This window comes from Chachezhania antarctica, from assembly GCF_003646465.1.
Lineage (GTDB): Bacteria > Pseudomonadota > Alphaproteobacteria > Rhodobacterales > Rhodobacteraceae > Chachezhania > Chachezhania antarctica.
In genome coordinates this window covers 113,714-170,488 of sequence record NZ_QZEX01000002.1, presented here as the reverse complement: position 1 = coordinate 170,488, position 56,775 = coordinate 113,714, and the positions used below count along the sequence as shown (strand labels likewise).

At 64.8% G+C, this 56,775-nt stretch carries 52 protein-coding genes and 1 tRNA gene (2 of these 53 only partly in view); 21 read left to right on the top strand and 32 right to left on the bottom strand.

The features are described 5' to 3' along the window. The 6 genes in view from nuoL to D4754_RS04580 are tightly spaced (at most 27 nt apart) and all read left to right on the top strand, a layout consistent with a single transcriptional unit that may run on beyond the window. Nucleotides 1-219, top strand: the 3' portion of a protein-coding gene (gene nuoL / locus D4754_RS04605; RefSeq protein WP_121061753.1) for an NADH-quinone oxidoreductase subunit L. 1,911 nt of this gene lie to the left of the window's left edge; the window shows 219 of its 2,130 coding nt (coding positions 1,912-2,130); its start codon lies off the left edge, out of view; the stop codon is at nucleotides 217-219. Continuing rightward, nucleotides 219-1,766, top strand: coding sequence for an NADH-quinone oxidoreductase subunit M (locus D4754_RS04600; protein WP_121061752.1), 1,548 nt, complete (start codon nucleotides 219-221; stop codon nucleotides 1,764-1,766). The genes nuoL and D4754_RS04600 overlap by 1 nt, the downstream gene beginning before the upstream one ends. Nucleotides 1,767-1,793: 27 nt before the next feature. Continuing rightward, nucleotides 1,794-3,227, top strand: a complete 1,434-nt coding sequence (gene nuoN, locus D4754_RS04595) for an NADH-quinone oxidoreductase subunit NuoN (protein WP_121062221.1) — start codon at nucleotides 1,794-1,796, stop codon at nucleotides 3,225-3,227. Beyond that, on the top strand, nucleotides 3,217-3,972 hold the full coding sequence (locus D4754_RS04590) for a biotin--[acetyl-CoA-carboxylase] ligase (RefSeq protein WP_121061751.1): 756 nt from the start codon (nucleotides 3,217-3,219) through the stop codon (nucleotides 3,970-3,972). The genes nuoN and D4754_RS04590 overlap by 11 nt, the downstream gene beginning before the upstream one ends. A gap of 12 nt (nucleotides 3,973-3,984) precedes the next feature. Beyond that, nucleotides 3,985-4,758 carry a type III pantothenate kinase gene (locus tag D4754_RS04585; protein ID WP_121061750.1) on the top strand — a complete coding sequence of 258 codons (774 nt, stop codon included), beginning with the start codon at nucleotides 3,985-3,987 and terminating at the stop codon, nucleotides 4,756-4,758. A gap of 4 nt (nucleotides 4,759-4,762) precedes the next feature. Further along, nucleotides 4,763-6,430 (top strand): ribonuclease J, encoded by a 1,668-nt coding sequence (locus tag D4754_RS04580; RefSeq protein ID WP_121061749.1) that lies wholly within the window; start codon nucleotides 4,763-4,765, stop codon nucleotides 6,428-6,430. Nucleotides 6,431-6,571: 141 nt separating this feature from the next. On the opposite strand, the gene D4754_RS04575 is transcribed toward D4754_RS04580, so the two are convergent. From D4754_RS04575 to D4754_RS04560, 4 genes are all read right to left on the bottom strand, one after another. Beyond that, on the bottom strand, nucleotides 6,572-8,110 hold the full coding sequence (locus D4754_RS04575; RefSeq protein ID WP_121061748.1) for a DEAD/DEAH box helicase: 1,539 nt from the start codon (nucleotides 8,108-8,110) through the stop codon (nucleotides 6,572-6,574). 260 nt (nucleotides 8,111-8,370) lie between these two features. Next, entirely contained in the window at nucleotides 8,371-9,114 is a 744-nt protein-coding gene (locus D4754_RS04570; RefSeq protein ID WP_121061747.1) for a hypothetical protein, read from the bottom strand. 17 nt (nucleotides 9,115-9,131) lie between these two features. After that, the gene (locus D4754_RS04565) at nucleotides 9,132-10,739 is read right to left on the bottom strand and encodes a peptide chain release factor 3 (RefSeq protein ID WP_121061746.1); all 1,608 of its coding nucleotides are present in this window, start codon (nucleotides 10,737-10,739) and stop codon (nucleotides 9,132-9,134) included. Between the two features lie 63 nt (nucleotides 10,740-10,802). After that, on the bottom strand, nucleotides 10,803-11,771 hold the full coding sequence (locus D4754_RS04560) for a Hint domain-containing protein (protein WP_163025775.1): 969 nt from the start codon (nucleotides 11,769-11,771) through the stop codon (nucleotides 10,803-10,805). Between the two features lie 329 nt (nucleotides 11,772-12,100). On the opposite strand from D4754_RS04560, the gene D4754_RS04555 reads away from it, so the two are divergent. From D4754_RS04555 to D4754_RS04545, 3 genes are all read left to right on the top strand, one after another. After that, complete coding sequence (locus tag D4754_RS04555) at nucleotides 12,101-12,880, top strand: SDR family oxidoreductase (protein ID WP_121061745.1); 780 nt, start codon at nucleotides 12,101-12,103, stop codon at nucleotides 12,878-12,880. 112 nt (nucleotides 12,881-12,992) lie between these two features. Beyond that, the gene (locus tag D4754_RS04550; RefSeq protein ID WP_121062219.1) at nucleotides 12,993-14,054 is read left to right on the top strand and encodes an ABC transporter ATP-binding protein; all 1,062 of its coding nucleotides are present in this window, start codon (nucleotides 12,993-12,995) and stop codon (nucleotides 14,052-14,054) included. Nucleotides 14,055-14,332: 278 nt separating this feature from the next. Next, on the top strand, nucleotides 14,333-15,358 hold the full coding sequence (locus tag D4754_RS04545; RefSeq protein ID WP_121061744.1) for a Hint domain-containing protein: 1,026 nt from the start codon (nucleotides 14,333-14,335) through the stop codon (nucleotides 15,356-15,358). Here D4754_RS04545 and D4754_RS04540 read toward each other — a convergent pair whose 3' ends face one another. Next, nucleotides 15,359-16,033 (bottom strand): helix-turn-helix transcriptional regulator, encoded by a 675-nt coding sequence (locus D4754_RS04540; RefSeq protein ID WP_121062218.1) that lies wholly within the window; start codon nucleotides 16,031-16,033, stop codon nucleotides 15,359-15,361. It abuts the gene before it with no gap. A gap of 234 nt (nucleotides 16,034-16,267) precedes the next feature. On the opposite strand from D4754_RS04540, the gene D4754_RS04535 reads away from it, so the two are divergent. From D4754_RS04535 to D4754_RS04520, 4 genes are all read left to right on the top strand, one after another. Further along, entirely contained in the window at nucleotides 16,268-16,498 is a 231-nt protein-coding gene (locus D4754_RS04535) for a twin-arginine translocase TatA/TatE family subunit (protein ID WP_121061743.1), read from the top strand. Between the two features lie 7 nt (nucleotides 16,499-16,505). Next, entirely contained in the window at nucleotides 16,506-17,042 is a 537-nt protein-coding gene (gene tatB / locus D4754_RS04530) for a Sec-independent protein translocase protein TatB (protein WP_121061742.1), read from the top strand. 9 nt (nucleotides 17,043-17,051) lie between these two features. Next, nucleotides 17,052-18,032, top strand: a complete 981-nt coding sequence (gene tatC / locus D4754_RS04525) for a twin-arginine translocase subunit TatC (protein ID WP_121061741.1) — start codon at nucleotides 17,052-17,054, stop codon at nucleotides 18,030-18,032. 85 nt (nucleotides 18,033-18,117) lie between these two features. Beyond that, entirely contained in the window at nucleotides 18,118-18,915 is a 798-nt protein-coding gene (locus D4754_RS04520) for an ATP-binding protein (RefSeq protein WP_240453786.1), read from the top strand. 317 nt (nucleotides 18,916-19,232) lie between these two features. Here the strand turns inward: D4754_RS04520 and D4754_RS04515 are convergent, their stop codons facing one another. The 13 genes from D4754_RS04515 to D4754_RS04455 all read right to left on the bottom strand — a co-directional run bounded on the left by D4754_RS04515 (nucleotide 19,233) and on the right by D4754_RS04455 (nucleotide 32,376). Next, nucleotides 19,233-20,387 carry a peptidoglycan DD-metalloendopeptidase family protein gene (locus tag D4754_RS04515; RefSeq protein WP_338031135.1) on the bottom strand — a complete coding sequence of 385 codons (1,155 nt, stop codon included), beginning with the start codon at nucleotides 20,385-20,387 and terminating at the stop codon, nucleotides 19,233-19,235. A 65-nt stretch (nucleotides 20,388-20,452) separates the two neighbouring features. Further along, complete coding sequence (locus D4754_RS04510; RefSeq protein WP_205589581.1) at nucleotides 20,453-21,112, bottom strand: protein-L-isoaspartate(D-aspartate) O-methyltransferase; 660 nt, start codon at nucleotides 21,110-21,112, stop codon at nucleotides 20,453-20,455. Nucleotides 21,113-21,137: 25 nt separating this feature from the next. Next, entirely contained in the window at nucleotides 21,138-21,920 is a 783-nt protein-coding gene (surE, locus tag D4754_RS04505; RefSeq protein WP_121061738.1) for a 5'/3'-nucleotidase SurE, read from the bottom strand. Between the two features lie 185 nt (nucleotides 21,921-22,105). Continuing rightward, entirely contained in the window at nucleotides 22,106-22,798 is a 693-nt protein-coding gene (locus D4754_RS04500) for an SDR family NAD(P)-dependent oxidoreductase (protein ID WP_121061737.1), read from the bottom strand. A gap of 73 nt (nucleotides 22,799-22,871) precedes the next feature. Continuing rightward, nucleotides 22,872-23,147, bottom strand: a complete 276-nt coding sequence (locus D4754_RS04495; protein ID WP_121061736.1) for an amidophosphoribosyltransferase — start codon at nucleotides 23,145-23,147, stop codon at nucleotides 22,872-22,874. 157 nt (nucleotides 23,148-23,304) lie between these two features. Then, on the bottom strand, nucleotides 23,305-24,759 hold the full coding sequence (purF, locus tag D4754_RS04490) for an amidophosphoribosyltransferase (protein ID WP_121061735.1): 1,455 nt from the start codon (nucleotides 24,757-24,759) through the stop codon (nucleotides 23,305-23,307). Between the two features lie 213 nt (nucleotides 24,760-24,972). Continuing rightward, a complete protein-coding gene (locus D4754_RS04485) occupies nucleotides 24,973-25,527 on the bottom strand; it encodes a CvpA family protein (protein WP_121061734.1) in 555 nt (184 codons plus the stop codon). 130 nt (nucleotides 25,528-25,657) lie between these two features. Beyond that, nucleotides 25,658-27,022 carry a DNA repair protein RadA gene (radA, locus tag D4754_RS04480; RefSeq protein WP_121061733.1) on the bottom strand — a complete coding sequence of 455 codons (1,365 nt, stop codon included), beginning with the start codon at nucleotides 27,020-27,022 and terminating at the stop codon, nucleotides 25,658-25,660. A 3-nt stretch (nucleotides 27,023-27,025) separates the two neighbouring features. After that, nucleotides 27,026-27,505, bottom strand: a complete 480-nt coding sequence (locus D4754_RS04475) for a paraquat-inducible protein A (RefSeq protein ID WP_121061732.1) — start codon at nucleotides 27,503-27,505, stop codon at nucleotides 27,026-27,028. 573 nt (nucleotides 27,506-28,078) lie between these two features. Then, on the bottom strand, nucleotides 28,079-28,825 hold the full coding sequence (locus D4754_RS04470; RefSeq protein WP_121061731.1) for an ABC transporter ATP-binding protein: 747 nt from the start codon (nucleotides 28,823-28,825) through the stop codon (nucleotides 28,079-28,081). Further along, on the bottom strand, nucleotides 28,822-29,604 hold the full coding sequence (locus D4754_RS04465) for an MlaE family ABC transporter permease (RefSeq protein ID WP_121061730.1): 783 nt from the start codon (nucleotides 29,602-29,604) through the stop codon (nucleotides 28,822-28,824). The genes D4754_RS04470 and D4754_RS04465 overlap by 4 nt, the downstream gene beginning before the upstream one ends. A gap of 20 nt (nucleotides 29,605-29,624) precedes the next feature. After that, a complete protein-coding gene (gene alr / locus D4754_RS04460; protein WP_121061729.1) occupies nucleotides 29,625-30,659 on the bottom strand; it encodes an alanine racemase in 1,035 nt (344 codons plus the stop codon). Between the two features lie 58 nt (nucleotides 30,660-30,717). Further along, complete coding sequence (locus D4754_RS04455) at nucleotides 30,718-32,376, bottom strand: alpha-glucosidase family protein (protein WP_121061728.1); 1,659 nt, start codon at nucleotides 32,374-32,376, stop codon at nucleotides 30,718-30,720. A 334-nt stretch (nucleotides 32,377-32,710) separates the two neighbouring features. Between D4754_RS04455 and D4754_RS04450 the strand changes: the two genes are divergently transcribed. The 5 genes from D4754_RS04450 to D4754_RS04430 all read left to right on the top strand — a co-directional run bounded on the left by D4754_RS04450 (nucleotide 32,711) and on the right by D4754_RS04430 (nucleotide 38,805). Continuing rightward, nucleotides 32,711-33,853, top strand: coding sequence for an NAD(P)H-dependent glycerol-3-phosphate dehydrogenase (locus tag D4754_RS04450; RefSeq protein WP_121061727.1), 1,143 nt, complete (start codon nucleotides 32,711-32,713; stop codon nucleotides 33,851-33,853). After that, nucleotides 33,850-34,647: an HAD-IIB family hydrolase gene (locus tag D4754_RS04445; protein WP_121061726.1), complete on the top strand. Its 798-nt coding sequence runs from the start codon at nucleotides 33,850-33,852 to the stop codon at nucleotides 34,645-34,647. Before D4754_RS04450 ends, D4754_RS04445 begins: the two co-directional genes overlap by 4 nt. Beyond that, nucleotides 34,637-36,127, top strand: coding sequence for a glucosylglycerol-phosphate synthase (gene ggpS, locus D4754_RS04440; RefSeq protein ID WP_121061725.1), 1,491 nt, complete (start codon nucleotides 34,637-34,639; stop codon nucleotides 36,125-36,127). The genes D4754_RS04445 and ggpS overlap by 11 nt, the downstream gene beginning before the upstream one ends. A gap of 114 nt (nucleotides 36,128-36,241) precedes the next feature. Continuing rightward, on the top strand, nucleotides 36,242-37,468 hold the full coding sequence (locus D4754_RS04435; protein ID WP_121061724.1) for an MFS transporter: 1,227 nt from the start codon (nucleotides 36,242-36,244) through the stop codon (nucleotides 37,466-37,468). Nucleotides 37,469-37,575: 107 nt separating this feature from the next. Next, entirely contained in the window at nucleotides 37,576-38,805 is a 1,230-nt protein-coding gene (locus D4754_RS04430) for an MFS transporter (RefSeq protein ID WP_121061723.1), read from the top strand. Nucleotides 38,806-38,849: 44 nt separating this feature from the next. On the opposite strand, the gene D4754_RS04425 is transcribed toward D4754_RS04430, so the two are convergent. From D4754_RS04425 to gap, 13 genes are all read right to left on the bottom strand, one after another. Beyond that, nucleotides 38,850-38,925 (bottom strand) — tRNA-Val (locus tag D4754_RS04425). Nucleotides 38,926-39,022: 97 nt separating this feature from the next. After that, entirely contained in the window at nucleotides 39,023-39,829 is an 807-nt protein-coding gene (locus tag D4754_RS04420; RefSeq protein WP_121061722.1) for a DUF1194 domain-containing protein, read from the bottom strand. A 111-nt stretch (nucleotides 39,830-39,940) separates the two neighbouring features. Further along, nucleotides 39,941-40,966, bottom strand: coding sequence for a DUF3137 domain-containing protein (locus D4754_RS04415; RefSeq protein ID WP_121061721.1), 1,026 nt, complete (start codon nucleotides 40,964-40,966; stop codon nucleotides 39,941-39,943). Between the two features lies 1 nt (nucleotide 40,967). Beyond that, nucleotides 40,968-41,564 carry a hypothetical protein gene (locus D4754_RS04410; RefSeq protein WP_121061720.1) on the bottom strand — a complete coding sequence of 199 codons (597 nt, stop codon included), beginning with the start codon at nucleotides 41,562-41,564 and terminating at the stop codon, nucleotides 40,968-40,970. Between the two features lie 190 nt (nucleotides 41,565-41,754). Next, a complete protein-coding gene (locus D4754_RS04405; protein ID WP_121061719.1) occupies nucleotides 41,755-43,275 on the bottom strand; it encodes a replicative DNA helicase in 1,521 nt (506 codons plus the stop codon). A gap of 220 nt (nucleotides 43,276-43,495) precedes the next feature. After that, complete coding sequence (locus D4754_RS04400) at nucleotides 43,496-44,170, bottom strand: orotate phosphoribosyltransferase (protein ID WP_121061718.1); 675 nt, start codon at nucleotides 44,168-44,170, stop codon at nucleotides 43,496-43,498. Between the two features lie 110 nt (nucleotides 44,171-44,280). Continuing rightward, nucleotides 44,281-45,630 carry a calcium-binding protein gene (locus D4754_RS04395; protein ID WP_121061717.1) on the bottom strand — a complete coding sequence of 450 codons (1,350 nt, stop codon included), beginning with the start codon at nucleotides 45,628-45,630 and terminating at the stop codon, nucleotides 44,281-44,283. Between the two features lie 117 nt (nucleotides 45,631-45,747). Further along, nucleotides 45,748-46,794 carry a dihydroorotase gene (gene pyrC, locus D4754_RS04390; protein WP_121061716.1) on the bottom strand — a complete coding sequence of 349 codons (1,047 nt, stop codon included), beginning with the start codon at nucleotides 46,792-46,794 and terminating at the stop codon, nucleotides 45,748-45,750. Between the two features lie 59 nt (nucleotides 46,795-46,853). Next, the gene (locus tag D4754_RS04385) at nucleotides 46,854-47,549 is read right to left on the bottom strand and encodes a trypsin-like serine peptidase (RefSeq protein ID WP_121061715.1); all 696 of its coding nucleotides are present in this window, start codon (nucleotides 47,547-47,549) and stop codon (nucleotides 46,854-46,856) included. Between the two features lie 213 nt (nucleotides 47,550-47,762). Then, entirely contained in the window at nucleotides 47,763-49,562 is a 1,800-nt protein-coding gene (locus D4754_RS04380) for a sulfatase-like hydrolase/transferase (protein WP_240453751.1), read from the bottom strand. A 202-nt stretch (nucleotides 49,563-49,764) separates the two neighbouring features. Continuing rightward, on the bottom strand, nucleotides 49,765-50,811 hold the full coding sequence (locus tag D4754_RS04375; RefSeq protein ID WP_121061713.1) for a glycosyltransferase family 2 protein: 1,047 nt from the start codon (nucleotides 50,809-50,811) through the stop codon (nucleotides 49,765-49,767). A gap of 158 nt (nucleotides 50,812-50,969) precedes the next feature. Next, nucleotides 50,970-51,113, bottom strand: coding sequence for a hypothetical protein (locus D4754_RS23840; RefSeq protein WP_163025774.1), 144 nt, complete (start codon nucleotides 51,111-51,113; stop codon nucleotides 50,970-50,972). Between the two features lie 71 nt (nucleotides 51,114-51,184). After that, the gene (gene gap / locus D4754_RS04370) at nucleotides 51,185-52,189 is read right to left on the bottom strand and encodes a type I glyceraldehyde-3-phosphate dehydrogenase (protein WP_121061712.1); all 1,005 of its coding nucleotides are present in this window, start codon (nucleotides 52,187-52,189) and stop codon (nucleotides 51,185-51,187) included. A 252-nt stretch (nucleotides 52,190-52,441) separates the two neighbouring features. Here gap and D4754_RS04365 point away from each other — a divergent pair, with 252 nt between their 5' ends. Then, nucleotides 52,442-53,416 carry a DUF808 domain-containing protein gene (locus D4754_RS04365; RefSeq protein WP_121061711.1) on the top strand — a complete coding sequence of 325 codons (975 nt, stop codon included), beginning with the start codon at nucleotides 52,442-52,444 and terminating at the stop codon, nucleotides 53,414-53,416. A gap of 56 nt (nucleotides 53,417-53,472) precedes the next feature. Here the strand turns inward: D4754_RS04365 and tkt are convergent, their stop codons facing one another. Beyond that, nucleotides 53,473-55,491: a transketolase gene (tkt, locus tag D4754_RS04360; protein WP_121061710.1), complete on the bottom strand. Its 2,019-nt coding sequence runs from the start codon at nucleotides 55,489-55,491 to the stop codon at nucleotides 53,473-53,475. Between the two features lie 332 nt (nucleotides 55,492-55,823). Here tkt and D4754_RS04355 point away from each other — a divergent pair, with 332 nt between their 5' ends. Further along, entirely contained in the window at nucleotides 55,824-56,405 is a 582-nt protein-coding gene (locus tag D4754_RS04355; RefSeq protein ID WP_205589580.1) for a coiled-coil domain-containing protein, read from the top strand. Then, on the top strand, nucleotides 56,405-56,775 hold the 5' portion of the coding sequence (locus D4754_RS04350; protein ID WP_121061709.1) for a cell division protein ZapA. The gene runs 34 nt beyond the window's last position; 371 of the gene's 405 nt are visible here — the first part of the coding sequence; it begins with the start codon at nucleotides 56,405-56,407; its stop codon lies off the right edge, out of view. Before D4754_RS04355 ends, D4754_RS04350 begins: the two co-directional genes overlap by 1 nt.

Below are 56,775 nucleotides of genomic sequence, written 5' to 3'. Positions count from 1 at the left end.
GTCAGGCCGGTCATCCTGCTTGGAAAAGTCTTCTGGAAACGCGGTGACGGCTCCGTCATCAACGGCTTCCTCAACTGGCTGGCGATGGGTGTCGTTCCGTTCTTCACCCGCCTCGCAGGCCGCGCCCAGTCGGGCTACATCTTCACCTATGCCTTCTGGATGGTGCTCGGGCTTGTGTTCCTGATCACCTGGTTGTCGCTCAGCGGAGGGGCGCACTGATGCTGACGGACTCGATCCTTTCCATCGTCACCTTCACGCCGATGGTCGCCGCCGTCATCCTTGCGCTCGTTCAGCGCGGGACGGACGAATCCGCGCAGCAGCTTGCCAAGTACTACGCGCTGTTCACCACCACCGTGACGTTCCTTGTTTCGCTTGGGATCCTGTTCCAGTTCGATGCGTCGAACACGGGCTTCCAGATGGTGGAAGAGGGCGAATGGCTTCTGGGCCTGAAGTACAAGATGGGCGTCGACGGGATTTCCGTCCTGTTCGTTCTGCTGACGACCTTCATCATGCCGCTGACGATCCTGTGCAGCTGGGAAGTGAAGACCCGCGTCAAGGAATACATGATCGCGTTCCTGCTGCTTGAATCGCTGATGCTGGGCGTGTTCATGTCGCTCGACCTCGTGCTGTTCTACATCTTCTTCGAAGCCGGCCTGATCCCGATGTTCCTGATCATCGGCATCTGGGGCGGGGTGGATCGCGTCTACGCGGCGTTCAAGTTCTTCCTTTATACCTTCTTCGGTTCGGTTCTGATGCTGGTGGCCATGGTCACAATGTATTCGATGTCCGGCACCACCGACATTGCCGAGCTTCTGACCTACCAGTTCAGTACCGATGCGTTCAGCGTGCTGGGCGTGCATGTCATCGGGGGCTTGCAGACACTGCTGTTCCTGGCCTTCTTCGCCAGCTTCGCGGTGAAGATGCCGATGTGGCCGGTGCACACCTGGCTGCCCGACGCGCACGTCCAGGCGCCGACGGCCGGGTCGGTCGTTCTGGCCGCGATCCTTCTGAAGATGGGCGGCTACGGCTTCCTGCGCTTCTCGTTGCCGATGTTCCCGGTCGGGGCCGACGTGATGGCGCCGGTCGTCTTGTGGCTGAGCGCGATTGCCATCGTCTACACCTCGCTTGTGGCGCTGGTGCAGGAGGACATGAAGAAGCTGATCGCCTATTCATCGGTGGCCCACATGGGCTTTGTCACGATGGGCATCTTTGCCGCCAACGTGCAGGGGCTGGATGGTGCGATCTTCCAGATGATCAGCCACGGCTTCATCTCGGCGGCGCTCTTCCTGTGTGTCGGCGTGATCTACGACCGGATGCACACGCGGGAGATCTCGGCCTATGGCGGACTGGTGAACCGGATGCCGGCCTATGCGACGGTGTTCATGCTGTTCACCATGGCCAATGTGGGCCTGCCGGGCACCTCCGGGTTCGTGGGCGAATTCCTGACCATGATGGGGGCCTTCCAGGTCAACACCTGGGTTGTCTTCGTGGCGGCGTCGGGCGTGATCTTCTCGGCTGCTTATGCGCTCTGGCTTTATCGCCGGGTCGTCATGGGTGACCTGATCAAGGAAAGCCTGAAAGCGATCACCGACATGAGCCCGCGCGAACGGTTCATCTTCGCGCCGCTCGTCGTCATGACCATTCTGCTGGGCGTCTACCCGTCGCTCGTCACCGATATCATCGGCCCGTCCACGGCGGCGCTGGTCAACCACTATGACACCGCGCTGGAAGCGGCCAAGGCCGCGACCCAGGTCGCATCCCACTAAGGAGTGAAAGGCGCGATGGAGACCAATATGCAAGCCGATCTGGCGGTGATCCTGCCCGAGATCGTTCTGGCGCTGTTCGCAATGGCGGCCCTTCTGGGCGCGGTCTACACCAAGAAGGACGCGCTGGCGCCTGTCCTGGTCTGGATCACCGCGGCCGTGATGGCCCTGCTGGCCATCTATATCGGCGTGGCGGAATCCGGCACCCATGTCGCATTCGGCGGCCTGTTCATCGATGACAGCTTCTCGCGGTTTGCCAAGGTGGTGATCCTGCTGTCGGCGGCCGTCGTCCTGATCATGAGCCAGGACTACATGACGAAGCACGGCTTGCTGCGCTTCGAATACCCGGTGCTGGTCTCGCTGGCCGCGGTGGGGATGATGGTCATGGTCTCGGCCGGGGACCTGATGTCGCTCTACATGGGGCTCGAGCTTCAGTCCCTGTCGCTTTATGTCGTGGCGTCCCTGCGGCGCGACAGCATCAAGTCGACGGAAGCGGGCCTGAAATATTTCGTGCTGGGCGCGCTGTCGTCCGGTCTGCTGCTGTTCGGTGCGTCGCTTGTCTATGGCTATGCCGGCACGACGCTGTTTTCCGGCATCATCCAGACAACCGCCGAGGGCGTTTCGCTGGGCATGCTCTTCGGCGTGATCCTCGTGATCACCGGGCTGGCGTTCAAGATCTCGGCCGTCCCGTTCCACATGTGGACGCCGGACGTCTACGAAGGCTCGCCCACGCCGGTGACTGCGTTCTTCGCCACCGCACCCAAGATGGCCGCGATGGCGCTGTTTGCCCGGGTTCTCTATGATGCGTTCGGCGGTGTCGTGGCCGACTGGCAGCAGGTTCTGGTGCTTCTGTCGGCGGCGTCGATGCTGCTGGGCGGGGTCGCGGCCATCGGCCAGACCAACCTGAAACGCCTGATGGCCTATTCGTCGATTGCCCATATGGGCTATGCGCTGATGGGGCTGGCGGCCGGCACCGAATACGGCGTGTCGGCGATGCTGATCTACCTTGCGATCTACGTCACGATGAACGTCGGCACCTTCGCCTTCATCCTGAGCCTCCAGCGCGATGGCCAGCCGGTGACCGACATCGCCTCGCTGGGCGGTCTGGGCGCGCGGGAGCCGGCGAAGGCGATGGCGATGCTGATCCTGCTGTTCAGCCTTGCGGGCGTGCCGCCGATGCTGGGCTTCTTCGCCAAGTTCGCGGTCTTCCGCGCGGCGATCGAGGCGGATCTGTACTACCTCGTCGTGATCGCGGCCATCGCGTCTGTGATCGGGCTCTTCTACTACCTGCGCCTCGTCTACATCATGTATTTCGGGGAAGAGGCGGACGAGCTCGACAGCCAACCGCAACCGATACTTTGGGGGCTCCTGATGATCTCGGCCGCGGCGATGGTGCTGGGCATCTTCAACATGTTCGGGGTAGATACAGCCGCGCTGGCCGCGGCGGCGACACTTGTCCAGTAAGGACTGGCCCGGCGGCTACGATCGCCGCATCCTCGACGAGGTCGACAGCACGTTGAGCGAGGCCGGGCGTATCGCGTCCGGCCTGACGCGTCCGACCTGGATCATGGCCCGTACCCAGACCGCTGCACGCGGCAGGCGCGGGCGCCCGTGGTCGATGCCCGCCGGGAATTTCGCTGGCACGCTTGTCTTGCACCCGGCCGAACCGGCATCAGACGTGGCGCTGCGCAGCTTCGTGGCAGCCCTGGCGCTGCACGACGCGGTGTCCGAGGTGGCGGGCACCGATGCGGGCCTGGGCCTGAAATGGCCCAATGACGTGCTGCTGAACGGCGGCAAGCTGGCCGGCATCCTCCTGGAAAGCAGCGGCATCGGCACCGGCGTCAGCCACCTGTTCATCGGGATCGGCGTCAACCTCGCCTCTGCTCCTGCGGCGTCCGAGGTCGAGGACCGCGCCCTGCGCCCGGTCGCGCTGGCCACCGAAACCGGTGTCGCGATCGCGCCGGAAGATTTCCTGACCGCCCTCGCCACGGCCTATGCGCGGCAGGAAGATCGCTTCCGACGCGAGGGATTCGCGCCGATCCGCACCGCATGGCTTGCACGTGCCGTCAAACTGGGCGAAGTGATCACCGCGCGCACCGGAACCACCGAAACCATCGGCCGGTTCGATACGGTGGACGAGGACGGCAACCTGGTTCTATCCACGCCCGGCGGCAAAACGGCGATCCCGGCGGCCGACATCTATTTCTGAAGGGGAGAGGCGATGCTGCTCTGCATCGACTGCGGCAACACCAACACCGTCTTTTCGATCCGCAACGGGACCGAGTTCGTCTCGACCTGGCGCATTTCGACGGACTGGAAGCGCACGGCCGACGAATACCATGTCTGGCTGAAGACGCTGATGATGCTGACCAAGTTCGACGCCGACATCACCGATGTCATCGTGTCGTCGACGGTGCCCCGTGTCGTCTTCAACCTGCGCGTCCTGGCTGACCGCTATTTCAACACGCGCCCCCTTGTCGTGGGCCGGGCCGATTGCCTGCTGCCCATCGACGTGCGCGTCGATACCGGCACGGCTGTGGGCCCTGACCGGCTGGTCAACACCGTCGCCGCGAATGACCGCTACGGCGGCGACACGATCGTCGTCGATTTCGGCACCGCGACCACCTTCGATGTCGTGGGCTCCGACGGGGCCTATGTCGGGGGTGTGATCGCGCCGGGGGTGAACCTGTCGCTGGAAGCGCTGCACATGGCGGCCGCCGCGCTGCCGCATGTCGATATCTCGAAGCCCCAGCGCGTGGTGGGCACCAACACGGTGGCCTGCATGCAATCGGGCGTGTTCTGGGGCTATGTCGGCCTCGTTAAAGAAATCTGCGCGCGCATCAAGGCCGAACGCGACCGGCCGATGCGCGTGATCGCAACAGGCGGGCTGGCGCCTCTCTTCCAGCAGGCCGAGGACCTGTTCGACGAATATGTCGACGACCTCACGATGCACGGATTGTCCGTGATCCATAACCATAACAAAGAAATGACGTGACCGAATGAGTGATGAACGACTGATCTACCTGCCCCTGGGCGGGGCCGGCGAGATCGGCATGAACGCCTATGTCTACGGTGTAGGCAAGCCCGGGAAAGAACGCCTGATCCTTGTCGATCTGGGTATCACCTTCCCCGACATGGACACCACGCCGGGGATCGAACAGATCCTGCCCGACATCGCCTGGCTGAAGAAGAACGCGAACCGCCTGGAGGCGATCTTCATCACCCACGCGCACGAGGACCATATCGGCGCGGTGGCGCCGCTGTATGCCGATCTGAACGTGCCGGTCTATGCCCGTGCCTTCACCGCCAATATCGCGCGGCGCAAGATGGACGAACACGGCCATCCCGACAGCGCGGTGACCGTCGTCGACGCCTGGCCACACCAGGTGCAGGCGGGTCCGTTCCGCGTGGGCTTTCTGCCGATCTCGCATTCCATCCCGGAAAGCGCCGGTCTGGTGATCGACACGCCGCAGGGCCGGCTGATCCATTCGGGCGACTTCAAGCTCGATCCGGGCCCGGTGGTGGGAGAGGCGTTCGACCCCGCGCTCTGGGCCGAAGTGTCCCAGCCCGGCGTGAAGGCGCTGATGTGCGATTCGACGAATGTCTTCTCGCTGCATCCCGGCCGGTCGGAAAGCGAACTGGGCCCCGCCATCGAGGCGCTGCTGAACGAGTCCACCGGCATGGTCGTGGCCACGACCTTCGCCTCGAACGTCGCGCGTCTGGTGACGCTGGCGCAATCGGCGCAGAAGGTCGGCCGCTCGGTCGTGCTGCTGGGCCGCGCGATGCGGCGCATGGTGGAGGCGTCTATCGAAACCGGCGTGATCGCCGATTTCCCCGGCGTCGTCAGCCCCGAGGACGCGGTCAACATCCCGCGCGAAAACCTTCTGGTGCTGGCCACCGGCAGCCAGGGCGAGCGGCGCGCCGCCTCGGCCCAGCTGGCCCGGGGCAAGTTCCTTGGCATCGAGATGAAGCCGGGCGACCTGTTCCTGTTCTCGTCCAAGACGATCCCCGGCAACGAACGCGAAGTCATCCGGATCATGAACCAGCTGTCCGAACGCGGCATCGACGTGGTCGATGACAGCTCGGGCAAGTACCACGTGTCGGGCCACGCCAACCGGCCGGACCTCGAACGGATGCACGACGTCGTGAAGCCGCAGATGATCATCCCGATGCACGGCGAACACCGCCACCTGCGGGAACATGCGAAGCTTGCCCAGGCGAATGGCTACGTCTCGGAAGTCGCGACCAACGGCACCATGCTGGATCTGTCGGGTGACAAGCCGCGCGTCGTCGATCACATCGAAACCGGGCGCACCTATGTCGATGGCAACATCAAGATCGGCGCGCTGGATGGCATCGTTCGCGACAGGATCCGCATGGCGCTGAACGGCCATGTCACGGTCAACGTCATCATCGACGAGGAATTTCGCCTGCTGGGCGATCCGTGGTGCGAACCGATGGGCCTGACCGATGAAGGCAAGTCCGGCAAGCCGTTGCCCGAACGGATCGAGGCCGAGCTGTCGGCCTTCTTTGGCCGCGCCGACCGGAAGTTGATGCGCGACGATGGCAAGATCGACGATGCGATCCGCCGCATCGCCCGCCAGACCGCGAACAACGAAATCGGCAAGAAGCCCGAAGTCACGGTCATCATCTCGCGACTGGAATGACAAAAAAGGGACGGCGCCCAAACCGGGCGCCGTCCCTTCAACTTCCTTGGTCTTCCAATACCTCGGGGGTGTCCGCTCCGCAGGAGCGGGCGGGGGCAGAGCCCCCGACACGCGGCCATCGCGATGGCCGCGCCCCTGAATTCACCCGGTGGCGCGGCGCTCTTCGAAGCTCAGCGCGATGAAGCTGGGCATGTGATCGCCCATGCCGACAACCTGCTTGCCATCCGACCGTGACCGGCCCGATCCGCCGCGCGACGACGACCGCGAACTGCTGCTCTTGGCATTGCTGTTCTTGGGCGCGGTGGTCTCGGTCGCGGCGTCGTTCCCGGTCGCGGGCTTCCGGGCCTCGGTCTTGCTGGCCTCGGTCTTGCTGGTGTCGGGCGCTGCGGCCTCGGTACTTTCGGCGTTGCTCCGGCTGCGCGAAGAGGTCCGCGTCGTCGTCCGCGACGACCGCGATGTCGTGCGCGAGCGGCTTTTCGGTGCGTCTTCTTCGGCCTCGTCCTTGGCCGGCTTCTCGGCCGGGGCCGCGGCTTTCAGCGGGTTCGGCGTGCGCGGGATTTCCTTCTGGAGCAGCGCTTCGACCGCCCCAAGGTTCTTCTCGTCGCGCGTGGCGCAGATCATCACGGCCTTGCCGTCACGGCCCGCACGGCCCGTCCGGCCGATCCGGTGAACGTAATCTTCCGCGTGGCTCGGCACGTCGAAGTTGAAGACGTGGCTCACGCTGGGCACGTCGAGCCCGCGGGCGGCGACGTCGGAGGCGATCAGGAACCGCAGCGTCCCGTCGCGGAAACCGTCCAGCGTCTTCGTCCGCTGGCTCTGGTCCAGGTCGCCATGGATGGGCGCGGCGTCATAGCCGTATTTCTTCAGCGATTTCGCGACCGTATCCACATCCGTCTTGCGGTTGCAGAAGATGATCGCGTTGGTGCATTTCTCGCCCTCGGCATCGATCAGGGCGCGCAGCACGTTGCGCTTTTCCGTCGATTCCCGGTCCTTGCGGCTGGGCTTGAACATCACCACCGACTGTTCGATCGTCTCGGACGCGGTGGCCTGGCGGGCGACCTCGATCCGTTCGGGGGCGGACAGGAAGGTGTTGGTGATGCGCTCGATCTCGGGCGCCATGGTGGCCGAGAAGAACAGCGTCTGCCGGGTGAAGGGCGTGAGCGAGAAGATGCGTTCGATGTCGGGGATGAACCCCATGTCGAGCATCCGGTCGGCCTCGTCCACCACCATGATCTGCACGCCCGTGAGCAGCAGCTTGCCGCGTTCGAAATGGTCCAGCAAGCGGCCGGGCGTGGCGATCAGGACATCGACGCCGCGGTCGATCAGGGCATCCTGTTCCTTGAAGGACACGCCGCCGATCAGCAGCGCCTTCGTCAGCTTCAGGTGCTTGGTATAGGTGTCGAAGTTCTCCGCCACCTGGGCGGCGAGTTCGCGGGTGGGGCAGAGCACGAGGCTCCGCGGCATCCGTGCCCGTGCGCGGCCCTTGGCGAGCATCGTGATCATCGGCAGCGTGAAGCTGGCGGTCTTTCCGGTGCCGGTCTGGGCGATGCCCAGAACGTCGCGGCCTTCAAGCGCCGGCGGGATCGCGCCGGCCTGAATGGGGGTGGGGGTCTCGTAGCCGGCATCGACCACGGCCTGGAGGACCTTCGGGTGGAGGTTCAGATCAGAAAACTTTGTCATTTATGTCCGTGTGTTGCGGACACTGACTTGGCCCGCTCATGCAGCGCATGCGGGCCTGGTTGGCCCCGGCGTCAAGCCGGATGGATCGCATACAAGCGGGCCATACCAAATTGCGGCGTCAGGGTCAAACCGAAGGGACGGAATCGCGCAAATCGCGCGCCCGGTCCTGCGGCGGGCGGTTGCGGTGCGTGCAAAGCACACACCCTACGCCTGCCAACCTGCCGTAGGGTGCGTGGTTTCCATTCACCGTAACCCGGCCCCTAGTCGTCGTCCTTGCGTTTCTTGTACCGCTGCACCCGGGCAAAGACGGTGCGGCGGTCTTCCATCAGAAGCCGCAGCAGGCGGAACCCGAGGGGGCGTAGCACAGCGTCTTCTTCCGCGAAGCGCCACAGGCGCGCCAGGATGATGCGGTCCATGTCGCCGTGAACCAGCGCATAAGGTGCCAGGTCGAAGGCCAGCGGATGCCGCTTGCGCCCGGACCGGCGCGGGAAGGCGCGATCGTTGGGCCGGCCTGTCAGGCTGCGTTCGCTGTCATGCAGCTTGATCAGGTCGAAAAGCATCGCCAGCCCCATCCCGCCCGACAACTGCGCCGGGGTTTCACCATGGGCCGCGAAGGTCACCGCGGCCGAGACGAGCCAGCGCACGGGCAGGGCATCGGCCAGGTACTGTCCTTGTTCATGCCACATCCGGTGGAAGAGCGACAGCGCTTCGGCCGGGGGCGCACGGCGGCGCAGCACCGCGACGCAAATCGCGTGGACCAGAAGCAGTTCGCTTTCACCGTCGAATTCAGCCGTCAGCGTCGCGTACTTGCGGCGGGCGTCCTGCGCCTCGTACGGGCCAAGGGGCGTGGTGTCGGCGATGACGCTGATCTGGGTCAGACCGGCAAGGTCCACGTCGACGGGCGGCAGGACGGCAAGCGGATCATCGTAGGGTACTTCCTTTTCTTCAAGGAAGCGCATCAGGCTGTAAAAGCCGCCGGGATAGACTGTATCGGTGATATCCATGGCGGCCTGTTGTCCTGTCAGGTCATCATTTCCTTGGTCGCCGACAGCGTCACGTCGGGATAATCCCGGTCGATGCGGTCGATGTCCCATTGCAGGCGCGTAAGATAGACGATGTCGCCGTCGTGGTCATGGGCAATGTGCTGCTTGTTGGCACTCACGAACTTCTCGACCGCCAGCTTTTCGCCGTGCACCCAGCGGGCCGATGTGAACTGCGATCCCTCGAACCGCACCGGCAGGCCGTATTCCTGTTCGATCCGGCTGGCCAGAACCTCGAATTGCAGCGCGCCCACGACGCCCACGATGAAACCCGACCCGAAGGAGGGCTTGAAGACCTTGGCAGCACCTTCCTCGGCGAATTGCATCAGCGCCTTTTCAAGGTGCTTGGCCTTCATCGGATCGCCCGCGCGGCACGATTGCAGAAGCTCCGGCGCGAAGGAGGGGATGCCGGTGGCGCGCAAGGCCTCGCCTTCGGTCAGCGTGTCGCCGATGCGCAGCTGCCCGTGGTTCGGGATGCCGATGATGTCGCCGGCCCAGGCCTCTTCCGCCAGTTCGCGGTCGGAGGCGAGGAACAGGACAGGGTTCGTGATCGCCATCGGCTTCTTGGTACGAACATGGGTCAGCTTCATGCCGCGCTTGAAATGGCCGGACGCCATGCGCACGAAGGCCACCCGGTCGCGGTGCTTGGGGTCCATGTTGGCCTGCACCTTGAAGACGAAGCCCGCCACTTTGGGCTCTTCAGGTGCGATCTTGCGGGGCTGGGCGTTCTGGATCTGCGGTTCGGGGCCGTAATTGCCCACGCCATCCATCAGTTCCTTCACCCCGAACGAGTTGATGGCCGAGCCGAACCAGATCGGCGACAGCGTCCCGTCCAGCAGCGCCTGGGGGTCGAGCGGCGGCAGCAGTTCGCGCGCCATCTCGATCTCTTCCTTCAGTTTTTCCAGCAGCGCCTCGGGCACATGTTCGGCCAGCTTCGGATCGTCCAGCCCTTCGATCCGGATGGATTCGGCCACCTTGTTGCGGTCGGCGCGGTCCATCAGTTCAAGCCGGTCGTTGATCAGATCGTAGCAACCGATGAAATCGCGGCCCATGCCGATGGGCCACGACGCGGGTGTCACGTCGATGGCCAGGTTTTCCTGGATCTCGTCGATGATGTCGAAGGTATCGCGGCTTTCGCGGTCCATCTTGTTGCAGAAAGTCAGGATCGGCAGGTCGCGCAGGCGGCAGACCTCGAACAGTTTCTGCGTCTGGCTTTCCACGCCCTTGGCGCCGTCGATCACCATGATCGCCGCGTCCACCGCCGTGAGCGTGCGGTAGGTGTCTTCGGAAAAGTCCGAGTGGCCGGGCGTGTCGACAAGGTTGAAGCGGTACTTGCCGTAATCGAACGACATGGCCGAGGCGGAGACCGAGATGCCCCGGTCCTTTTCCATCTGCATGAAATCCGACCGGGTGCGCCGCGCTTCGCCCTTGGCGCGGACCTGTCCGGCCATCTGGATTGCGCCGCCGTAAAGCAGGAACTTTTCCGTCAGCGTCGTCTTGCCCGCATCGGGATGCGAGATGATGGCAAAGGTGCGCCGCCGGGCAATTTCCGGGGGCAATGCGGGGCGGTTTGTAAGCGGCTCGGACATGGCTGCCCTATAGGCGTGGGGCGGTCCGGGTGCAACGGTTTGTGGTGGCCCGACAGCTGCCCGTCAGCCGACAGAGGCCAGCCGCAGAAGGTCCACCCGGTCGAGCGTGTTGCCGCCGCGGAGGCCCGCCGGGTCGACAAGCGCATCGCGATATTGCGCGGGCAGGATGCGCCCCGTCCGGGGATCGACGGCCAGGCTTTCAACGGCCACGCCTTCGGCAAACAGGATCTCGTGCCGGTCGAGCACGATCTGCACGACGTCGATATAGCCGCCTTCGTGCGTGCGCACGGTGGTGCCGTTCACCAGGTCGCGGGCATGGACCAGGCCTTCGGCATGGCCGGGCGTCAGGTGGCCGCGGCGCTGGTAGATGAAGATCCGGTGCGCGCCCGCCAGTGTCAGGGGGGCCGCGTTGTTCAATGCGCCCGGCGCGAAGGTGACCGGCATCATCGCGCCCACCGCCTGCCGTGTGCTGTGGCCCACCCAGCGCACCGTCTGGGCGCCATCGTCGCGGGTCAGAAGCGTATCGCCGACATTCAGCGCCTCGACCGCGATCTGCAGGCCATTGGCCAGCGTCAGGCGGGTGCCGGCGGCAAAGGCGGTGCCGACGCCGCCATCCATGATCTCGGACAGGATGCCGGGATAGGCGGGACGCGAGGAGACGACGGTGTAATCGGTGGACGCCTCGACTTTCAGAAGCGGCACGAGGAACGTGGCCGGATCCGTGGATTCCGGCCCTTCCGTCAGAACGACGATGGGAACGGCCGTGCCCGACGGTGACATGACAAGAACCTCGCCGTCGATCCGCAGCCCGGCGCCCGGTGTGCCAAGGGGGGAGGTTTCGGAAATCTGGCAATCGTTTCCCGACAGAGCCCGAATGCGCATCGGCACGCGCTGTGCATGCGACCGCAGGCGATAGATGTCCCCGCTTGCGATGTTGTCGCGGGTCCAGGGCGCTTCGCCTTCGAACGCGCCGACGACCGATGGGAAATCGCGGCCCGGAAGGACCTCCAGCGTGACATCGTCATGACTCATGCCGGTGCCCTCCGAGGGAGCGTATTGTAAGATATCGGGCCGGGATGGTTCGTTTCGGCGGTGTATTACGGGAAATCTGGAAGATGCGTCACCCCAATTGATCCAGTAAATGTGCGATAACGAACAGCTTCCGCTACGGAAAGCAGGGCGGGGCCGGGGATCAGACGCTCCATGCCTTCGCATCTTCGTTGAAAACAGTTTCGAAACGATGATCGCCCGGTCCGGGCCGCAGCCGGTACGGCGGGGTCTGGTCTGTCGGGGGCTGGCGGTGTTTAGTCGGGCCGAAGCGTCCCCGGTGTGCCGGGGGCAGGCAATCAAGGAGAAACAGGATGGATTTGGGCATTGCAGGCAAGCGCGCGCTGGTGTGCGCATCGAGCAAGGGGCTGGGCCTTGGCTGCGCACAGGCGCTGGCGGCCGAAGGCGTCGACCTGGTGATGAACGCCCGCGGGGCCGAAACGCTGGAAGCCGCGGCCGAGGCGATCCGGTCGGATTACGGCGTCAATGTCGTGACCGTCGCGGCCGATGTGTCCGATCGGCAAGGCCAGGCTGAAGTGATAGAGGCCGCGCAGGGCGTCGATATCCTTGTCAACAACGCGGGCGGCCCGCCGCCGGGCCTGTGGTCGGACTGGGACCGCGAGGATTTCATCAAGGCGCTGGACGCCAACATGCTGGCGCCGATTGCCTTCATGAAGGCGCTGATGCCGGGCATGATCGACAAGGGCTGGGGCAGGGTGGTCAACATCACCTCGCAATCCGTGCGCGCGCCGATCCCGCAGCTGGGCCTGTCGAATTCGGCCCGCACCGGGCTCACGGGCTATGTCGCCGGCACCGCACGGCAGGTGGCGCCCGATGGCGTGATCATCAACAACCTGCTGCCCGGCATCCACGACACCGACCGGGCCAAGGGTCTGGACGGTGGCGCGGCGAAGGCGGGCGGCATTTCCGTTGAAGAGGCCCGCAAGAACCGCGCGGCCACGATCCCGGCGCGGCGGTACGGCACGGCCGAGGAATTCGGCAAGGCCTGCGCCTTCCTGTGTTCGCAGCATGCGGGCTTTATCGTGGGCCAGAACCTGATGCTGGACGGCGGCGCCACCAACCTGACCATGTGATCGCCTTGTGCGGTCCGGGGCAGGTTGATATCTGCCGTGGACCGCTCACGAACCAAGAGGCGTTTCGTTGCAGTCATTCCCATCTCCGGTGCCGCGGCTCGACCTGCGCCACATGACCCGCCGGATCGACGGGCGGGCGGTGGTGGACGACGTGTCGCTTTCCGTCATGCCCGGGCAGGTCACGTGCCTTCTGGGCCCGTCGGGCTGCGGCAAGTCCACGACGCTGCGCATGGTCGCGGGTGTCGAGATGCAGGACGAGGGCGAGATCTGGGTCGACGGCACGCTGATCTGCGACACGGTCACCCGCGTCCCGCCCGAAGCGCGCGGCATCGGGCTCATGTTCCAGGATTTCGCGCTGTTCCCGCACCTGTCAGTGGCCGACAACGTGGCCTTCGGACTGAAGGGCCCGAAGGAGGGCCGTTACGCCCGCGTGCGCGATCTGCTGGAACGCGTCTCGCTGGAGCCCTATTTCGACGCCTTCCCGCACGAGCTTTCGGGCGGCGAACAGCAGCGCGTCGCTCTGGCCCGTGCCCTTGCGCCGCAACCGCGGATCATGCTGATGGACGAGCCGTTCTCGGGCCTCGACAACCGCCTGCGCGACGGGATCCGCGACGACACGCTGGACCTGCTGAAGGCGGAGAACACGGCCGTTCTGCTGGTGACCCACGAACCGGACGAGGCGATGCGCATGGCCGACGAGATCGCGCTGATGCGCGACGGCGGGATCGTGCAGCGGGGCGCGCCCTATAACGTCTATACCCATCCTGTGGATCAGGCGGCGGTGGGGTTCTTCAGCGACGCCAACGTGCTGAAGGCAAGGGTGCAGGGCGCGCTGGCCGATACCGCGTTCGGCCGCTACCTGGCGCCCGGGATCGCGGACGGCACGGATGTCGACATCGTCTTCCGTCCGCAGCACGTGCGGATCGATTTCTACCGCAATGGCAAGGGCCCGAGCCCGACGCCGTCGGAAGGCACGCCGGCGCTGGCCAAGGTGGCGCGAGCACGGTTCCTGGGCCACGAAAGCCTTGTCGAATTCCGGATGGAGCATGACGGCGCCATGGTGAAGGCGACGGTTCCGGGTGTCTTCCTGCCCGCGCCCGGTATGCCCTTCTGGCTGAGCGTCCGGCGCGACCGGTGCCACATCTTCCCGACGGGAACGCGGCCGGCCCGGTAGGGCGAATGCCCCCCTGACAACCGTTGATCGGCTTGCGACCCGGTCGGCCGGCCAATCAGGCGTGCCAGCCTCGCACAAATGTTATTAAACACATTTTACAAACATGTAAAAAACATGTATATTACAAGCCACTGAATGCTCTTGCAATTCGTGCATTTTGCGTTTGCGAAGTCAAAAATTCCTCGCTAATATTTCTTGTATAGGTTGTATTTTTTGAACCTTGGGTGCGTGAGGTGATTTGAACCCTGCGTGCGTTGGAACAGCAGAGTACGCGATCGATGTCAGCGACCTTCTGGGCAAGGACAGACAACAACAACGCCAAGGACCCGACCATCAACCTGAGGACGGATCCGGCCGTTGAAATCGAGTTCCTGCCGCAGGATCCCGATGGTGATCTGGTGCTGGATCACCCGGGGGGCGGCGCGGTTGATCCCGATACCATAGTCGAAATTGACGGGGTGGAGTACAGCTTCATTTACGAAGGCAACGGCACTCTTCCGGTCGACAGCAAGGTTCCGGGTGAATTCCAGGGGGACACCGCCTACCTGATCACGGTGGTCGACTATCCGACGCCGGGCGAATCCACCCGACTGGTCTTCCTGCCCTTCGAAGACGCGACAGAGGCAGACATGAATGCCTTCGGCAACGGCGCGATCGATGTGGAGAATGTTGATCCCGATCCGCCGCCCGCGCCGGTCTGCTATCTTCCCGGGACCATGATCCTGACACCTGACGGCGACCGCCCGATCGAGACGATCGGGCCCGGCGATCTTGTGACGACGGCGTTGGGCAAAGCGGCCCAGGTGCGATGGCGGGCAGAGTGTACCGTCGATCCGTTCACGCTGGTCCGCGATCCGGATCTGGAGCCCGTCGTCATTGCTCCGGGCGCGCTGGGGCCTGGGGTGCCGGACCGGCCGCTGGCGGTGTCGAAGAACCATTGCCTGAGCATCACCGGAAGTTGGTCGCAACTGAACATGGGGGCGGATGCCGTCCTTCTGCCCGCCAAGCATGTGCCGCAAGCGATGCGCCTGAAATGGAATGGCGCAACCCGGAGCGTGACCTATCACAACGTGCTTCTGGACATGCACGACGTCGTCGTGGCCAACAAAGCGCCCGCCGAAAGCCTGTACCCCGGCCCCCGCACCGTGGCAGTTCTGGATGACAACGGGCAGCGGATTCTGGACGGGATCGTCACCCGGCGCGGCGATTATGGCCCCACCTGCCAGCCGCTTCTGCGCCGGTACGAGGCGCAGGTGCTGTGCAGTGAGATGATCGGGTCGCAAAGGCTGAAGCGCACCGCGTGATCAGGCCGAGCGCGCCCCGTAGTCGGCCAGCGTGCGGCCGGGTTCGTCGCGGAACAGTTCGGGCAGGGCGGTCGCATCCTCGATCAGGTCCAGCCGGAAGCGGCGGAAGTCCTGCCGCCATTCGCACCATGCCAGCATCGTCCAGAAACGCCCGAAACTGTCCAGCGTCAGCGGCCGCACGGTGCGGTCGGTGCGTGTCCCGTCAGTCCGCCGCGTCACAAGGTGCAGCTTTTGCCGCCCCTCGATCGCGGCGCGGATGCGCGACAGGTGACCCACGCCGCGCGCGGTATCGGCAAAGGGGCTGAGCGCGGTGCGCCATGTCTCGGCCTCGGGTAGGGCCTCGGCCGGCAGGGCGGTCTCCAGGCGGGCGGAAAGGGACTCTGCCGCCGCCTGCAACCGCGCATCCGCTGCCTCGGCCACGATGGCAAGGCCCAGCGTCAGCGCCTCGATCTCGGCCTGCGACAGGGCCAGCGGCGGCAGAACGGCAGCACCGGTCGCGCGGTAGCCCGACCCGCGGGTGCCTTCGACCGGCACGCCGGCGGCGACCAGCCGGTCCATGTCGCGGTAGATCGTGCGCTCCGACACGCCCAGCCGTGTGGCTATATCGCCCGCCCGGTGCCGCGCGCCATCGCGAAGCAGGTCCAGAATCTGCATCAGCCTGTCGGTGCGTGCCATGGGCCATTCGGTGTCATGAAAGCTGGCCCAAGTCCAGAACAACTGACAAAATCATGTCAGGAGGCTGCACCGCGATCCCGGGCGCCCACGAATTTCCGGCAACCGTCTGCCCGCCGCCGCCGGATGCGCTTTCACAGCCCGGGGCGGCGGACTAGATCAGGGGGCAGTTGGATGAACGTGTCGGACACGCGGCTGAAGCGGCCTGCCGTCCGGCAACGATGAAGGGAGACAGACATGCTCAACAATATCGGCCTGCCGGGCCTGCTTCTCATTGCGGTCGTGGTGCTGGTGCTTTTCGGCCGCGGCAAGATCTCCTCGCTCATGGGCGAGGTCGGCAAGGGCATCACCGCATTCAAGCGCGGGGTGAAGGATGCGTCGGAAGAACTGACCGACGACAGCGACAAGGACGAGACCGGCGAAAGCGCCCGCGACATCACGCCCGAGCCTGAAAAAGACAAGGTCTGAGGCCGCCATGTTCGACCTGGGGTGGACCGAGCTGCTGCTGATCGGGATCGTCGCGCTGATCGTCGTCGGCCCGAAGGACCTGCCGGTGCTGTTTCGCAGCGTCGGCCAGTTCGTCGGCAAGGCCCGCGGCATGGCCCGCGAATTCAGCCGCGCGATGAACGACGCCGCGGATGAAAGCGGCATGCGCGACATCCAGAAGACATTCAAGTCGGCCACGAATCCCGTAGGCTCGGCCATGGACGGGGTGCGCAAGGCCGCCAGCGATTTCACGTCGAGCTTCGATCCCATGGAGCTGGACGAGGAGATGGTGGATCCCAAGCCCGACAGCAAGAAGGGCCCCAAGAAGCCCGTCCACGACCCCGACAGCGAGACCGGCAAGCTGGCCGCCCAGAAGGCCGAAACCGCCAAGCGCATGGAAGCCATTGCCGCCCGCAAGGTCGCCGAACGGCGCCAGCGCGAAGCGGAAGAGGCGATGCAGCGCGCCGAAGAAGCCGAAGCCCGGCTTGCGCCATCCGACCCTCCGGCGGACACCGACAAGAGTTAACACACCCACATGACCGCCACCGACGACGACATCGAAGACTCGACCGCCCCGCTGATCGAGCACCTGGCCGAGCTGCGCCAGCGGCTGATCTATTCCGCCATCGCCTTCATCGTGGCGATGGTCGCCTGTTTCAGCTTCGGCAGCGTGATCCTCGATTTCCTGCTGATGCCGATCGAGGCGTCGATGCGCGCGCTTGGCGATCCCGATCCCAAGATGCAGTACACCGCGCCGCAGGAGTACTTCTTCACGCTGATCCGGATCTCGATGGTGTTCGGTCTGGCGATCTCGTTCCCAGTGATCGCCTACCAGATGTGGCGTTTCGTGGCGCCAGGCCTGTATCGCAACGAAAAAAACGCCTTTTTGCCGTTCATCGTCGCCTCTCCCTTCCTGTTCCTACTGGGCGGGTCCTTCGCGCATTACGTCGTGACGCCGCTGGCGATGAAGTTCTTCCTTGGTTTTGCCGATGCGACATCCGTCGTGGCGCCCCTGCTCGAGGAATTCGGCGCCGCCGAGATCGGGCTGGATCAGGCGCCGGTGGTGGTCGCGCCGGTTGCGGACCGTGGTATCGACATCGTCTTTCAGGGCAAGGTCAACGAAACCTTCGACATCACGCTGAAACTGATCGTGGCCTTCGGGCTGTGCTTCCAGTTGCCGGTGCTGCTGACGCTGATGGGCAAGGCCGGGCTGGTCTCGGCCGCGGGGCTGGGGTCGGTCCGGAAATATGCCGTTGTGGCGATCCTGATTCTGGCGGCTGTCATCACGCCCCCCGACGTCATCACTCAGGCGATTTTGTTCGTCGTTGTCTACGGTCTTTACGAAATCTCGATCTTCCTGGTGAAACGTGTCGAACGAAAAGAAGAGGCACGACTCCGGGCAGAAGGATACTTCGAGGATGACGAAGACGACGACGGCGACACGGGCGAAGATCCGGACGACTCCGGCATCGACGGAACCGGCGGAACCGACGGGGACAAGCGCGATGAGCGGTGATGACATCCTCCGCCAGCTTGCGCTGTCCCTCCCGGACCAGGGCCTGACAGAGGCGGCGGGCCGTATCGCCGCCGCGCTGGAACGGATGGCCCCGCCGCCCGATCCGGCGCCGGATTTCACCACGGCACAGGCCTTCATCTGGCACGTCGCGCCCGACCGTCTGGAGCCGGTGGAGGTCGTGTCCCATGTCCACCTGACGTTGCTGCACGGTATCGATAGCGTCCGTGACACGCTGCTCGACAACACCCGCCGTTTCGCGGAAGGCTACATGGCCAACAACGCGCTTCTCTGGGGCGCGCGGGGCATGGGGAAATCGAGCCTCGTGAAGGCTGTCCATGCCGACGTGGCCGAGGGCGTGCCGGACCTGAAACTGGTGGAGCTCCATCGCGAGGACCTGTCGTCCGTCGGCCGGCTGCTGGAACTTCTCCGCGCCGCGCCGCAGCGGTTCATCCTCTTCTGCGACGACCTGTCCTTCGGCGGGGATGACGAGCAGTACAAGAGCCTGAAGGCCGTGCTGGATGGGGGGATCGGCGGGCGGCCACCCAACGTGGTGCTGTATGCCACGTCGAACCGCCGCCACCTGATGCCGCGCGACATGATCGACAACGAACGCGCCACGGCCATCACCCCCGGGGAGGCGGTCGAGGAAAAGGTTTCGCTCTCCGACCGGTTCGGACTGTGGCTTGGTTTCCATCCCTGCAGCCAGGACGAATACCTGGCAATGATCGAAGGCTATTGCGCGGCGTTCGAGGTGAACGTGGACCCGGCCACGCTGAAGGCCGAGGCAATCGAATGGCAGGCGACCCGAGGCTCCCGTTCGGGCCGCGTGGCCTGGCAGTTCTTCACCGACCTTGCCGGCCGCCACGGCGTGCGGATCGCCTGAACAAGCCCGCGACCGGCGGTGCGTGGGAACCACGCACCCTACGGCCGGTCCGGGCCGGCGGATTGCTCACGTTCGACCGCGGCGCACCCGCAGGCCGCGGATGCCTCCGGCGGGAGTATTTGGAGAAGGGAAGAAGCCACACATGCATCCGGCGCCGGGTGTCATGTATGCGCGCGCCATGCTTCTTTGGTCTGGAAATACCTCCGGGGAGTCCGCGCATCGCGCGGGCGGGGCCAGAGCCCCCATACCACCGGTCACGTGAAAGCCACCACTGGTTCAACGCGTAGGGTGCGTGGTTCCCACGCACCGCTGGCAGACTATTCCAGGTAAGGCGTGGGATCGACGCTTTCGAAGCCGTTGCGGACTTCGAAATGGACATAGGCGTCATCGCCGTCGCGCAGCTTGGCGATGCTCTGGCCCTTGGACACGGTATCGCCCTTGGCGACGGTGATGCCTTCGACATTGGCGTAGACCGTCAGCACGTTGTTGGGGTGGCGCACCACGAGGATCGGCACCTGGTCGGCATCGGCCGTGATCGCGGCCACCGTGCCGCCTTCGGCCGCGCGGACGGATGTACCGGGGGCCGCGGCGATGTCGATTCCGTCGTTCTTGCCCTTGCTGTAGGGGCGCACGACGCTGCCGGTCACCGGCATCACCATGTTGCCCGAGCCGGAGGACCGCGAAGGCGTCAGTTCGGCCACGGGCGCCACGACCGTTTCCTCGACCACGGTGGTTTCGACCACGCTGGCTTCGGGCAGCGGTTTCGCGGCGCTCGGCGGTTCGGGCGTGGGCGAGCCCTGGCCGGGCTGCGTGACTTCGGTTTCTTCCTCGACCTGGATGCTGGCGACCTGGGCCACCGGGATCAGCAGGTACTGTCCTTCGCGGATCGAGAATTCGGCGTCGAGCCCGTTCCAGTCGGCCAGCGACTTTACCGGCACGTCGTAGAGGCGGGCGATGGTATAGGCCGTCTCGCCGCGTTCCACCTGGTGGCGGACGGGTTCCGTGCCCGACGACGTGCTGGGGCTGAGGCTCGAGCTCTGGATGGCAGAGCTTGTGCTGCCCGGCGCCGCGTCGATGGCGCTGCCGGCCAGGGCCGCGATATCGACTTCTCCCGGCGTGGTGCCGTCGACACGGCGGGGCAGGGCCACGACTTCGCCGGCGCGCAGCGGGTCGCCCACATCCAGCCCGTTGTAGTTCGCGACCTCGGACGCGGGCAGACCGATCCGCTGCGAGAGCGTCGCGACCGTGTCGCCCGTCCGGGCGACGGCCACCTGGTAATTCGGATAGGAAATCACGCCGCTGGAGTCGGGTTTGGGCCGGTCCTGAGTCGCACTGCGCGCGGCCTCGGCCGTCGAGAAACCGCCGAGGTTGCCGCGCATGTCGAAATCGAGCGGTTCGGTACAAGCCGCGGCCAGCGACAGTATCAGACAGCCGGTGCCCAGACGGAGGCTCACATCGCGCATACGGGTCATTCTCACCTTGTCCTTGGTGGCCGGTCCTTGCGGACGGGCGGCCATCCCATCCCTAAACACCGGTCCTACCCGTCCTTGGCCAGCCCTTCAAGGAGCGGGACGAAGCGAACTGGGCGGATTTCCTCGTATTCGTAACCGTGGTCCAGCTTGTGCACCCGGATCAGGGTCTGAACGGTGTCGGATTGGCCCACGGGCAGGATCATGATGCCGCCCGGTTTCAGCTGCGCCAGGAGCTGCGGCGGCGGATCTTCGGCCGCGGCGGTGACGAGGATCCGGTCGAACGGCGCCTGGTCGGGCAGGCCGCAGGACCCGTCGGCGGTCATCGTGATGATGTTCGGCACGCCCAGTTCGGCAAAGAGCGCCTGGGCCGCGCGGGCGAGCTGCGGGAAGCGGTCGACGGTGTAGACCCGCCGCGCAAGCCGGGCCAGGATCGCGGCCTGGTAGCCCGAGCCGGTTCCGACCTCGAGCACCTTGTCCCGCGGGGTCACTTGCAGCGCCTGTGTCATCAGGCCCACGACCGAGGGTTGCGAGATCGTCTGGCCGCAGGCGATGGGCAGGGGCAGGTCCTCGTAGGCGCGCTCGGCGAAGATGCCCTTCACGAAACGGCCCCGGTCGACGGCTTCCATGGCCGTCAGCACGGCCTTGTCGGTCACGCCCCTGGACCGGAGCGCGAAGAGAAACTGCATCAGGACTTCGGGGCCGGGGCCCTGGCTTTGCCCTGTCATCTGGGGCCTCGTGCGGAGGTTGGGTTCATTCGATGGAGGCCAGCCGGTCCAGCATGTCGTGGGCCGTCAGGTCGGCGCGCATCGGCGTGATGGAGACATAGCCGTCGAGGTTGACATCGGCGTCCGAGCCGGGCGCGGTGCGGACCTGCTGGTTGACGCCGCGGATCCACAGGAAACGCTTGCCCGCAGGCGACAGGTGCGGTTCGACGCCGAAGGCGGTATCGGGGCGGAAGCCCTGCGGCACCACGCGGAAGCCCGCGACGTCGGCTGCGGGCACGGGCGGGAAGTTGACGTTGTAGAACAGCCGGTAATCGGACTGGTCGTCCGGATCGGCGGCAAGGATGCGGCGGACGACTTCGGCGCCGTGGACGCGCGCGGCCTCGTAAGGATCCGGCGCGTCGAAGACCTTGGGGCCAAGGAACTGCGACAGGGCGATGGCGCGCAGGCCCTGCAGGGCGCCTTCCATCGCGCCGCCCAGCGTCCCGGAGTAAAGGGCGTTTTCGGCGGAGTTGTTGCCGCGGTTCACGCCTGACAGGACCAGATCGGGGCGGACGCCGTCCATCACGTCATGCAGGCCCGCCAGCACGCAATCGGCCGGTGCGCCTTCGGCGGCGAAGCGGCGCGGGCCCATCTGCGCGATGAGCATCGGGTGGGTATAGCTGATCTTGTGGGCCACGCCGGACTGTTCGAACGCGGGCGCGACGGTCCAGACTTCCCCGTCCGGGCCCGCGATCTCGGCCGCGATTTCTTCCAGCACGGTCAGGCCGGGGGCCGAGATACCGTCGTCATTGGTCACCAGAATACGCATGAGAAGTCCTTTCGCGCCTTTGATAGCGGCGCCGTGGGGGCGGAGCAACCTGAGGCTTGGGATGCGGGCCGCGGCAGGATCGCGCCCCTCGGGCCCACCCGCCCACCCAGGGAAGATCCCGTTCCGGGATCCTCCCCCGCCTTCGGGGCGCGATGCGGCGCGAAAGCGCGCCGCGGGGGAGCAAGTCAGGCGGCGGGAAGGTGGAGTTGCGCGAGAAGGGTTTCCGCCGCCTCGGCCGGTTGCGTGAGCTTGGTGCGGTCCTCGCCCGGGTGGAAGCGGCCGCGGGTGGCGGTGGGCATGGGCGGGGGCGTCAGGATGGTGACCTTTGGGCCGATCGCGACGGTTTCCGCGGCCCAGCTGCGCGCCAGCGCGATCTGGGCGGACTTGGTGGCGCCGTAGGAGCCGAAGAACTTCTCGCCGCCATGGGGATCGTCGAAGAAGACCGCCTGCGCGTCAGGGGCCAGCAGGGGCGAGACATAGGTGATCAGCCGCGAGGTGGCCGTGGCGTTGATGTCGACAGATTTCTGCCAGTCCTTCTCATCGAGATGGTCGGCAGGCCCGAGGGGGGCGGCATGGATTGCCGTGTGCAGCCACATCGACACGCCGCCCCAGCGGTCCCAGATGCCGCGGCAGAGCGTGGCCATCGCGTCGGGCACCGTGATGTCCATCGGGGCCAGCGTGGCCGTGCCTCCCTTGGCCTTGATCCGGTCGTCCAGGTCTTCGAGCCCGCCGATTGTGCGGGCGACGGCCACGATGTGATGGGCGGGCGCCAGCGCGTGGGCCAGCGCAAAGCCCAGCCCCCGCGAGGCACCGGTCACGAGGATCGGTTTCGGGCCTTCGGGCGCGGGGGCGGTATCGGTTTCGGCAGGCGTGTTCATGGCACGCGATGTGCATTGCCGGCCCGGCGGCGTCAAGCCTGCGGGCGCGGGCCTGACCGTCTTGCCGCAGGTGCTAGGTGCCGGGCAGCGTCAACCGGCGGTTGGCGAAATCGCCGGTCAGCAGGATGCTGTCAGTGTCGATGGCCGCGACCTTGCGCAGGCCGATACGATCGCCCGGCTTGACCGTCACGACCCTGCCGGACCCCAACCGCAGCATCGCCTTGGGCGATGTTTCAGAGCCCAGGATGCCGATGAGGGTAAGGTTGTGGAGGTTCTGGTCGGTGGAACTGGTGGCCAGGTCGGCCACCTTTTCAGAGGTCTGGCCTTCGCCCGGAAGTGACGTCGTCATGCTGGAGTCCCTTTGCCGCGAACGCGCCGCGGCTCTGATCGGAATGGAGTTTTGTCCGATGCACGGGAGCATCGGGCTGGTGTGGATAGATTCGATGGGCGGAAATGAAAAGGGGGCGCCAAGCGCCCCCGGTGGTCTTCCGCTTATGGCGCCGGCGTCATTCGGCGGCCTTCAGCTGGAAGCCCTGTTCGATCTGGTCCCGGGGCTGCACGGGATATTCGCCCGAGAAGCAGGCATCGCAATATTGCGGATGCGCCGGATCGCGGCCCTGGGCTTCGCCAAGCGCGCGGTAAAGCCCGTCCAGCGAAATGAATTTCAGCGAGGTCACGCCCAGATGGTCGCGCATTTCATCTTCCGTCATCGTGGCCGCCAGCAGCTTGTCCCGTTCGGGTGTGTCGACGCCATAGAAACAGGGCCATGCCGTGGGGGGCGAGGCGATGCGGAAGTGAACTTCCTTCGCGCCGGCATCCAGCAGCATTTCCTTGATCTTGCGGCTGGTGGTGCCGCGCACGACCGAATCGTCGACCAGGATCACCCGCTTGCCCTTGATGAGTGCACGGTTGACGTTTAGCTTCAGCCGGACACCCATGTTGCGGATGTGCTCGGTCGGTTCGATGAAGGTCCGGCCGACATACTGGTTGCGGATGATCCCCATCGCGTAGGGGATGCCCGATTCCAGCGCATAGCCGATGGCGGCAGGCGTGCCGCTGTCGGGCACCGGGCAGACGAGGTCGGCATCGACCGGGGCTTCCTGCGACAGCACTCGCCCGATGGCCTCGCGGCTTTCATAGACCGACCGGCCCTTGATGACACTGTCGGGGCGCGAGAAATAGACGTTTTCGAAGATGCAGAAGCGCGAGCGTTTCTGGCGGAAGGGCTGGCGGCTGTCGACGACACCGTTTTCGATCACGACCATCTCGCCCGGTTCGATCTCGCGGATGAATTCGGCCCCGATGATATCCAGCGCGCAGGTCTCGGAGCTGAGCACATGCCCGTCGCCGATCTTGCCCAGCACCAGCGGGCGGACGCCCAGCGGGTCGCGCACGCCGATCAGCTTGGTCCGGGTCATGGCGACGACGGAAAAGGCACCTTCGACGCGGCGCAGCGCGTCTTCCATCCGTTCGGGGATGGTGCGTTGCAGCGACCGGGCCATCAGGTGGATGATGCATTCCGTGTCGGACGAGCTTTGAAAGATCGAGCCCATGTCGATCAGCTCGCGCCGGAGGGCACGCGCATTGGTGATGTTGCCGTTATGGGCGATCGCCGCGCCACCCATGGAAAATTCGCCGAAGAAGGGCTGCACGTCGCGGATCGCGGTCTGGCCTTTCGATCCGGCGGTGGAATAGCGGACATGCCCGATGGCGAGCGGCCCGGGCAGCTGTTCCATCACGTCCTGCGTGGTGAAATTGTCCCGGACGTAGCCGAAATGCCGGGCCGAGTTGAAGCCTACGACGGGATCGTGGGTGACGATGCCGCCCGCCTCCTGTCCGCGGTGTTGCAGGGCATGCAGGCCAAGCGCGACGAAGGTCGCCGCGTCCTGAACGCCGGTGACGCCGAAAACGCCGCATTCCTCCTTCAACTTGTCGTCGTCGAAGGGGTGGGCCGGGGGCATGGTCTTTTGGTGCTGGGGCGCGCGCAAGTCGGTCTCCGAATCCGGTACTGTCGCTTGAGCCCCCTCTTACGCTGTGCGACGGGGCATGTCACGAAAGGATCACATATCTTGGCCGATCCCTCACGGGAAGGTGCGCAGGGACAGGGCCCGTGCGCAGGCTGGTCATTCCCGGGGCGGCTTTGATGCCTATTTTAGCGGCGGCGAAACCGCGGTTTACGACGCGCAGACACCCACCAGAGCCTCGTAGCGCTGCGTGACCCAGCCCAGGGCTTCGGCCGGATCCTCGTTTTCGATCTGTGCGGTCAGGTTCTTGAAAACGGCGGCCGAGCGGCTGTTGTCGACCACGGTCATGCTGTCGGACGCGGCGACCGTCTGGTAGATGAAGAAGGCGATGGCCACCAGCAGGATGCCGCGGGCGACGCCGAAGAAGAAGCCAAGCCCCTGGTCGATGCCACCGAAGGCCGATCGCTGCACCACCGACGAAAAGAGCGGCGTGAAGAACGACACCACGATCAGCGCCACGGCGAACACGGCGGCAAAGGCCGCGATGATCGACAATTCGCAGCTGTCGGCGATGTAGCCGCCGATCACCGGGATCTCGCGCATCAGCGGTTCGACCTGAGGCGCAAAGAGAAACGCCAGAAACGCGGCCGCGATCCAGCCAAGGATCGCCATGACCTCGCGCACGAAACCGCGCGAATAGGCCAGAAGCGCCGAGATGACGATGACAACGGCCACCCCGCCGTCGATTATGGTAAAGCCTTCCATGCGTTCGCCTGTCTGTCCCCGATGTGTCACTGTAAGTCCGGGGTCCGCGTATTACGGGCCCGGCATGGTCTCGGGGCGTCCCCACGCCCGTCTGTCACGCCTTTGCGGCGCTTGTGTTGGCGGGCCTGTCTCAGCCCGCGCCGAAAGTCTCGCCCACGAAGGCGGCCAGATCGGCCGGCTTCGTGACCGTTATACCCCGTTCCGCCGATGTCTTTCCGGTGGATGGCGCGATCGCTTGCGAAAAACCAAGTTTTCGCGCTTCTTTCAACCTGTTTTCTGTCTGGGAGGCGGGTCGCAGCGCACCCGACAGGCTGATTTCCCCGAAGACGACCGTCTCGGCCGGCAGCGCGACATCTTCGCGCGCGCTCAGCAGTGCCGCCGCGACGGCCAGATCGGCGGCCGGTTCACTGATCTTCAGACCGCCCGCAACGTTCAGGTAAACGTCGAGCCCGGTGAAGGGGATCGCGCAGCGCGCTTCCAGGACGGCCAGGATCATCGCCAGCCGGGATCCGTCCCACCCGACCACCGCGCGGCGGGGCTGGGCGTGGGGCGTGGGTGCGACAAGGGCCTGGAGTTCGACCAGAACGGGCCGCGTGCCTTCGATGCCCGCAAACACGACCGATCCGGCCGCCGGTTGACCGCGGCCCGACAGGAACAGGGCCGACGGGTTCGCGACCTCGGCCAGCCCGGCACCGGTCATTTCGAACACGCCGATCTCGTCCGCGGGGCCGAAGCGGTTCTTGACCGCGCGAAGGATCCGGAACTGGTGGGCGCGTTCGCCTTCGAAATAGAGCACCGTGTCGACCATGTGTTCCACGACCCGCGGCCCGGCGATCTGGCCGTCCTTGGTGACATGGCCCACAAGGATCACCGATACGCCGCGCCGCTTGGCAAAGGCCGTCAGCTCGTGCGCGGCGGCCCGGACCTGCGAGACGGAGCCGGGGGCGGAGCCCACCTGATCCGACCACAGCGTCTGGATGGAATCGATCACCGCCAGTTTCGGGCGCATCTGGTCGAGCGTCGTCAGGATATCGCGCAGATCGGTCGCGGCGGCCAGTTGGACCGGTGCCTCGGCCAGCCCCAGCCGGCGCGCGCGCATCTGGACCTGTGCCACGGCTTCCTCGCCCGAGACGTAGAGCGTGTTCAGACCTTCGGACCCGAACCGCGCGGCGGCCTGCAACAGCAGCGTGGATTTCCCGATCCCCGGATCGCCCCCCACCAGGATGGCCGACCCTTCGACCAGCCCGCCGCCCAGCACGCGGTCAAGCTCCTCGATCCCCGACCGCGCGCGGGGCGGTGGCGGGGCACTGGTGTTGAGGTCGGTCAGTTCCAGCGCACGGCCCCGTTTCGCGCCCAGCGATGCGGCCGCGGGGCCGGCGGACAGGGGCGTGTCTTCGCTGATGGTGTTCCATTCGCCGCATGCCTCGCACCGGCCCGACCACTTGGTGGTGACCGCGCCGCAGGCCGAACAGGAAAAGGCAGGGGATTTCGCCATGGCTCAGCTTGTGCCCGTTTGGCTTTCGCTGGGCAAGCCGTCGCGTGCGACCACGCGTTCGGTCAGGTAGCTGACGACGATCCCGCCCAGCACGCAGAAGGTGAACAGGTAAAGCCCCCAACCCGCCTCGATTCGGCCATAACTCATGGATTTGAAGACCGTGACGTAGACGGCGACAAGGAACACGTCGGCCATGGCCAGCCTTCCGAGAAAGGCCGTGGCGGGCAGCAATTTCGGGTCCGCCATGCGGAACTGGACCATCAAGAGCGCGAAGGTCTTGGCGATGGGGGCCACGATGGCGAAGAGCGCCACGGCCACGGTCAGGAAATAATCCGTCTCCCACAGCGCCTGCAGGCCGGTGACGACCGAGATCTCGGACAATCCGAAGATCGGCAGAAGGCCCGCGCGGATCAGCGGCGCGAACCAGGCGATGGGATAGAGAACCAGCACAAGTGCCGTGAGCAGACGGAGGGAAGTGAGCATGTGGCCCCGCAAAATTCAGGTCGCCTGCATGTGGAGGCGAAGGGCGGACGGAACAAGGCTGAACGCTGCGGCGCGGGACGCCCGGCCCCGATCCGCCGGGCGCCGGACAAGTGTTTCGCCCGGGCTCTTGGCGGCGCCGGAAGAACGCCTATGTTGAGTTTTACAGGAAGCGTTCGCAGAGGGGACCCGACAGGAATCCCGCGGTTTTTCAGTGATATGCAGGGCAAGATGTGTCCATCCTGCACCATGTTGCTACCCCGTGAAACATGTTCGAACCTACCGGCACCACCCGAAACCTTTAACACTGGTAAACGTTAACTGGTTGTTTGGTACGGTTTCTCTCTCTTGGGGTTGCATTGTGCAGCCCCAAGAGACCGAACCGATCCCGGCATGCCGCGGGCGTTCCGAACACTTGCCGGACGTTGACAAGGACGGCGAGTTGCGGCCGTAGCGAGCGGGGCGTCGCGACCCGTCAAGCTGTTCGGCGTACCGATAACACCCTTGGCGCGGGTGTCGTCATCCTACCGGACGACGCCTGTGCATCCCGATAACCCCGCAACCGCTGGCACCTGCCTACCGGACGGCCTCGATCGGTCCGTCGGAGCGGCCGTTGATGAACTGGTCGAGATACGGATCGCCCGAGGCATCCATCTGGGCCACAGGCCCCGTCCACTGGATCTCTCCGTCATGGAGCATGGCGACGTTGTCGGCGATGGCGCGGACCGATGACATGTCGTGGGTGATGGTCATCGCCGTGGCGCCCATCTCCTCCACGATTTCGCGGATCAGTTCGTTGATGACGCCCGCCATGATCGGGTCGAGCCCGGTGGTCGGTTCGTCGAAGAAGATGATCTCGGGGTCCGCCGCAATCGCGCGGGCAAGGCCCACGCGTTTCTGCATCCCGCCCGAAAGCTCCGCCGGCAGCCGTTCGGCCACGTCGGGCTTCAGGCCCACGCGGCGCAGCTTTTCCACCGCGATCTCGTAGGCTTCGGCCTTGGGACGCTTCAGGCTGCCGCGCAGCAGGCGGAAAGCCACGTTCTGCCAGACGGGCAGGCTGTCGAACAGCGCGGCGCCCTGGAACAGCATCCCGAAACGGGCCAGGAACGCGTCGCGGTCGCCTTGCCGCGCATCCTTGCCATCGACAAGGATCCGCCCCGCATCGGGCTGGATCAGCCCAAGGATGCATTTCAGCGCCACCGACTTCCCGGTGCCGGACCCGCCGATGATCACCATCGACGTGCCTGTCGCGATCTCAAGGTTCATGCCCTGCAGTACGCGGTTGGGCCCGAAGGCCTTGTGGACGTCCTCCATCACGATCATACCGAGAAGAACACCCCCGTGAGCAGGAAATTGGCGGCAAGGATCAGCACCGCCGCGGCCTCGACCGAGGATTTGGTGGCCCGGCCCACGCCCTGCGCGCCGCGGCCCGAGTTCATGCCGTAGTAGCAGCCCATCAGCGTCGCGATGAAGCCGAAGGCGCAGCCCTTCACAAGGCTGGAGATGATGTCGAGCCGTTCAAGGAAATTCACCGTGTTCTGCAGGTAGTTGGCCGCGTTGAAATCAAGGCTGTAGACGGCAACTGTGTAGCCGCCCGCGATGCCCACGATGTCGCCCACGCCCACAAGGAACGGGACGGTCACAAGACCGGCAAGCACGCGCGGGGCGATCAGGTATTTCATCGGGTGGGTCGACAGTGTGACCAGCGCGTCGATCTGTTCGGTGACCTTCATCGTCGCGATTTCGGCGGCGATGGATGATGTCACGCGCGCGGCGATCATCAGGCCCACCAGAACGGGGCCCAGTTCACGCACCATGCCGATGGCCACGATCTGTGGCACGACAGCTTCGGCGTTGAAGCGCGCGCCGCCGGCATAGATCTGCAGCGCAAGCGCGCCACCGGTGAAGATCGCGGTCAGCGCCACGACGGGCAGGGACAGCCAGCCGATGTGCAGGAAGGCCAGCCAGACCTCGCGGATGTAGATCGGCGGGCGGATGATGTGGGTGACCGCGCCGAAAGCGAAGATCGCCACGCGACCGGCGCCGGCGATGATGCCCAGCGTCCAGCGGCCAAGCGCGGCAAGAAGGGTCACGGGGTTCATTCTCGCGCCGGCACTGTCGCTCATGATCGGTAACTCCGCTGGTAACGCTGGCCGAGAGAAGTCAGGATTTCGTACCCGATGGTTCCCGCCGCGTCTGCCACCATGTCGACGCCCTGTCGAGGGCCGAGAAGCGTAAGAACCTCGGGCTCCCCGCCCAGTTCGGTGACGTCGACGGTGATCAGGTCCATCGACACGCGGCCCGCTACCGGGCAGGGGGTGTCGCCGGCATACAGCACCAGCCCGTCACCCATCGCGCGGATCAACCCGTCGGCGTATCCGGCGGCGATGGTCGCGATGCGGGAAGGGCGCGTGGCGGCGAAGGTGTTGCCATAGCCCACGGTTTCGCCCGCGGCCACATCGCGCACCTGGATCACCGGTACGTCGAGCGCGACGACAGGCGTCGCGTTGGCGAAGGGCAGGCCGCCGTACAGACCCACGCCAGGGCGGGTCATGTCGAAATGGAAATCGGGGCTGTGCAGGATGCCGCCCGTGGCGGCCAGCGATCTGGGCGCGCTGACATCTTCCGTCATCTCCAGAAATGCGGACAGCTGCCTTGCGTTCATCGCATGCTCGGGCTCGTCCGCGCAGGCGAGGTGCGACATCACCAGTGCCGGGCTCAGCGGCAGCGCGATTTCGCGCAGCGCGGCCCATTCGGCGGCTTCAAGGCCCAGCCGGTTCATGCCGGTGTCGAGCTGCAGGCCGAAGGTATGCCCCGGCAGGCTTTCGACATGGCGCAGCATCTGGTCGACGGAATTGATCAGCGGCGTCAGGTCCTTGGCACGCAGCAGGTCCGTGTCGCCCGCCATGTGACCGCTGAAGATGAAGATCCGCGGCCCGGGTCCAAGGGCATCCCGCACCGCGGCGCCTTCTTCGGCGGCGGCAACGAAAAACGTGCGCGCGCCGGCCTGTGCCAGTGTCCGCGCAACGGGATCGGCGCCCAGCCCGTAGCCGTCGGCCTTGACCACGGCCGCGGTTTCGCAGGCGGTCATCGCGTCGAGCGCCCGCCAGTTGGCGGCGACGGCGTCAAGGTGGATTGTCAGCTGGCCCGTGCTCATGCGCCGTTCATGACAGGATCGGAAGCGGCGTCAAGTGGGGCTGCCCGGGGCGCGGCATTCATCCGCGCTCCAGCGCGAAGACCGCCTGCCAGGGCAGCAGAACCGAAGAGTTTTCGCTGGGGTGAACCGTGAACGGTGCGCCCAGATCGCGCACCCAATCGCCTTCCGGCAGAGGCAGGGGGATCTCTTCTCCCGAAAGGTTGAAGGCGCAGAACAGCCGGTCGGCCCCGTGCTTGCGGATGAACGACAGTGCGTTGTTCGAGGCATCGACGATCTCCAGCGTGCCCTTGGTCAGGCAGGGATAGGCGCGGCGGAAGGCGATCATGTCGCGGTAGAAGGACAGCATGCTGTTGTCGTCCGCCTGCTGCACGCCCACGGCCTGCTGCAGATGTTCCATCGCCACGGGCAGCCACGGCTTGGTGTCGGTGAATCCGCCGTACTGGTGATCCTGCACCCATGGCAGCGGCGTGCGCGCCCCGTCGCGGCCGCGGAATTTGGGCCAGAACTGCTTGCCATAGGGATCCTGCAGATCCTCGTAGGCGACATAGGCTTCGGTCAGGCCCAGTTCTTCCCCTTGGTAGAGGCAGACCGACCCCCGCAGCGACAGGAGCAGCGCGGCGAAGACCCGGATGGACGGATCGTGCAGCGACCAGCGCGTAGCGTGGCGCTGGACGTCGTGGTTTGAAAAGGCCCAGCACGCCCAGCCGTCGGCCAGCATCCGGTTGGTCCGGTCCAGCGTTTCGGCAAAGAAGGTGCCGGTGGGGGCGTTGCCCGACAGAAACTCGAAATCATAGCACATGTGCAGCTTGTCGCCGTCGGCGGTATAGGCGGCCTGAAGCTCGGCCCCGATCTGGCCATCGCCGACTTCGCCCAGGGCGGTGCGCAGGCCGAATTCCTCCATCAGCGCGCGCAGGCGCCGGAGGAAGGCCAGGTTTTCGGTCTGGTTCTTGTCGTGGATGTGATCCTGGAAGTTGTAGGGGTTCACCGCCGGGGCCAGCGTTTCGGTGCGTTCGGCCTTCATCAGCGGCGGATTGTCCTTCAGCTCCCGGTCGTGGAAGTAGAAGTTGACCGTATCCAGCCGGAAGCCATCCACGCCCCGTTCCATCCAGAAGCGCGCGACATCCAGCAGTTCGTCCTGCACATCGGGGTTGTGCAGGTTCAGGTCGGGCTGTTCGGGCAGGAAGTTGTGCAGGAAATACTGCATCCGTTCGCCATCCCATTGCCAGGCCGAGCCGCCGAAGATCGACAGCCAGTTGTTGGGCGGCGTGCCGTCGGGCTTGGGATCGGCCCAGACATACCAGTCGGCCCGGGCATTATCGCGCGACGACCGGCTTTCGGAAAACCACGGATGTTGCGACGAGGTATGCGACAGCACGAGATCGATCAGCACCCGCAGGCCCAGATCGTGGGCGCGGTGGATCAGCGCATCGAAATCGCCGATCGAGCCGAAGATCGGATCGACATCGCGGTAATCGGTGATGTCATAGCCGAAATCCAGCATCGGCGACCGGAAGAAGGGCGAGATCCAGATCGCGTCGACGCCCAGTTCGGCCACGTAAGGCAGACGGTGGATGATGCCCGAAAGGTCCCCGATCCCGTCGCTGTTGGAATCCTGGAAGGACCGCGGATAGATCTGGTAGATCACGGCGCCGCGCCACCAGTCGGGGTCGGCGGTCAGGATCCGGCTGTTGGCATCGTGGGGGTCTTGGTAGGTCACTGTCGCTCTCCGGTCGTCTTCGCTCTGGCAGCACGCGGCGTGGCGGCATGCAACCCTTAACTTACATTGTATCCGCCGGAAAACGACCTCCTCGGGGTCGCAATTGGCATGGGGACAACTACATATACCGTACTGTTAACTTTTCTGCTCGATATCTGGGCAGTGCTTTGTGTTCCACCCGAGGGCAACAAATTTTCGGAACCTTTTCGCGTCTGCAGCATTGACCTTGCACAGGGGTAGTGGGCTATTTGCGACATGAGTGATCTGAAAGCGACACAGTCAGGGGGCGCAACGGCGCCGGAAACGAAACAGACAAGGACAGCGGAGGCAGGCCATGATGCATGAACCGATCAAAGGCAATCCGCTGCCCTCGCGGGCCCAGGCCTACAAGACCGTGGCCGTCATCGGCGCGGGGTCATGGGGCACTGCGCTGGCCGCGACGCTGGCGCGGGCCGGTGTCTCGACCCGGATCTGGGGCCGCGACGAAAGCGTGATCGAAGAGATCAACGCACATCATACCTCCGAAAAATTCCTGCCCGACGTGACGCTGCCCGACAACCTGATGGGCGTGCGCGAATTGTCGGGCGCGCTGGCCGGCGCCGAAGCGGCGCTGATCGTCGTGCCGTCGCGCAGCATCCGTTCCGTGGCGCGCCAGGTGGCCGAATATGCCCCCGACGGCATGCCCGTGGCCATCTGCGCCAAGGGGATCGAGGCCGAGACAGGCTACCTGATGACCCAGGTCGCTGAAGAAGAACTGGGCAACCGGCCCGTCGGCTGCGTGTCCGGCCCGACCTTCGCGCGCGAAGCGGCATTGGGGCACCTGACCGCCGCCACCGTGGCCTTCACCTTCAGCCAGGCCGACCGTCTGAAACCCCACGAAAGCCCGGCCGTGCGTCTGGCCGTGTCGTTGTCGACGGAATCGTTCCGGGCCTACGTGTCCGACGACCTCGTCGGCGTCGAAATCGGCGGCGCGGTGAAGAACGTGATCGCCATCGCCTGCGGGATGATGACCGGCGCGGGCTTTGCCGAAAACACCCGGGCCGCACTGATCACGCGCGGGCTGGACGAACTGAAGGCCCTCGCCGAAGCCCTGGGCGGCCGCCGCGAAACGGTAACCGGCCTGTCCGGCGTGGGCGACCTGACGCTGACCTGTTCCAGCACGACCTCGCGCAACATGGCGCTGGGGATGCAACTGGGGCAGGGCATCCCGCGCGACAATTGCTTCGACGGCAAGCCCGTCGTCGTGGAAGGCGAAGTGAACGCGAAATCCGTCACCGATCTGGCGCGGCGCCTGAACGTCGACATGCCGATCTGTGAAACCGTGCGCGCCATCCTGCACGACGGGAAAGGCGTGGGCGACGGCTTCGCGCAACTCTGGGCCCGACCGATCGAGGCCGAACCAAGGGCGATGGACCTGTCCTTCGACCATCCCGCATCCGACAAAGATATTGCAACACTTGCAGAAAGGATCTCATGACCCGTCACGACCGCATTCAAAACGCTGATCTTTCCACGAAGGATTTTGTTCTGGCCACTGACCTGGACGGAACATTCCTCGGGGGCTCCGATGACGAACGCAAGCGCTTCTACGCATGGATCGAAGCGCATCGGGATCGTGTCGGATTGATCTTCGTGACGGGGCGCGATCCGGGGTTCATATCGGACCTCACCCGCAAGCGAGGCGTGCCGCGACCCGATTACGTGGTCGGCGATGTGGGCACCACGATTGCCGCGGTCGACGACAACCACATGCTGTCGCCCATCGACGCGCTGGAATCCGAGATCGCCGAAGCGTGGGGCGACGCCAACATGCGCGTCACCGCGGCGCTGAGCCGTGCGCCGGGCCTGAAGCTGCAATCGACGCTGTTCCGCTACCGCATCAGCTATGATCTGGATCCGGAGACGTTTGACGACAGCGCGCTGGATATCGTGGCCGATCTGGGCCTCGACGTGCTGATGTCGGACAACAAGTTCTTCGATGTGCTGCCCAAGGGCGTCAGCAAGGGGCCGTCGCTTCTGCGTCTGCTGGCCCATCTGAACGTCCCGAACGACCGTGCGCTGGCCGCCGGTGACACGCTGAACGATTACTCCATGCTGGCGCTTGGTATCCCGGCCGTTGCGGTCGGCAATTCCGAAGCGGTGCTGCTGGACCGGGTCGCGGATCTGGATCACGTCGTGAAGGCCGAAGGCCACGGCGTGGCCGGCATTGCCGAGGCGATCCAGGCCCATAAACTGTTCCCTGCGCGAAAGGAGACAGCTGATGTCGTCTGAACTGGTGATCGTCTACCACCGGCAACCTTACGAGGAGCACGTGGTCGACGGGAAAACCGTCTTCAAGGAAAACAAGAGCCCGAACGGCATCGTGCCGACGCTGAAAAGCTTTTTCGGTGGCGTCGATCATGGCGCGTGGGTCGCGTGGAAGCTGTCGGACGATCCCAGCAACCCGGATTTCGAACGCCGGGTGGAGATTGAGGACGCGTATGGCAAGTACGCCGTGTCGCGCCTTCCGCTTTCGGAAAAGCAGGTGAGCGAGTTCTATCACATCACCTCGAAGGAGGCGTTCTGGCCGATCCTGCACGCCTTCAAGGAACGCTATAACTATGACCCCGTCGACTGGGCCAACTTCCGGGACGTGAACCGTCGCTTCGCCGAAGCGGCGGCGGAAGAGGCCGCGGAAGGCGCGCTGGTCTGGGTGCATGATTATAACCTGTGGCTGGTGCCGGGCTACCTGCGCCAGCTGCGCCCCGACGTGCGGATCGCGTTCTTCCACCACACGCCGTTCCCGTCGGCCGACATGTTCAACGTGCTGCCGTGGCGCAAGGAAATCGTGGGAAGCCTTCTGGCCTGCGACGACGTGGGCTTCCACATCCCGCGCTACGCTGCGAACTTCGTGTCGGTCGCGCGCTCACTGTTCGACGTGGACGTGACCGACCGTGTCCGCGTGCGGGAAGACTGGGTGTCCGAAGGTACGGCCCTGACGGAACGGGTGGTGCCGTCGCATGTGGTCACCGACGAAGGCCACGAAGTGACGATCAGCGTAACGCCCGTGGGTGTGGACACCGATTTCATCGACGACCGCGCGCGGTCCGACGCGACGAAGGAGCGGCTCGACGCGATCAAGGAGGAGCTGGGCGACGAAACCCAGATGATCCTGTCGGTCGGGCGGACGGATTACACCAAGGGCGGGATCGAGCAGCTGCAAAGCTTCGAACGCATCCTGCAGAACAATCCGGAGCTGCGCGGCAAGGTGCGGCTGATGCATGTCTCCGTCTCGGCCAACACGAACATGACGGCCTACGAGGAAGTGCAGAACGAGATCGAGCAGATGGCGGGCCACATCAACGGCCGCTTCGGCCGGTTCGATTGGCAGCCTGTCACGCTGATCTCGCGCGCGATCCCGTTCGAGGAACTGGTGGCCTATTACCAGTCGGCCCATGTCTGCTGGATCACCCCCTTGGCGGACGGGATGAACCTTGTCTGCAAGGAATTCGTGGCCTCGCGGATCGACGGCGACGGCGTGCTTGTCCTGTCGGAATTTGCCGGTGCGGCGGTCGAGCTTGGCAATGCCGTGATCACCAACCCGTTTTCGTACCGTGCGATGGACCAGGCGCTGCTGCAGGCGCTCGACATGCCCGAGGAGGAGCGGCGTTACCGCATGACAGGGCTGCGCAAGGCGGTTCTGGGCAATTCGGTGCGCAACTGGGGCCCGGGCAGCTTGACGGTGAAGCGGGATCTGGAACCCGCTGCCTGACACGACTGAACAGTTCTCATGGCGACCGCCGGGTTCGGCGGCCGCCATTTCTTTGTAATCGCCCGTCGGGAGGGGAGGCCCGTTCGCGGCCCGTACGACACAGGCGACTGTGCCATGTTGAAAAACATCCTTCCCCTTTCGGCCCTGCTTCTGGGGTCTGCTTTCCTGTTGTTCGCCGGTGGCGTGAACGGCCTGATCCTGCCCATCAGGGGCGAGATCGAGGGTTTCTCTGCCGCCTCCCTTGGCCTGTTGGGGACAGGCTGGGCGGTGGGTTATGTGCTGGGCTGCCTGCGCACCGCGGCGCTGGTGGGCAAGGTGGGCCATGTCCGCGCCTTCGGCGTGATGTGCGCGGTAGCCACGATCTCGATCCTACTGTCGCTTCTGTTCATCACGCCCTGGGTCTGGATCCCGCTGCGCGGCCTGTCCGGCTTCTGCTTTGCCGGTGCCGCGATGGTGGTGGAAAGCTGGCTGAACGAACGCGCGGACCACACCAACCGCGGCCGGATCTTCGGTCTTTACACCATGGTCAACCTCGCCGCGACGACGGCGGGCCAGCTTGTCCTGACCATGGGCAACCCGGCGGGCATCTTCTTCTTCGTGCTGGCGGCCATCGTCTATTGCATGGCGCTGCTGCCCACGGCGGTTTCGGCGGCGAGCATTCCCAGCCCGCTGACCAGCGTGAAGCTGGATCTGCGCGGGCTCTGGATCAACTCTCCCATCGCGGTGTTCGCAGTGTTCATGGTGGGTATCTCGAACGGTGCGTTCGGGACGCTGTCGCCGGTCTATGCCGCGAAGGCCGGGCTGGAGGTGCACGAGGTCGCGTTGTTCGTGGCCTTGCCCGTGCTGGCGGGCGCGATCACCCAGATCCCCGTGGGCTACCTTTCGGACCGGTTCGACCGCCGTCAGGTGCTGATCGCCACGGCAATGATCGGCCTGATCGCGGATGCCACGTTCATCTTCGCCACGCCTCAGGGGCTATTGAACAACCTGATCTACGGCGCCCTGTTCGGATCGGCCGTCTTCGCGATGCAGCCGATCATCATCGCCCACGCCAATGACCACGCCGTCCCGGGCACCGCGATCCAGGTGAGCGGCGGGCTGCTGCTGATCTTCGGCATCGGCACGATCATCGGCCCCACGATCGCCGGTTTCGCCATGTCGACATTCGGCGATACCAGCCTGTTCTGGACGACCGCCGTGGCCCATGTGCTGATCGTGCTCTTCGCGCTTGTCCGTCTCCGCGCCCGTTCTGGGCTGGCCGACGAGGACAAGCAGGCGTTCCGCGCCGGCCCCATGGGCCGGTCCGCGACGCCGGAAACATCGGCGCTGGCCGAAGCCTAGGCATCGCTTGACCGGTGCGCGCAAAAGCCCGCGCCGGTCCCGTTCTTGCCGCTTGATACCCGCGTCGCGTCATGGTCAGGTCACCTATTGTCCCTGGGCGTGACCACATGACGTTAAGATCTTTCGTGCCGCTGTCCGCCCTGTTCCTGGGCCTGGCGTTCCTTCTGTTCGCCGGCGGCGTGAACAGCCTGATCCTGCCCATTCGCGGCGAACTGGAAGGCTTTACCGCCGCATCGCTGGGGCTGCTGGGGACCGGCTGGGCCATCGGCTACGTGCTGGGCTGCCTGCGCACCGCGCATCTGGTGGCCAGGGTCGGTCATGTCCGCGTCTTCGGTGCGATGTGCGCGGTGGCGACAATTTCCGTCCTCTTGTCGCTCGTCTTCATATCGCCCTGGGTCTGGATCCCCTTGCGGGGGTTGTCGGGCTTCTGTTTCGCAGGCGCCGCCATGGTCGTCGAAAGCTGGCTGAGCGATCAGGCCGACCCCAAGACCCGCGGCAAGATCTTCGGCATCTACACGATGGTGAGCCTTGCCGCGACAACGGCGGGCCAGTTGGCGCTGACAATGGGCGACCCGTCAGGCTTTCTGTTCTTCGTGATCGCGGCCATCGTCTACTGCATGGCGCTGCTGCCCACGGCCGTGTCGGCCGCCAGCAACCCGACGCCCCTGACCACCGTCAAGCTTGATCTGCCGAGGCTCTGGCGCAATTCACCCATCGCCGTGTTCGCGGTACTGATGGTCGGCGTCTCGAACGGCGCGTTCGGTACGCTTTCGGCCGTCTACGGCGCGCGCGCGGGGCTTGAGATCAGCGACATCGCGTTCTTCGTGGCGCTTCCCGTTCTGGCCGGCGCGCTGGCACAATTGCCCATCGGCGTGCTGTCCGACCGGATGGACCGCCGGGTGGTGCTTATCGGCATCGCCGGGGTGGCGCTGGCGGCCGACGCGATCTTCGTCTTCTTCATCCCGGAAGGGGTGCGGGCCAACCTGATCGCCGCGTCCATCTTCGGGGCGGCCGTCTTCTCGATGTATCCCATCATCGTGGCCCATGCGAACGACCACGCACCGCCGGGCACCGGCATCCAGGTCAGCGGCGGGCTGCTGCTGGTCTTCGGGGTCGGCACCATGGTCGGCCCCACCGCCGCCGGTTTCGCGATGACCGAGTTCGGCAACAGCAGCCTGTTCTGGATCACCGCCACCGCCCACGCGCTGATCATCCTGTTCGGACTGGTCCGCCTCCGCGTCCGAACGGCACTGCCCGAAGAAGACAAGCAGGCCTTCCGCGCGACGCCCATGGGCCGGAACGCAACCCCCGAGACATCGGCGCTGGCCGAACGTTAGGCGATCAAATGCGGAGCAGTGATGGTGGGATAACTGCGGGGAGGTGGTGGGTGATGAGAGACTCGAACTCCCGACATCTTCGGTGTAAACGAAGCGCTCTACCAACTGAGCTAATCACCCGCGCCGGATCAGATAGCGTGAAGCCCGGGAGGGGTTCAATGGGGAATCTGCTCGGTATGGGCCCGCCGTTGCGAAAGCCCGGGCAGGGCGCGCGGGCCTACGGTTCCTGGAAGTAGCGGTGGATGTTCTGCTGCCAGATCTTTTCGCCCACAAGGCAGTCGTAGCCATTGGCCTTCTGCACCGTTTCGCGCGGAGCTGTGGGCATCACTCCGGCGATTTCCAGCACGATCTTGCGGCGGACGGCGTCGGCGAACTGGTCCCATGACGTGACGGGGATGACGAAGGCGCCGGGGCCGCCGATCACGCATTCGGTGTAGTAGATGTCCAGATCCTCGATGCTCCATTGCGAGAACAGGTCGTCCCGCGTCATCAGGGGCAGGCCGTTGATGATGATGCCCTGCGCCAGCACGTCGGAGCGTGCGGCCAGAACCGGGCGGCCCTGGTTGTTTGGGCCGTCGCCCGACACGTCGATGATCCGGCGCATGCCGCGGAAGTTGTTCAGGTCGAACATCGTCGACGTGTAATCCAGCGCGCCCGAGATCGACGTTCGCCGCATGCCGGAGCCGAGGTAGCTGTAAAGATGGCGGGCCACTTCCTGCGCGGCTTCGGGCGTGTCGATCAGCGTCCACGGCACGATGACGGTCTGGGATTGGTCGCCGGCCCATTCCACGTAGGTCACCGCGATCCGTCCGATCAGGCCGCCCTGTACCGTGCCGATGACCTCCTTGCTTCCAAGCGCCGCGGCATAGCCCTTGCGCTGGATTTTCAGTTCGGCGGGAGACATGGAACGGGAGACATCGACGGCAAGGATCAGTTCGACATCGACGTCGACAGGTTTGGCCTCCTGTGCCCAGACAGGGGCGACCGACATCAGAACGGCGGAAACGAGACCAAGGAGACGCATCGGTAAAATTGGCCACAGTTTCGTTAACCTGTCCATTCAAGACTTCGTGCTGGTTAATCTGTGGCGGGTGTCTGCGCAGGGCGCGGGCATGGTGCGTGGGGACCACACACCCTATGTCAGGGTTTCGGCGTGGGGCCAGTCCAGCAGGCGGTCGATGATCCGGCGAGGGATGGTCAGATCGCGGAAGGCCTGGTGGATCTTTTCGTCGACCTCGCTCATGGGTCGGTCCATGACGTTGAAGTTCAGGAAGCCATGGGGCAGGCGCACCGCCATGAAGAAGCTGTGCCCTTCGAAGGCTGCGGGCATGTGGGCTTCGACGCCTTGCAGGTCTTCCGACATGTGCAGGATCTTCCGGCCGAAATCTGTGTCCAGCTCCTTTTGCGCCTGCTCGGGGTCGTCGGTGTAGACCTCGAATGTGCGTTCAAGGTCGTCGTCGGACAGGTCCAGCCGGTGGGGCGGGCGCACGTTGCGTGTGGCCCACGAATACACCTTGTTCCCCAGCTCCCCGAAGTCCGGCAGGTACACGATTGTGGGCATCGGGTTCCAGCATTCGACCTCGATCAGGATGCCGTTGAACAGGGTCCGGGTTCGGGACTTGTTGTCGTCATCGCGGTATTCTTCGGCAAAGCGGGCCTTGGTGAGCGTGTAGGACACGCCCCGCCAGCTGCCGGATATCCGGGGGCCCAGGGTTCGACGATCCGCCTTTGGCACGAGGCACAGCCGTTCCAGCGTGTTCAGCCGGAACTCCTCGGCCGTGGTTTTCTCGGCGAAGGACACATCATGCAGGAAATCGCTGAGGACCGGCCGGATGAAGGTGGTCAACTCGTCGCGCAGCTTGTCGCCCCGGCTGAGGTAGACGAAGAGCGCCCCGAACGCGCCGAAGGCAATGGGCATGATCGGCAGGATCGGATCCAGCCGGTACGCCTGCCACGCAAGGAAGAGGGCAACGAGGGCGATGATCAGGATGATCCGCTGGCTGCGCAGGATGACGCGTTTGCGCCTGGCTTCCAGGTCGCGCAGGTAGGGGACGATGAGCCTCTGGTAGACCTCCGCGAACCCGGCCTCGTAGCTTTCCCGCTCGACAAAGGTGAACTCTGTCGTGTCGCTGGCGTCGGCGGATCGTGCCAGGGAGGTCATGTCAGGGCGTCATGCTGCAGCACCCGTAGGCCGGTGCGCCATCCGGGCTGAGGCCGAGAAGAATTGCCTCGTAATCGAAATTCAGGTCCGACATCCCATCCGTGCACGCCTCGGTATGGCGGACGATGACGGTCAGGGGCGTGATGCCGTCGGGGCTGACAAGGTAATGGCCCCAGAGGTCCGTGCGTCCGAGACCGGGCACGAAGCGCAGGTAGTCGAGCGTCAACGGGGTTTCCTGTTCGGGGGAATTGTAGGTGCTGCCGGCCTCGTCGATGGTGATGCTCCAGAACGGCTCGGTCCCGCTGCATTTCAGCGCTTCGGGCGCTTGCAGCATCGTGCTGGTGGGCTTCAGGTAGCGGGCGTTCACCCATCCGACGGTGCCGTTGTAGGCGACTTCCCTCCACGTCGCGCCGCCGATGTCGACGGAGACACCGGTCACCATGACATCATCGGCGTCGGGCGGGATGGTTCCGACAACGGGGGAGCCGCTGACATCGCGAGTGTGGTGGATATCTTCGCGGATGTTCAGGACATCGTCGGCCTTAACGCCTTGCACGGAATGCGGCTGCGCCATGGCGGGGGCGGCCAGACTGGCCATCAGAACGCCCGAAGAGACTATTCTGCGGCAGTGACGAATGGATTCAAGGAACATGGTATGACCTTCCGATCCCGAGTTCGTTTCGGGATCAGTATACCGGCCATGGTCGTTCGCGCCAGTGATGGGTGCGAGGGGCGGGGCAATGCGGCGCGCGCCGGGCACGCACCGCATCCTTGATCGCGGCGGTCCGTCAGAACCCGGCCTGATCCACCTGGTGGGGACGGGCAAGGTTGCCGAAGCGGGTGAAGCGGCCTTCGAAGCTCAGCTCGATCGTCCCGATGGGGCCGTGACGCTGCTTGCCGATGACCACCTCGGCCTTTCCGTGCAACCGGCTCATCCGTTCCTGCCATGCCGCCATTTCTTCCAGTCTGTCGTCCGAGGGCTTTTCGCGTTCCGCGTAGTATTCCTCGCGGAAGACGAACATGACGACGTCGGCATCCTGCTCGATAGATCCCGATTCACGAAGGTCAGACAGTTGGGGCCGCTTGTCTTCACGGTTTTCCACCTGCCGCGAAAGCTGGCTGAGTGCGATCACGGGGATGTCCAGCTCTTTCGCGATGGCCTTCAGGCCCTGAGTAATTTCCGAGACCTCGTTCACCCGGCTGTCCTTGGCGGTCGCGGGGCGGACGAGTTGCAGGTAGTCGACGATCAGCACGTCGAGCCCGTGCGTCCGCTTCAGCCGCCGCGCACGGGCGGCGAGTTGCGAGATCGGCAGGGCAGGGGTGTCGTCGATGAAAAGCGGGCAGGCTTCCAGCTGCTTGGCGGCCTCGACGAACCGGCGGAATTCGCCTTCGGTCATGTCGCCGCGGCGGATCTGTTCCGAGGGTACTTCGGCGGCTTCCGACAGGATCCGGGCGGCGAGCTGTTCGGCGCTCATCTCCAGTGAATAGAAACCCACGACGCCGCCATCGGTGGTGCCGTCCTCCAGCTTCCGGTACTTCTTGGCGATGTTGTAGGCGATGTTGGTCGCAAGCGACGTCTTCCCCATCGACGGACGGCCCGCGAGGATCAGGAGGTCGGACCGGTGTAGGCCGCCCAGCTTCTTGTCCATGTCGGTGAGCCCGGTCGAGATACCGGCCAGCCCGCCCGACCGCTGGTAGGCGGCGGCGGCCACGTTCACCGCGTCGGTGACGGCCGTCAGGAAGGTCTGGAAGCCCGATCCGGTCTGGCCCTGTTCCGACAGGCGATACAGCTGTTGTTCGGCCTCGACGATCTGTTCGCGCGGCTCGCTCGCCACATCGACGGTCGCGGCTTTCGACGCGATGTCCCGGCCCAGAACGATCAGCTGACGCCGCATCGCAAGGTCATAGATCATCTGCGCATAGTCGCGCACGGCAAAGGTGGAAATCGCGGCGCCCGCCAGACGCGCAAGGTAGGACGGCCCTCCCAGTTCCTTCAGGCCCTGGTCGTCTTCCATGAACGCCTTGAGCGTCACCGGCGAGGCCAGCGCGTTCTTGGCGATGCGAGACGACGCGATATCGTAGATGCGCGAATGGACCGGATCGTAGAAATGTTCGGCCTTGATGATCGCGGCCACCCGGTCGAATACGTCGTTGTTGGTCAGGATCGCGCCCAGAAGCTGCTGCTCGGCCTCGATGGAATGCGGCATGGATCCTGCCGACAGATCCTCATCGGACTGCGCGCCAGAGCCATCGGTCTGCGACGACGATCCCGCTGCCGGAACCGACCTTATGGTCGAGAACTCGTTCATACCGCCCCCTCATTTCCCGTGGTCCGGACACATAAGGCGAGTCCCGCCGGGATTTCAAAATGTATATCCTGTGGATAGCCTGTGCATTTCGGATGCATAGTCAGTAACGTCGGTATTTGGTGGCCAGATGCTGCTCGCCAGCAATATATAGAGGTTTCATCTACAGGAAATGATAAATCGCACTGGGCCGTACATTGGCAGCGTCGCAGCGGTTTCCCGCCTACTTGCGCGCCGCTTGCCAGGCGCGGGGGTCGTTCAGGAACTCTTCCACACCCGCAAGGGTGGAGTCCGTGAAGGCACCCGATTCCTTCGCGGCCGCCAGCACGTCCCACCAGGTGGCCAGGCTGTGCAGCGTCACGCCGTGATCGCCCAGCACCGTCCGGGTTTCCGGGAAGATATCGTAGTAGAAGATGACGGCCGTGTGGGCGCAGGTGGCGCCGGTTTCGCGGATCGCATCCACGAACGAGATCTTGGACCCGCCGTCGGTGGTCAGGTCTTCCACCAGCAGCACCTTGTCGCCGTCGCCCATCACGCCTTCGATCCGCGCACCGCGGCCGTGGCCCTTGGGCTTCTTGCGGACATAGGTCATCGGCAGCGCCATGCGGTCGGCGACCATGGCGGCGAAGGGGATGCCCGCCGTCTCGCCACCGGCGATGTTGGTGAACGCCTCGAAGCCCGCGTTGCGCATGACCGTGACGGCCATGAAATCCATCAGCGTCGCGCGCACCCGCGGGAAAGAGATCAGCTTGCGGCAGTCGATATAGGTCGGGCTGGGCAGGCCGGAGGACAGCGTGAACGGCTCGTCCGCATTGAAATGCACGGCCTCGACCTCTAGCAGCATGCGGGCTGTCAGGCGGGCGATTTCTTCGGCGGGGGGGAAGGATGTGGGGATCATCGGGCGCGCGCTCCTCGGGCTGACGAGAGGGTTCGCACCGGATAGGCGAGCCGGCGTCGAAACGCCAGCCCGGAATGATCGCCCCGGCAGAAATGCCGGGGCGGACCTGATCAGAAGATGAAGTCGTTGGCGGACAGGTCCGACATCGCGACATCGAGCAGCGTGATCGAGTTGCCGTTGCCGTCTTCGATCAGGGCATCGCCGTTGTCGTCATCGGACAGGTGGTTGTTCTTCAGGTCCTTGAAGTTCTTGATCGACCCGATCTTGTCGAGGTTGATCTTTTCCTTCTTACCGCCGGTCTGGAAATCGGTGACCGTATCGTCGCCGAACTTCTTGCCCTTGAAGATGAACATGTCGGCACCTTTGTCGCCGATCAGCTTGTCGTTGCCATTGCCGCCGTCCAGCTTGTCACGGCCAGCGCCACCGATAAGGGTGTCCTTCCCGCCAAGGCCGCGAAGTGCGTCCTTGCCGCCATAGCCTTCCAGCACGTTCTTGCCTTTGTCACCGATGATCAGGTCCTGGCTCTCGGTGCCCCGGGCATCTTCGATTTTCTTCAGCGTGTCGCGGTCGCCGAATCCGTCGATGGCAAAGCCCTTCTTCAGGTTGACGGTCACGCCGTCTTCGCCGCCATAACGGGCATCGCGATCGTAACGGACGACGTCCTGGCCGCCGAGACCGTTCAGCACATCCTCGCCTTCCAGCCCGCGCAGGTGGTTGCGGCCATTGTCGCCGATCAGCGTGTCATCGAACATTGAACCGCGCAGCATCTCGATGCTCTTCATCGTGTCGCGGTCGCCGTAGCCGTCGATCGCATAGCCTTTCGCCAGCGAGGCGAAGACGCCCGACGGATCGTTGCCCCACGTGACCTGGTCGAAGCCTTTGCCGCCGTTGTAGAGATCGTTGCCCGCGCTCGACCGGAAATAGTCGTCGGCCTGCTTGCCGAAGAAACGGTCGTTGTCCGGGGTCCCGTAGAAATCGTCTTCCTGGGTCATGGAGACGTTGTCGAATGCGGACCACTTGATATTCTTGCCCGGTGCGAACTTGCCGCTCGCCACGCTGACACCGGTGATGCTGTCGTCGAACTTTTCCCAATCGGCCGAGGAATTCATCGCGGGCAGGGCCGCGCCGCCCAACTGGAAGATGACGTCATAGCTTGCGACAGCGTTTTCCAGGGTCATGCCCAAAACCGTCGAAACCCCGCCCGACCACGTGACTTTGGCGATGAAGTCGGTGATCTCGTAACGAAGTTCGTTATCGTACATCGTTTGGCCGTTGATCATGACTTGGTAGGCGTTGTCCTTGATCGCCACGATGGGCACGCCGTCGTCCCGTCCGATGACGGAGTAGCTGAAGCCCGCTTTCTTGCTGGGGACGATGACAGAGGCCACGGTCGGGGTGGGATGACCGATATCGTTTTCGTCGAAAGCGACGGCGAAGCCAGTGACGTTGAACGTCGTCATGGGTTCAAACTCCTGTTAGGAAGGGACAATCAAGAACGCACCTGTTCTTTGCCTTCCCTAAAGGCTACCCCACGGCAAGCATAGGTTTACGCTAGGTAATCCTGCTAAATAAGTTAATCACTTTCCGGTGGTGACACTCCAGTGCAACGGGAATCCCGGATCGAACACCGTTACAGGACCGTCGTCACTGTCGATTTTCGATGGGTACGTGCAGTGTTCACCTTTACGCAGAGTCAGAGTGCGAACGCTCACCGGAAGCTTGTAGTGCGTCGCGCCGTTCAGGGAAAGAAAGGCCGCAAGCTGATCCAAAGCTGATTCGCGGTCAAAGATTTCGGCCACGACCGACACCGCGTTGGTCGCGGTAAAACAGCCCGCGCAGCCGCAGGCATGTTCCTTCAGCGCATCGATATGTGGCGCACTGTCGGTGCCCAGGAAGAACCGCGCATCGCCCGACGTCGCGGCGGTGACCAGCGCCTGCCGGTGCACTTCGCGCTTGGCGACGGGCAGGCAATAGTAGTGCGGACGGATGCCACCCACCAGGATATGGTTGCGGTTGATCACCAGGTGATGCGCCGTGATCGTGGCCGCCAGATCCTTCGGCGCGCCTTGCACATAGGCCACGGCGTCGGCGGTGGTGACATGTTCCATCACCACGCGCAGGCCCGGCGTGGCCTTGCGGATCGGATCCAGCACACGGTCGATGAAAACGGCTTCGCGGTCGAAAATGTCGATGTCGGGGTCCGTGACCTCTCCGTGCAGGCAGAGCGGCAGGCCGATCTCGGCCATCTTCTCCAGCACCGGGCGGACCTTGTCGAAATCCGTGACGCCCGAGGCCGAATTCGTCGTGGCACCGGCCGGGTAGAGCTTGACCGCGTGAACCAGACCGTCGGCGGCGGCTTTGGCGACATCCTCGGGGTCGGTCTCTTCCGTCAGGTAGAGCGTCATCAGCGGGGTGAAATCCGCGCCCTCCGGCATCGCGGCCAGGATCCGGTCGCGGTAGGCGCTGGCATCGGCCCCGGTGACGACGGGCGGCACGAGGTTCGGCATGATGATCGCCCGCCCGAAATGGCGCGCGGTTTCAGGCAGCACGGCCTTCAGCATCGCGCCGTCGCGCAGATGCAGATGCCAGTCATCGGGGCGGGGGATGGTCAGCGTCTGGGTCATGAAAACCAGCTAGCACGCAGCGCGCGCGCCTGCCAGAGGCCAGGATCGCCCGGGCCCGCTCAATGCGCGGGCATGTCTCGCGCCGGGACGAGCGGCGCAAGCGACCGCGTACCGCCGCTGCCGGTGACCGAGGCCGACACGAGCGCCACGACCCGCCAGCCCTCCGGGCCAAGCCACAGGACCGGCGCGCCCGAAGCGCCCTGCATCACCGGGCAATCCAGCCCGATCTGCACCGCGTCCCGGTAGGTGATCGTGCACGGCCCCTGCCGCGACAGCGCATGCGCCCGGTCGCGGCGGTAGCCGATCAGCGCAAGGGGCGGCGGGTCGCCGGCGGGCAGGGCGGCCAGCGGCAGGGAGGCTACGGTCTGGATGGGGTCTGCCAATCTCAGGAACGCGATGTCATTGCGGGCTGTTGCGGACAGGGGTGGCAGGTCCGGATCATGATCGGGGTCGATGAAGATCTCGGCCGCGACGCTGTGGGCCGCATAATCGCCGCCCCGCCAGCCGGCAACGAAATGCACATCGTCGGCCCGCACCGCGCGCCCGTCGCGAAACAGGCAATGCGCCGCGGTCAGGACGAGGTCTTCCGCAACCAGCGTTCCCGTGCACATCTGCCGCCGCTTCAGCCCGGCGACGTTCACCCGCCCGACGGCGTTCCAGCTGGGCTGGTCGGCCTTTGGCAGCAGCTCTGGGTCGGTCTGTGCAAGGGCAGGGGGTGCGACAACCGCAAGGCAGAGGGCGAGAGAGTGGATCATCGGGCGCGACGGCCAGATCCGGGGGCCGGACCTCTTGGTGCTGGCAGACGCTCCATGAACCGGCCTTTTGCGATGGTGGCGTGGCGATGCAGCACCGTCGCCCGAATTCGGCCATGCAGCAAGTGGGCCGTCCGGAGGCCGGAAACAAAAAAACGCGCACCCGGGCGAAGCCACGGGCGCGCGAAGGTTCGGATCCTTGCGGATCCGGGGATCTTAGGGCGTGTGACGGCCCAGACCACGTTCGTTCATGATCTTCTTCATCGCCTCGCGCGCTTCGGGCGCAAGGTTGTAGAGGGGCGGGTTGTTGCCCGAGAAGCCGATCTTGAACTGCGGCGGGTAGTCCATCAGTTCCTTGATATACATGCTCTGCGTGGCCATCACCGGCACCAGCGCGGGAATGTGGCGAACGCCGACGTTCACGTCTTCCTGCGGGTTGGTGTAGAGGTTGATCGCGATCGCGCCACCGGTGTCGGTGAAGAGCGCGCCCGAGAAGCCGCCAATGTCACCACGGCTGAAGATCGAGTCCTGAAGCTCGCCGGTGATGACACCCTTGAACTCGTCGATCCGCGACCCGGCATAGTACTGGTTGATGGTGTAGGGCCGGCTGCGGCGGTTCGATTCACCGTTGTCCGCAATCAGGAACGACGCCTGATCGACACCGTCGATATAGGTCGTGTCGTCGAACAGCCCGCCGATATCGGCGCCCTTGACGCCATTCATCGACATCACGGTCGGCAGCACGTCGGCGAAATCGAAAAGACCGTCCGATTTGCGCGGCTCGATCATGTCCTTCCAGTAGACGAAGGTCGGAACCCGCACGCCGCCTTCCCAAGCCGAGCCCTTGCAACCACGAAACGGGGTCCGGCCATGGGGCGGGATCTCGCATTCCGGACCGTTGTCCGAGGTCAAGATGACCATCGTGTTCTCAAGCTCGCCGATCTCTTCCAACTTCGACATCAGGGTGCCGAACACATCGTCCATCTCGACAATACAGTCGCTGTAGACGGTCGAAGCGGCCGACTTGCCCGCGTAATCGTCGCTTGGGTAGTTGTCGAAATGGCAGCCGCGGGTGGCGTGGTACAGGAAGAACGGATCCTCCGCGCCCTTCTGCTTGTCGAGGAAGTCGAGGCTGGTCTCTTTCCAGTGCTGATCCAGGTGCTTGATGTACTCGAGGTCGATCAGCTTGCCGTCTTCGCACTTTTCGGTATCCGACGGCGAACAGGTGACTTCGTAGTGGTTGAAGCCGTCCTCTTCCATCATCTTGAACCGCGACGGCGACAGCGCCACTTCCGGGTTCATGTAGACGTCGCGCCATTCGGTATACATGTCGGACACGCCCAGGAAGCCGACATATTCGTCATAGCCCACGTTCTGCGGCAGCGAGCCCTTGTTCTCGCCCATGTGCCACTTGCCCACGCCCATGGTGGTGTAGCCCTTTTCCTGCAGCAGCTTCGGCAGGGTCAGTGCGCCGTCAAGGCCGCCGGCCTCGCCGTACATCGGCGGACGCAGGATGCCGTGGTGCAGCGGGTTCTGCCCGGTGTGGATCGTCGCCCGCGACGGCGAGCATGACGGCGTCGAATAGGCCGAGGTCAGGATCAGGCCATCGAGGGCGAATTCGTCCATGTTGGGCGTCGCGTTGCCGACGGCCACGCCGCCGCCGTTGAAGCCCGGGTCCATCCAGCCGACATCGTCGAGAAGGAAGAACAGGACGTTGGGTTTCTTGCCGGTCTTGGCTTCCAGGTCGGCCAGCTTCTTGGCCGCGGCCGAATCCTGTTCGGGGCGCGACAGCGCCGGGTACATGTTCGGCGCAGGCTTCTTGTCCTGCAGGTGAAGCGAATGGCCCGGGTAGTCGAAGCCTTTTGCCGTCGTCGGTCCGGTTGTTGATCCGCGGATATTGCCGGCATCATCCTGTGCCAGGGCAATCCCCGGGGCCGCGAGGCCAAGCGAGACGGCCAGGGCCAGGGCCCCGAGCCGTCCGCCGGTCCGCGAGTGGCGACTGTATAGTGTCTTCACGATTTAACTTCCCTCTCGTGATTGGAGATTAGAAACTCGATACCGCTAGCGGCATCATGGCCGGGTGAGGGCCACGGTGCGTTGGCAGAGCTTTGACGAGGGAATTCAGGGCACACAATGTTGCAACAGTGCGAACCGTAGCAATCGGTCCGGATTACTGACCTGTTTTCACGAAGAAATTTCCGGTCTCAAGGCCGCTACCTCAGGAGCTGCGAGCTGCGCGGGCCTTCAGGGCATGGCGAAGGATCCGGTCGGCGTTCTGTGGCGACAAGACCCGGCTGGGCGGTGTCATCATCAGCCGCCCGAAAAGAGACCGGTAATGTTCGTCCTGCATCAGCACGTCGAACCGGTTCTTCCGCCATGCGACGGCCTGCGCGTGGAGGCGCGACAACTCCGCGTCTTCGCCCAGCCGCGCCCGTTCGACCGCGGTGCGCGGGGCCAGACGCGCGATCGAGGTGTCGGTGTCGGCGGCGAAATTACGTTCGACCCAGTAATCCATCCCCAGTGGCGCGGTGACATTCACCCGGCCGCGGTCGGCCTTGACGATGAAGCTTTCCATCGCGCCCAGCGGATAATGGTTCAGCTGGACCAGCGCATGATTGTCCTGTCCGGGGGCCGAGAAGATACGGCTGGTCTTGAACTCCTGCGGCAGGGGGCGCCCGGATCCATCAAACCAGCGCGCGTCGTCGATCCGTCCCGGACGAGGCAGGCGCGGGCGGTGGACGCCCAGTTTGTGATAGGTCCCGTCGTTGAGGTACAGCGTCTTGAACATCGACGCCCGCCAGGGCCAGCCCAGCCGCTCGGGCGCGCAGGCGGTGAAGATATCGGGCACGGGGCGGTCTTCGTATTCGATGACCCCGCCATTGCCGAAGATCCGCCATGTGAGCGGTATGGCCGTGGCCTCGGGCAGGGCGGCCCAGAGATCGGTCAGGGTGCCGTCACCGGTGCGGACATTGACGAATTCGTCGATGTCCATGGCGAGGACCCATTTTGCCGTGCGCATCGCCTCCAGCTTGTGCGCGGTGTTGAACGCCGTGAACTGGATGCCGCGCCGGTCGTAGGGGCCTTCGTTGCGGATATGAGTGACGTGGCCCATCTCCTGCAACCGGTCGAGCATCGCGTCGGTGCCGTCCTGGCAATCGTTGGTGAAGGCCAGCACATGGGTGAAGCCTGTGGCGAGGTGATGGGCCAGCCAGTCGAGCAGGAAGGCGCCTTCGTTGCGGAGCGTGAGAACGGCGAGCACGGACATGCGCGCAGACGGCCATTCCGCGCGCGGATTTGCAAGCCCGGATCGTACGAGCGGGCGGCGTCAACGGTGCGACGTCGGATGCCTCCGGCGGGAGTATTTGGGAAGAGAAGAAAGGCAGGGCATGTTCTTGCAGCGCCTGGACGGGCGGGGCGGGCGGCTCATTCCCAGAATTTCAGCCAGTCGATGAACCAGTAGAGCTTCTTGCCGATAAAGATCACGTGCGCGTCGCGAAAGATCGCGATGTCGACGATGACGGCGGCGGTGATCAGGATGGCGAGGATCAGGGCGGTAAGGTGGGACATGCTGGCCCGGACCTTACGCACAAAAAACGGGGCGACAAGGCGCCCCGTTTCGAAATCGCGTCAAGCGCGGCTTACGAGTGCAGGCGGCCCATCGCCACCGCCACGTCGGCCATGCGGCACGAGAAGCCCCATTCGTTGTCGTACCATGCCAGCACGCGCACCATGCGCTTGCCCACGACGCGGGTCTGGTCGGGCGCAAAGATCGAGCTGTGTTCGGTGTGGTTGAAGTCGATCGAAACCTTGGGTTCCGGATCGTAGGCCATCACGCGGCCCATGGAGCCTGCGACGGCTTCACGAACGACTTCGTTCACGTCGTCCACGGTCACGTCCTTGCCGGCGTAGAAGGTGAGGTCGACCGCCGAGACATTGGGCGTGGGTACCCGGAGCGCGGAGCCGTCGAGCTTGCCGCTGAGGTTGGGCAGCACTTCGCCCAGAGCCTTGGCAGCACCGGTCGACGTCGGGATGATCGCCATGGCCGCGGCGCGCGCGCGATACAGATCGTCGTGGCGGCGGTCCAGCGTGGGCTGGTCGCCGGTATAGGAATGCACCGTCGTCATCACGCCGGATTCGATGCCGATGGCCTCGTCCAGCACCTTGGCGAGGGGGGCGAGGCAGTTCGTGGTGCAAGACCCGTTCGAAATCATCGTGTCGCCCGCGGTCAGCAGGTTGTGGTTCACGCCGTAGACGATGGTCTTCTGAACGTTCTTGGCGGGCGCCGAGATCAGGACCGACTTGGCGCCCTGTTCAAGGTGCACGTTCGCCTTGTCGCCATCGTTGAACTTGCCCGTGCATTCCAGGACCACGTCGCAGCCCGACCAGTCGAGCTCCTTCGGGTCGTAGGTCGAGAACATCTCGATCTCGCCGCGGCCAAGGTCCATGCCGGTGGGGCTGACGCGGATCTCGTCGGCGTAGCGGCCATGGATGCTGTCGTAGCGCAGCAGGTGGGCGGCGGTTTCGATGGGGCCGGTGGCGTTGGCCTTGACGACGTTGATGTCGTTGCGCCCGCTCGATGCGATATGGGCCAGCGTGCAGCGGCCGATCCGGCCAAATCCGTTGATACCGACATTGATGGTCATTTCGGGCGCACTCCTCGACAGGACGATGGGATCTGGGTCTTTTGCCGATGGATATAGCGATAGTGCTGCGCTGCGGAAAGGCGAAATACGAATGTTATGAGTATGTTAGCGCAAACTGCGCGGAAATCCGGCGACGCCGGTTGACGCGGGCGTCAGTCGCCTGGAACAGATGGCGCTAACGGTTGCCCTTTGATGCCGATCCGCTAGGGTCCGCGATGGACAGGGCCGGTATTTGACAAGCGGAGATTCCCCATGAGCGGTTTGCTGGCACTTCTGGACGATGTGGCGGGAATCGCCAAGGTGGCGGCGGCATCGGTGGACGATGTCGCGGCGCAGGCGCTGAAGGCGGGTTCGAAAGCCGCCGGCGCGCTGATCGACGACGCCGCGGTGACGCCGAAATACCTGCACGGGTTTGCCGCCTCGCGCGAGCTGCCGATCGTCTGGAAGATCTCCAAGGGGTCCCTGAAGAACAAGCTGTTGTTCCTGTTGCCGATCGGGTTGCTGCTGTCGGCCTTCGCGCCGTGGGCGATCCCGCCCTTGTTGATGATCGGCGGGTGCTACCTGTGTTTCGAAGGGGCCGAGAAGGTGGCCCATGTCTTCTCCCACAAGCCCCACAAGCCCGTCTTCCCCGAGGACAAGCCGAGCGTCGATCCGGCAAAGCTGGAAGAGACGAAGGTCGCGGGTGCGATCAAGACCGATTTCATCCTGTCGGCCGAGATCATGACGATCGCGCTGTCGACGCTTGATCCGGGATCCATCTGGGTCGACGCGGTGATCCTGGCGGTGGTCGCGGTGGGGATCACGGTGGTGGTCTATGGCAGCGTGGCCCTGATCGTGAAGGCAGACGATGTAGGCCTGCACATGGCGACCGAAGGGCGGCTGGGCGCTACGCGCACACTGGGGCGCGGCGTGGTGAGGATCATGCCGCATTTCCTGAAGCTGCTGACCATCGTTGGCACGGCCGCGATGCTTTGGGTGGGCGGCGATATCGTGCTGCACGGGTTCGAACAGCTGGGCTTCGGCTGGCCGGACCACCAGGTGATCCATCTGGCCGAAATGTTCGGCACCATCTGGCCCGAGGGTCTGGCGCCGGCGCTGACATGGATCGCCAAGGCGACGATGGACGGTATCTTCGGCCTGGCGCTGGGGTTCGTGCTGTTGCCGATCTTCACACGGTTCGTGCCGCCGATCTGGAAGGCCGTGACCGGGCATTTCCCGACGGAGTGATCGGGGAAGCGTCTCCCAAGCCGGGTTGAAGCGGCTTGGGGACAGATGCTGGTCCGTCAGCCCAGCAGGCGGCGGACTTCGGCGGCGGTGGCTTCCGCCGTGATGCCGAACTTTTCGAACAGGACCTCTGCCGGGGCCGAGGCGCCGAAGCTGTCCATGCCGATGAAGGCGGCCTTGGCCTCGCGGCCGCGTTCGCCCAGAAGCCAGCGATCCCAGCCCTGGCGCACGCCGGCTTCGATGCCCACGCGCACCGGCCCGCCGGGCAGGACGCGCTTGCGGTAGGCTTCGTCCTGTGCCGCGAACAGTTCCATGCAGGGCATGGAGACGACGCGGCAACCGATCCCGTCGGCCTGCAGCAGGTCCCGCGCGGCCATGGCGACCGACACTTCCGAGCCGCTCGCGATCAGGATCGCCTGTCGCTTACCCTCGGAATCGGCCAGTACGTAGGCGCCTTGCGCCGACAGGTTCTTCGCCTTGTGCTGGGTGCGCACGATGGGCAGGTTCTGCCGCGTCAGCGACAACACGGCCGGCGTTTCGGTCGAGGTCAGCGCCAGCTCCCACGCTTCGGCCGTTTCCACGGTGTCGGCAGGGCGGAAGACATGCAAGTTGGGGGTCGAGCGCGAAATTGCCAGATGCTCGACCGGCTGGTGGGTCGGGCCGTCTTCGCCCAGTCCGATGCTGTCATGGGTCATGACGAACACGGTCGGGATCTTCATCAGGGCTGCCAGCCGCATCGGCGGGCGGGCATAATCGGTGAAGGCCATGAACGTGCCGCCATAGGGACGCACGCCGCCATGCAGGGCCATGCCGTTCATCGCGGCGGCCATGCCGTGTTCGCGGATGCCGTAATGGATGTACCGGCCCTTGCGGTTTTCCGGCCCGAAGATCTCCATGTCGCCCGACTTGGTGTTGTTCGAGCCCGTCAGGTCGGCGGACCCGCCGACGGTTTCCGGCAGGATTGGGTTGACGACCTCCAGCACGGATTCCGAGCTTTTGCGCGTGGCCATCGCGTGGCCGGATTCCGAGGCCTGCTTCTTCAGCGCGCGGATCGTGGCGGTGACCTTCTTGGGCAGTTCGCCCGCATAGATCCGCTTGAACTCTCCCTGGCGGCGTTCGGAGACGCTGGCCAGCCGTTCTTCCCAGTCGGCCCGGGCGGCGGCGCCCTTCTTGCCGATCTCTTCCCAGGCGGTCTTGATGTCGCCCGGGATGTCGAAGGCGGCGTGGTTCCAGCCATAGGCGGCCTTGGCGTCTGCGATCAGCTGTGCATCGGTCAGCGCGCCGTGGCCTTTCGACGTGTCCTGCGCGGACGAGCCGATGGCGATATGCGTCTTGCAGGCGATCATCGTGGGCATGGCCGATTTCCTGGCCTTGGTCAGCGCTGCGTCGATGGCTTCCGGGTCATGGCCGTCGATCTCGAACACTTCCCAGCCCGAGGCACGGAACCGCGCGACCTGATCGGTGCGGCAGGCCATGTCGACGGTGCCGTCGATGGTGATGTTGTTGTTGTCCCAGAGCACGATCAGCTTGCCCAGTTCCTGGCGGCCGGCGAGGCTGATCGCCTCCTGGCTGACGCCTTCCATCAGGCAGCCGTCGCCGGCGATGACATAGGTATAGTGATCGACCAGCTTCGCCCCGAAGCGCGCGCGCTGCACTTCCTCGGCAATCGCGAAACCGACCGAATTGGCCAGGCCCTGGCCCAGCGGGCCGGTCGTGGTTTCGATGCCCGACGCATGGCCGTACTCCGGGTGACCGGCGGTCTTCGAACCCCACTGGCGGAAATTCCTGATTTCCTCCAGCGTGATGTCCGGGTTGCCGGTCAGATAGAGCAGCGAATAGAGCAGCATCGAGCCATGGCCCGCCGACAGGATGAACCGGTCACGGTCGGGCCAATGCGGATCGGCCGCATCGAATTTCAGGTGGTTTTCGAACAGCACCGTCGCGACGTCGGCCATGCCCATGGGCATGCCGGAGTGGCCGGAATTGGCCGCGGCCACGGCGTCGAGCGTCAGGGTGCGGATCGCGGCGGCCTTCATCCAGTGATCGGGATGGGCGGTGCGCAGGGCGTTCAGATCCAAGGGGGCATTCACGGGGCTCGTATCCTTCGGGTCGGGTCAGACAGGTCGAAGTCGCAGCCGTCCCGCAGACCTTGCGGACCGGGACCGGGCTACCGCCGCTCAATATCACCCGCACCCCAAAGTTCAAGCGAGCGGGCCCCCGCCGATGCGCTTTCTACGTGCCTGATGCACCAAGTGCTTGAAACCAAAGGGGAGGCATTTTTTCACAGCATTCGGTAGAGTAGGTGGACCGGACGGGGGCAACGATTCGCCCTTCGTTTCGGGCAGGCCGGAGGAAACCGGCCGCAACTGGGGTTGAGAGCAGACACGACGCTCGGGAAGGTGGAACGGGCATGAGCCAGATCGAGGACTTGCAGGGCCGTCTGACGGCGGCGCTGAACCGTATCGGCCAGGGGCTCGATACGATGGACGCGACCAGCGGCGAGGGGCCGATGAAGGCGCTGGAAAAGGCGTTGGACGAGGAAAGGCTTGCCAACACGCAGCTGGAAGAGCGACTGGAGAGCCTGAAGACGAAGCACGGCGAGGACATCGAGACGCTGCGGGCCGAACTGGACCGCACGGCCGAGGTCGAACGCCTGCAGGCCGAGCTTGCCGCGCAGTCCGAGGCGATGGCGAAACTCGACATGGACATGCAGCGGCTGCGCATGGCGGGGGAGCAATTGCTGACCGCCAGCACCGCGCTGCGCGAAACGGAAGGCGGCGCGCCCGAGGTGGCGAACCTGATCAACCGCGCGATGCTGGCCGAACTGGAACTGCTGCGTGCAACCCGCGCCGCCGACATGGCCGAGGCCGGCGCCCTGCTGGCGCGGCTGGAACCGCTGCTGGAGGCGAAAGGCGAGGCAACAGAGGCATCGGAGCCCGGCACGACCGATGGGTCCAACGTGCAGCCGCTGACCTCGGGAGGGATGAACTGATGCCGGAAATCACGATCGAGATCGGTGGCCGTGGCTTCGACGTGGCCTGTCAGCCGGGCGAAGAGCCCTTCCTGAGATCCGCCGCCAAGATGCTGGACGACGAGGCGCAGGTGCTGTCGGACCAGATCGGGCGGATGCCCGAGGCGCGGATGCTGCTGATGGCGGGGTTGCTGCTGGCCGACAAGACGGCCGCGGTCGAGGACCGGATCAAGGATGTCGAGGCGCAGCTTGCGGCCCGCGACGCGGAACTGGAAAAGCTGAAATCCGCCCCGCCGCCCGAGCCTGTGAAGGTCGAGGTGCCGGTGGTCCCGGAAGAGGCGGTCAAGGGGCTGGCGGCAATGGCAGACGAGGCCGAGAAGCTGGCCGGTCG

Excerpts from the sequence above, each read along its gene's own strand:
- D4754_RS04600 (WP_121061752.1), top strand. The coding sequence starts at position 219 with ATGCTGACGGACTCGATCCTTTCCATCGTCACCTTCACGCCGATGGTC.
- nuoN (WP_121062221.1), top strand. The coding sequence starts at position 1,794 with ATGCAAGCCGATCTGGCGGTGATCCTGCCCGAGATCGTTCTGGCGCTG.
- D4754_RS04585 (WP_121061750.1), top strand. The coding sequence starts at position 3,985 with ATGCTGCTCTGCATCGACTGCGGCAACACCAACACCGTCTTTTCGATC.
- D4754_RS04580 (WP_121061749.1), top strand. The coding sequence starts at position 4,763 with ATGAGTGATGAACGACTGATCTACCTGCCCCTGGGCGGGGCCGGCGAG.
- D4754_RS04575 (WP_121061748.1), bottom strand. The coding sequence starts at position 8,110 with ATGACAAAGTTTTCTGATCTGAACCTCCACCCGAAGGTCCTCCAGGCC.
- D4754_RS04570 (WP_121061747.1), bottom strand. The coding sequence starts at position 9,114 with ATGGATATCACCGATACAGTCTATCCCGGCGGCTTTTACAGCCTGATG.
- D4754_RS04565 (WP_121061746.1), bottom strand. The coding sequence starts at position 10,739 with ATGTCCGAGCCGCTTACAAACCGCCCCGCATTGCCCCCGGAAATTGCC.
- D4754_RS04560 (WP_163025775.1), bottom strand. The coding sequence starts at position 11,771 with ATGAGTCATGACGATGTCACGCTGGAGGTCCTTCCGGGCCGCGATTTC.
- D4754_RS04555 (WP_121061745.1), top strand. The coding sequence starts at position 12,101 with ATGGATTTGGGCATTGCAGGCAAGCGCGCGCTGGTGTGCGCATCGAGC.
- D4754_RS04550 (WP_121062219.1), top strand. The coding sequence starts at position 12,993 with ATGACCCGCCGGATCGACGGGCGGGCGGTGGTGGACGACGTGTCGCTT.
- D4754_RS04545 (WP_121061744.1), top strand. The coding sequence starts at position 14,333 with ATGTCAGCGACCTTCTGGGCAAGGACAGACAACAACAACGCCAAGGAC.
- D4754_RS04540 (WP_121062218.1), bottom strand. The coding sequence starts at position 16,033 with ATGGCACGCACCGACAGGCTGATGCAGATTCTGGACCTGCTTCGCGAT.
- D4754_RS04535 (WP_121061743.1), top strand. The coding sequence starts at position 16,268 with ATGCTCAACAATATCGGCCTGCCGGGCCTGCTTCTCATTGCGGTCGTG.
- tatB (WP_121061742.1), top strand. The coding sequence starts at position 16,506 with ATGTTCGACCTGGGGTGGACCGAGCTGCTGCTGATCGGGATCGTCGCG.
- tatC (WP_121061741.1), top strand. The coding sequence starts at position 17,052 with ATGACCGCCACCGACGACGACATCGAAGACTCGACCGCCCCGCTGATC.
- D4754_RS04520 (WP_240453786.1), top strand. The coding sequence starts at position 18,118 with ATGGCCCCGCCGCCCGATCCGGCGCCGGATTTCACCACGGCACAGGCC.
- D4754_RS04515 (WP_338031135.1), bottom strand. The coding sequence starts at position 20,387 with ATGACCCGTATGCGCGATGTGAGCCTCCGTCTGGGCACCGGCTGTCTG.
- D4754_RS04510 (WP_205589581.1), bottom strand. The coding sequence starts at position 21,112 with ATGACAGGGCAAAGCCAGGGCCCCGGCCCCGAAGTCCTGATGCAGTTT.
- surE (WP_121061738.1), bottom strand. The coding sequence starts at position 21,920 with ATGCGTATTCTGGTGACCAATGACGACGGTATCTCGGCCCCCGGCCTG.
- D4754_RS04500 (WP_121061737.1), bottom strand. The coding sequence starts at position 22,798 with ATGAACACGCCTGCCGAAACCGATACCGCCCCCGCGCCCGAAGGCCCG.
- D4754_RS04495 (WP_121061736.1), bottom strand. The coding sequence starts at position 23,147 with ATGACGACGTCACTTCCGGGCGAAGGCCAGACCTCTGAAAAGGTGGCC.
- purF (WP_121061735.1), bottom strand. The coding sequence starts at position 24,759 with ATGCCCCCGGCCCACCCCTTCGACGACGACAAGTTGAAGGAGGAATGC.
- D4754_RS04485 (WP_121061734.1), bottom strand. The coding sequence starts at position 25,527 with ATGGAAGGCTTTACCATAATCGACGGCGGGGTGGCCGTTGTCATCGTC.
- radA (WP_121061733.1), bottom strand. The coding sequence starts at position 27,022 with ATGGCGAAATCCCCTGCCTTTTCCTGTTCGGCCTGCGGCGCGGTCACC.
- D4754_RS04475 (WP_121061732.1), bottom strand. The coding sequence starts at position 27,505 with ATGCTCACTTCCCTCCGTCTGCTCACGGCACTTGTGCTGGTTCTCTAT.
- D4754_RS04470 (WP_121061731.1), bottom strand. The coding sequence starts at position 28,825 with ATGATCGTGATGGAGGACGTCCACAAGGCCTTCGGGCCCAACCGCGTA.
- D4754_RS04465 (WP_121061730.1), bottom strand. The coding sequence starts at position 29,604 with ATGAACCCCGTGACCCTTCTTGCCGCGCTTGGCCGCTGGACGCTGGGC.
- alr (WP_121061729.1), bottom strand. The coding sequence starts at position 30,659 with ATGAGCACGGGCCAGCTGACAATCCACCTTGACGCCGTCGCCGCCAAC.
- D4754_RS04450 (WP_121061727.1), top strand. The coding sequence starts at position 32,711 with ATGATGCATGAACCGATCAAAGGCAATCCGCTGCCCTCGCGGGCCCAG.
- D4754_RS04445 (WP_121061726.1), top strand. The coding sequence starts at position 33,850 with ATGACCCGTCACGACCGCATTCAAAACGCTGATCTTTCCACGAAGGAT.
- ggpS (WP_121061725.1), top strand. The coding sequence starts at position 34,637 with ATGTCGTCTGAACTGGTGATCGTCTACCACCGGCAACCTTACGAGGAG.
- D4754_RS04435 (WP_121061724.1), top strand. The coding sequence starts at position 36,242 with ATGTTGAAAAACATCCTTCCCCTTTCGGCCCTGCTTCTGGGGTCTGCT.
- D4754_RS04430 (WP_121061723.1), top strand. The coding sequence starts at position 37,576 with ATGACGTTAAGATCTTTCGTGCCGCTGTCCGCCCTGTTCCTGGGCCTG.
- D4754_RS04420 (WP_121061722.1), bottom strand. The coding sequence starts at position 39,829 with ATGCGTCTCCTTGGTCTCGTTTCCGCCGTTCTGATGTCGGTCGCCCCT.
- D4754_RS04415 (WP_121061721.1), bottom strand. The coding sequence starts at position 40,966 with ATGACCTCCCTGGCACGATCCGCCGACGCCAGCGACACGACAGAGTTC.
- D4754_RS04410 (WP_121061720.1), bottom strand. The coding sequence starts at position 41,564 with ATGGCCAGTCTGGCCGCCCCCGCCATGGCGCAGCCGCATTCCGTGCAA.
- D4754_RS04405 (WP_121061719.1), bottom strand. The coding sequence starts at position 43,275 with ATGAACGAGTTCTCGACCATAAGGTCGGTTCCGGCAGCGGGATCGTCG.
- D4754_RS04400 (WP_121061718.1), bottom strand. The coding sequence starts at position 44,170 with ATGATCCCCACATCCTTCCCCCCCGCCGAAGAAATCGCCCGCCTGACA.
- D4754_RS04395 (WP_121061717.1), bottom strand. The coding sequence starts at position 45,630 with ATGACGACGTTCAACGTCACTGGCTTCGCCGTCGCTTTCGACGAAAAC.
- pyrC (WP_121061716.1), bottom strand. The coding sequence starts at position 46,794 with ATGACCCAGACGCTGACCATCCCCCGCCCCGATGACTGGCATCTGCAT.
- D4754_RS04385 (WP_121061715.1), bottom strand. The coding sequence starts at position 47,549 with ATGATCCACTCTCTCGCCCTCTGCCTTGCGGTTGTCGCACCCCCTGCC.
- D4754_RS04375 (WP_121061713.1), bottom strand. The coding sequence starts at position 50,811 with ATGTCCGTGCTCGCCGTTCTCACGCTCCGCAACGAAGGCGCCTTCCTG.
- D4754_RS23840 (WP_163025774.1), bottom strand. The coding sequence starts at position 51,113 with ATGTCCCACCTTACCGCCCTGATCCTCGCCATCCTGATCACCGCCGCC.
- gap (WP_121061712.1), bottom strand. The coding sequence starts at position 52,189 with ATGACCATCAATGTCGGTATCAACGGATTTGGCCGGATCGGCCGCTGC.
- D4754_RS04365 (WP_121061711.1), top strand. The coding sequence starts at position 52,442 with ATGAGCGGTTTGCTGGCACTTCTGGACGATGTGGCGGGAATCGCCAAG.
- D4754_RS04355 (WP_205589580.1), top strand. The coding sequence starts at position 55,824 with ATGAGCCAGATCGAGGACTTGCAGGGCCGTCTGACGGCGGCGCTGAAC.